Here is a 57,671-nt window from a genome sequence, read left to right as displayed (position 1 = left end):
GCCGCTCTAGCGGAATTATTACAAACAACACCGTTGGCAGCAGGCTGACCGAGCGTCCCTTGTCCTTGGAGGACAGTACTGTAACCGAACCTGTATAGGCCACAGCATAGTCCGCAACAACGATGCCAAAATCCGCTTCCGCCGCGCGCGCCTTCCAATATTGTTCAGAATCGCTGTTCCATACCGATACTTCTGCGCCCGGCAGCGCAGCCTCCAGCCCAAGCTCATTCAGCTCCGGCTGATTTTGCCGGATGACATAGTGCGCCCCCAGCTCCCCAGCTTTCGCTGCAATGAACTGCTTGGCCGATTCCATATCGGACAAACATTCCACATGCCCGCCAGCGCTTTTGAAATTGCCGGTGAACCGCTCTACGCGTTCCTCCACCGACCATTCATACGCTTTCCAGAAATCAGGCGCACCGCGAAAAGGATGCGCTGGCTTCTCCAAAACGCGAGGCCTTCTCAATTTGCCTGCAATATCGTTCATGAAGGCTTCCTGCTTCGCGCGGGATTCCGCCGCTCGCTGCTCCAGCCATTGTTGATGTGTATCAGCCATGATGTCCGTGACCTCCTCCAGTTCCGTTCTTTCTTTCCTTCGCGATCGCTTCCATGCGGCTTTGCATAGCAGGGTCCATCTCACGCAGGCCGTGGCGCAGCTCTTCCTCAAGCGTTCCCCATTGCTCGCGGAAAGACCGCTTCGGCAAGCTTGGCGTAACGCGGTAGCTGTTCCAGCCCTTCAACGGACCAAATTTCGTACGGATTTCCCCATTCCGTACGACGAGCTTCTGCCCGAGCTTCCCGAGCCGCAATACGCCACGGAAACGCTTTGCATCTCCCAGCACAGCGGCAAACCCTTTCATACCAGCTGACTCAGCCGCATTGCCATGCCCGCCCTCCTGCTTTCTGCGGCGCAAATAAATGAGCATCTCATGCAGCGGAATTTTGACTGGACATGCCTCGTAGCAGGCACCGCAAAGGCTGGACGCATTGGCGATATCATCCCACTCCGCGACATTTTTCTGCAGGGCTGGCGTCAGCACCGCGCCAATCGGTCCGCTATAGGTGCCGCCGTAAGCATGACCGCCTATATGCCGATATACGGGACAAGCATTCAAGCAAGCGCCGCAGCGGATGCAGTTCAACAACTCTTGGAACTCTGGATCGCCAAGCTGCAGTGAACGGCCGTTGTCGACGATAATGATATGCATCTCATCTGGACCGTCAGCATCAGACTCTCTCCGCGGGCCAGTAATGCCGGACATATAGACAGTCAGCTTCTGTCCGGTTGCCGAGCGCGGCAGCAGCGTTGCCATAACTTCAAGATCAGCCCAGGAAGGAATAATCCGCTCCATCCCCATAAGCGTAATTTGCGTCTTCGGCACCGTTGTGACCATACGAGCGTTGCCCTCGTTCTCGAACAGCACCATGGAGCCTGTCTCCGCAATGGCAAAATTGCAGCCGGTCATGCCGATGTCCGCCTCCAAAAACTTCTCCCGCAGCTTTTTGCGGACGAAGCCCGCCAGAATCGAAGTATCCGGCTCCAATGTTTCCCCAGCCTCTTTGGACAGGAGATCGGCGATTTGATAGCGGTTTTTGTGAATCGCAGGAATGATAATGTGGGAAGGTGTCTCCCCCGCAAGCTGAATGATATACTCGCCCAGATCGGTCTCGATCGCTTCAACACCAATTCCCTCCAGCTCATGGTTCAAGTGAAGCTCCTCGGTCACCATCGACTTCGACTTGACGACCGATTTCGCTTGCTTGCGCTGCGCGATTTCTAGCGACAGCTTAACCGCTTCCGCCGAAGTGGAGGCAAAGTGAACATGAACGCCATTGGCTCTTGCATTATCAGCGAATAAGTTCAAATAGTAATCGAGATGGGCGATCGTATGCAATCGGATTTGCCGGCCCCGCTCCCGCCATTCCTCCCAATTTCCGTGTTCTTGCGCGGCATTGATTTTACCATTGCGAAGCCGTTCCGTCGTAAACTTGACCGCTTTGCGCAAAAACTCATCATTTAGCGCCAGATCGGCGCGCTTCTTAACTGTAGACGGTATTCCCGTTGACGTCGTGCTCATGCCTGCTTCACCCCTTCATATAAAAGCTCCGCCAGATGCATCACCTTCACCGGCTCGTTGCGGAAACGCAGGTTGCCCGCAATATTCATCATGCACGCCATATCTAATCCGACGAGCACCTCTGCCTCCGTCTCTAATACGTGATCGACCTTCTCCGTCACCATCGCGCCGGAAATATCGGCCATCTTCACCGCAAATGTGCCGCCAAAGCCGCAGCAATCCTCAGCGAAAGGCAGCGGCACAAGTTCTAGCCCTTGTACGTTGCGCATCAGCTCAAGCGGCTCCTCTTTCACGCCGAGCAGCCGGCTGCCGTGGCAGGAAGGATGATACGTTACCTTGTGCGGGAAAACCGCGCCAACATCCTTCACACCAAGCACTTGAACGAGGAACTGCGTGAATTCATAAGACTTGCTCTGCAGCTTGCGCGCCCTCTCCAGCATGACAGGATCATTCTCGAACAGCTTTGGATAATGATGGATCATTCCCGTACAGGAGCCCGAAGGAGAAATAACGAAATCGCTGTCCTCAAAAGCATCGAGTATCGTCGCCGCAGTCGCTCTGGCTTCCTTCCAATATCCGCTGTTAAAGGCCGGCTGGCCGCAGCAGGTCTGCACATTCGGAAAATCCAGCTGAACGCCGTAACGGGCGAGCAATCGCACCATCGCTTCCCCAACCCGCGGATAAATCGCATCGCTTAAACAAGTAATAAATAAAGACACCTTCATTGCAAATACCCCCCGCTTATTATCAGGTTATCAGACAAGTTGAGCAAAAAATAATCAAAACGCTTACAAATCTATATAATAGCGTGCGGTGGGACCCCTCCCCAAAAAGAAAGGCTTGCAGTTACCCGACCGCCGCACTTTTATTATTTTCACATTACACGGCTGTTACCGCTATGTCTCGTTCCTTCAGTTGTGCCGCAATCGCATCCGGTATTCTCCGGTCAGTAATGATCGCATTCACATCGCTTAAATCCGCAACATGAGTGAAGGCCTGCACACCGAATTTGCTCGCATCGGCCAGCAAAATGACTTGATCGGCAATACCGATCATTTTATGCTTGATCCGCGCCTGCAGCTCATTCGATTCGCTGATGCCCTTTTCCAAATGCACGCCCTTGCAAGAGAGAAACAGCTTATTCACATAGTAGGCATCCAGCGAGCGCTCAGCAAGCGGACCAACGTAGGACAGAGAACGCGAAGCCAGCAGACCGCCTGTCGAGATAACCTCGATCTTCTCCTTGCCGCTCAGCTCCACTGCCACTTTAATCGAGTTGGTCAGCACGGTAAGCGGAATGTCCGGCAAATTAGAGGCCATATACCAAGCGGTAGAGCTGGCATCGAGCAAAATGCGGTCATTCGGCTGAATGAAGGACAGCGCCTCTTGGGCAATCCGTTTCTTCTCCTCCGCGTGCATAATTTCGCGTTCAGCATAGGGCGTCTCCGGCTGCTGCTCTCTGACGCTTACCGCCCCGCCATGCGACCTCCGCAGCCTTCCCGCCTGCTCCAGACGATCAAGATCGCGCCGGATCGTCTCCTCCGTTACGCCGCACAGCTCGCTGAGCTCGGATACCCGGATGCTGCTCCTCTCATTGACCAACTGAACTATTTTTTCGTAACGTTCCGCTACCAGCATCGCAACCTCTTCCTCAACTCATAATGTGAAGGCAGCCGGAACGCCGCCAGCCGCACATAACTTTTCCAATACATACCGATATTTTAATGCCTATCCCGCTTATATACAACGCAAATTGTGCCAAACGTACAAATTGAGCTGTTAAAGGCCTCAATAGCATAAGGAATGCCGATCGAAATCGGCACTCCTTTATATGAGTCTATGATTGAATCATTTCCCGTCTATTCGATTAGCGGGTAAATGCAGCCGGAACGCCGCCGTCGATCGTCAGCATGCAGCCTGTCGTTTTATCCGCTTTGGAGGACGCGAAGAACGCGATGCCTTCAGCGATATCCTTCGGATAGATGTTAACGAGCAATGTCGTACGCTTACGATAGTACTCTTCCAGCTGATCCGGCTCAATGCCATAAGCAGCAGCCCGCTCATTGCGCCAGCTTCCATTCCAGATCGCAGAGCCTTGCAGGATCGCATCCGGCAAAATCGTGTTGACGCGAATGCCGAATTCGCCGCCCTCAGCCGCAATACAGCGTGCAAGATGCGCTTCGAGCGCTTTCGCCGCGCTGTAAGCCGATGCATTTTTACCTGCATATACCGAGTTTTTGGAGCCGATGAATACCATGTTGCCGCCGATTCCTTGCGTTTTCATCAGCTTGAACGCTTCGCGGGCAACGAGGAAGTAGCCTGTACCGAGCACGTTCATGTTCAAGTTCCATTCCTTCAGCGAAGTTTCGTCGAATGGGCTGGAAGTTGCAAGGCCCGCATTATTAACGATAATGTCAACGCCGCCGTAAGCAATCGCCGTTTCGGCATAAGCCGCCGCTACCTGCTCTTCGCTCGTTACGTCCATTTTCACTGCGATCGCACGGTTTTCGCCGTATTTCTCGTTAATGTCGGCTGCAACCTTTTGCGCACCTTCCAGATTAAGATCCGCCAGAACGACATGCGCGCCTTCGGATACGAGACGGCGTGCTGTTTCGCTTCCGATGCCGCCTGCTCCGCCGGTAATGAACGCCACTTTGCGGGAGAATTCCGCTTCGGCTGGCGCCAGGCTCAGCTTGTAAAGCTCAAGCGGCCAATATTCAACGTTATAGGACTCGTTCTCGGACAAGGAGACGAATTCGCCCAGCGCCGTTGCACCGCGCATAACCGCAATTGCACGGTGGTAGAGCGCACCGCTTACTTTGGACATTGCCCAGTTTTTGCCCGTGTTGATCATGCCAACGCCCGGGATAAGAATAACGCGAGGAGCTGCTTCGAACATGACGTCGCCTTCATGCTTATTGCGCTCGAAGTAAGCTTGGTACTGCTCTTTATAAGCTTCAACAGCCGATTTCAGCTTTGCTTTCAAGCCTTCGATATCGTCCGCGTTTGGCGTCCAGTCGATGAAGAGCGGTACAACCTTCGTATGAACAAGGTGATCCGGGCAAGCTGCGCCAACTTGAGACAGCTCCAGCGACTTGCTTCCGCCGACGAATTGCAGCACATCTGCTTCGTCGTCGAAGGTCAGAATCATTTTTTTCGCATCGCTTACCGCACCGCGAATTGTTGGCATCACTTGCGCTGCAATGCTTCTGCGAACGTCCGCAGGAAGCGCTTCATGCTTCACGCCGCCAAACAGCTTGGACTCCTCAACACGAGCCTCAATGTATGCTTCTGCTTCGCTAATGATTTGAATCGTTTTTGCATAGCATTCCTCTTGTGTTTCGCCCCAAGTAACGAGACCGTGCTTCTCCATCAGAACCAGCTCGGCGTTCGGGTTAGCCAGCACGCCCTCTGCAATCATTTTGGAAAGCGTAAAGCCTGGACGTACATATGGAACCCACACGAAACGGTCGCCGAAAATTTCGCGTGCTACCGCTTTGCCGTTATCCGCACAGCAAAGACTGATAATTGCATCCGGATGAGTATGGTCAACATGCTTGAACGGAAGGAACGCATGGAGCAGCGTTTCGATCGAAGCGCGCGGATGTTTGGAATCAATCATGCAATTGACCAGGTAAGCGACCATATCTTCGTCGGACATTTCCGGACGCTCGAACAAAGGACGGATATCGTCCATGCGCAGCCCTGTAAAATTGCCCGCTTTCATCGAAGCCAGATCGGAGCCGCTGCCCTTCACGTACATCACTTCTACATCACGGCCGCGGAAGTCTTTAACGACTACTTTGCTGGATGTGTTGCCTCCGCCCCAGTTGCATACGCGGCGATCCGCGCCGATGATATTGGAACGGTAAACGAGCTGCTCCAGTCCTGCGTCAAGCTGCGATGCTTTGGATGATTCCCACAAACTTTGTACCATGTTGTTTGTCCTCCGGTTTCATGTTTGATTTTAATTGAATAGAATGATTTCTTTGTTTGTTTATCTTTGATTGTATGATAACACATTTGTTTATGTTTGAATATATGTTTTTCAAAAACAAACGGGCATTCCCTGCCCGAATTTATGGGTAATATTTATGTATCGCGATGAATAAGATACTTTTGTGTGAGTCAATCGTTTAGTCGGGCCGGCTGAACGCTCACAGTGGAAAATAAAAAAGGAGCCGGTTGCCGCCGGACTCCCTTGTCTTCAACAGCCAGCGCTAGAGGCGGTTGTTCGTTAGAATAAGAAAATAGACCGGTTCATCGCCGGGCGGGTCTATTTCTTATGACGAAAAGCTAACATTGAAACAACCAAGGTGGCGAACGAAATCATTAACATTAAGGCTTCATTCACGCTCATGTCCTCACCCCCATCCCGCCACCCCTAATAAGCTGTCTATTGTACTAAATCATATGCCTTGTATGTACAATAAAAGAACCAATTTTTGTAAGCGATTTCAATGATTCGCTTTTTTGTTCTGGTCGCTGTACCAGTGGCACCGATTGCCTTGCCTGGGATCGCTGCGCGTTTTGGTTCGTGCTGCCATTCTTGGTTCCATTAGCCCTCATCGCTTACACGATGATAAATGGATAGAACCTGCAAAAAGTCATCCCGAACTCAAAACGCTCCGCTCTCCCTCCTGCCGCAGCAAGTCATCCCGTATAAGTAAGGTAAAGCTAAAATCCATAACTAGGAGCACACCAATCAGGACAAGGCAAGAAGACTAAGCCCGAATTTACCCGCATTGATGTTTCGCTAGCGCAAAGGCGCTTCTCTTACCGAGTCATAATAAACCCATCCACCTTATGCATCGCGAACGGAGCTTATTTCCGTAATAACGCAATTATTTGCGTAAACAGCTCATGCTTGCTCGTCTGAAGCGAATCAAAATGTAAAAGTGCAGGTTGTCAGGGGGTTTTTTGACGATTTATTGCTTCAAAATGTAAATGTGCAGGTTGATCGGCCAAAAATGTACAAACAAGAGGGTTTCGAGCGATTTCAAATGCACTTTTGCATTTTGAGCGTGATTTTCGGCCGTTTGCGGCAAATCAAAATGTACTTTTACATTTTGAACAGTGCCTGCTCGATCCTTGGCCTTTTTCTGGTGACGCCAGCCTGATCGTCGGCCTATTTCAGGTTGTATCGCGGCACATGTCATCGGTCAGTGCCCAACGAAACGGCAACGAACCAGCAGCGACCGCCCTCAATCTCATTACAACGGTTCTTACTAGCGCAGCATGCCAATACCATTAACAGATTCATAAATAAAAAAAGAACCCCTGCGTCATAAAAACGCAAGGGTTCTCTGAATGCCTGTAAGGCATTCCTCAATTATTGTTGTTTGTCCTCTTTCGATTCCACGACAACGATATCGTGATAAATCTCTTCCAGGGCAACGCCGACGAATTTGCGGGATTTCGGTGTGCGAAGCTCCGATTTCTCACCGTTACGCAGCATGCGGGCACGTCTGGAAGCTGCTACGACCAAAGAATATTTGCTGTCGACTTTTTTAACCATTTCATCAATAGAAGGGTATAGCATTATATTTCACCTCGTCTCAAGCTTTCTCGATCGGAGTCGGCAGCTCTGCCAAATGGGCCAAATAACGGTCCCCGCGGCAGTGCTCGGCTACGATAATACTTTGAATCCGGTGGCAGGCGGCATCGATCTCATCATTAACTACTGCATAGTCATAGTGACCAAGCAGGTTAATCTCCTCAACCGCAACCGTCATCCGGTGATTGATTGTATCCTGCGTCTCTGTTCCCCTGCCCGTAATCCGCTGTTTAAGCTCATCCAGCGAAGGAGGCATAAGAAAAACAAACACGCCCTCCGGAAACTTCTCTTTCACCTTCAGCGCGCCCTGCACCTCGATCTCCAGAATGACATCCTTGCCGCTGGCAAGGGTGCGTTCCACGAAATCACGCGGCGTACCGTAGTAGTTCCCGACATATTCAGCATGCTCAAGCAAAGCATCGCGTGCGATCATGTCCTGAAACTGCTCTCTCGATTTGAAAAAATAGTTTACGCCGTCAATTTCCCCTTGTCTTGGCGTACGCGTTGTAGCGGACACCGAGTACACGAGATCAGGCATCTTCTCGCGCAGGACCGAGCATACCGTTCCTTTGCCTACGCCGGAAGGACCCGACAATACAATTAACAATCCCTTATCCATATAACTCCCCGTACTATTCGTCGTTATCGTCATCCTTGGTCGACAATCGATGTGCGACCGTCTCCGGCTGCACCGCCGACAGGATAACGTGATCGCTGTCCGTAATAATGACAGCACGCGTGCGTCTGCCGTATGTCGCGTCAATCAACATATGACGGTCGCGCGCTTCCTGGATGATTCGTTTGATCGGAGCCGATTCCGGGCTTACGATCGAAATAATCCGATTTGCTGAAACAATATTGCCAAAACCGATATTAATAAGTTTTATAGCCAAGTAAGGTCCCCCTCCGGTCTTCCTCGTGCAACTGCTCGAATGAAATTAAGATGAACATCGGTTTGGACGATGAAGCCGAACCTTTGCCAATATAAGACAGAACCATTGCACTATTGTTGACGAAAAAAGTCCGGAGCATACGCTCCCGGCGCGCTTCAAGCGCTTGCCGATTCCGAGCTGCTGCTATCCTGTATACGCACACAGGCCAGCCTGCAGCCGTCCATTGCTAACTATTTTAATTGATTTTGAGTCTGCGAACAAGAGAAAAAGCGAATTCCTGCGAAAAATGGCTGTTTTCTCTTCTTCACGGACAAAAATGCAGTTAACGGCTCACGCCCGTCTTCTGCCAAACGTACTCTGTCAATTGAACGGCCATATCATAGAACATGAACGGTGTCATGAAATAAATGCCTTTAAAATGCTTAACCGCTTCGTCAAGAAGCTCTTGGGAGATGCGGACGCCTTCGGCCCGTCCCGCTTCGCCTTCAAGGCCAGCCATACGCTGGCGGACTTCGTCGGACAATTGAATGCCGGGAACCTCGTTATGCAAATATTCAGCGTTGCGGCCGCTGGCCAGCGGCATAATGCCGATAAACACCGGAATGTCGAGATGCTTCGTCGCCTCAGCGATCTGCTCAATCAGCTTCGGATCGTAGACCGGCTGCGTCATAATATAATCGGCACCGGATTTGATCTTGCGCTCCAGACGCTGCACTGCTTTGTCCAGATGCTTCACGTTCGGGTTGAACGCGGCGCCTACGACAAACCTCGCTTTTTGCTTCAGCGGCTTGCCGGAGAAGGCGATGCCTTCGTTCAATTGCTTGATCATACGAATCATTTCGAATGAGGTCAGGTCATATACCGAGCTGGAATCCGGGAGGTCGCCAAAGCGGGCCGGGTCTCCTGTTACGGCGAGGACATGATCAATGCCCAGTGCATCTAATCCCATCATATGCGATTGCGTACCGATCAAGTTACGGTCACGGCAAGCGATATGGATGAGCGGACGCAGGCCGATTTTTTCCTGCACAAGCGCGCCAAGCGCCAAATTGCTCATACGCGTAACAGCAAGCGAATTGTCGGCCATTGTGATCGCATCCGCGCCGCATGCCTTCAAAGCTGCCGCACCATCCATAAATTTGCGGATATCGAGATCCCGCGGAGGATCAAGCTCCACGATTACGGTATGGCGCTCCTTCACCAGATCGACGAGCGACGGTTCTTGGGCTTGTCCGTCTCCTGTATCTGCACCGGATACAACCGCTACTTCCGGTTTTGCAGCTGCAGGCTTCGTTACAATAATCGTCTCGGCTTGTTTCGGTTCAGCAACCGCAGTTGCCTGGCTGCCTCCTAGTGAAGGTACATAGTCCAGCAAAGCGGCGGACATTGCTGCCACATGCTCCGGCGTCGTTCCGCAGCAGCCGCCAACGATGCGGGCTCCGCGGTCTGCAAACCGGCGGGCTGTCTCGGCAAAATAATCCGGACCAGCCGAGTACGTATACTTGCCGTCTACATAATCCGGAATACCGGCATTCGGGAAAATCGACATCGGCAGTTGCACCGGTCCGGAAATCGCGTCGATAGCACGCATAATGCCATTTGGACCGCTGCGGCAGTTGAAGCCTACGACATCGGCTCCAGCGAGCTGCAGCTGGTCGAACGCTTCCTTCAAGCCGGTGCCGTCCTGTGTGCGGCCGACATCTTCTACAGCAAATTGGCAGATGACCGGCACATCTGCCGATAATTTGCGGGCAATGCGCAGCGCAAGCATCATCTCATCATAATCATAGAACGTTTCCAGCATCAGGCCGTCAACGCCTTCTGTAAGCATCGCATCCATCTGACGCTCGTAAGCTTCACTTACTTTGGCGGTACGGATGTTTTTGAGCTTGCCGGCACGGATCGAGCCGACTGCGCCAACGACATAAGCATCGTCGCCTGCAGCGGATCTGGCGATTCGAACGCCAGCGCGGTTGATGGCCTCCATCTCAGAATCGAGTCCATAAATCGCCAGCTTCTCCAAATTGGCCGAGAATGTATTTGTCTCAATAACGCGAGCTCCGGCCTCATAATATCTCCGGTGTACATTCTCAATGACATCGGGACGCAGAATGTTGAATTCCTCATATGAAACGCCGACAGGGAACCCCATCTGATACAGATAGGTTCCCATCGCGCCGTCTCCGGTCAATATGCGCTGCCCCAGCGCTTCTCTTAAATTAACTTTTTCCGTCGTCGTATTTGTCATAGGGCTGCCCGCCTTACAGCGAGCCGCGGAATACTTCCGCAGCCGGCCCTGTCATATAGACGTGATTGTCGTCTTCATTCCACTCGATTAGAAGGTCCCCGCCTTTCAGCGAGACCGTCGCTGTACGATCCGTCAAGCCGTTCAAGACAGAGGACACGACGGTTGCACAAGCGCCTGTACCGCAAGCGAGAGTCGGGCCCGCTCCGCGTTCCCATACGCGCATATCGGTATGCGAGCGGGATTTTACAGTAACGAACTCTACGTTAATTTTACGAGGGAACAACGGATGCGTCTCCAGCTTCGGCCCCCATGTGGCCAGATCGAAGTTTACCGCGTCGTCCACATAAATGACAGCATGCGGGTTGCCCATCGACACCGCTGTAAAGCGGAACTCCCGGCCATCAACTGTTACTAGATGCTCCACAACCTGTTCGGCATCAACTGTCGTCGGAACCTGCAGACCGTTCAGAATCGGTTCGCCCATGTCCACTCGGACGGTTTGCACTTTGCCGCTTTCCACTGTCAGCTGTACCCGCTGCGCGCCAGCGCCAAGTGTCTCTATCGTAATTTCTTCTTTATTAGTCAAGCCATTGTCATAGACATATTTCGCGACGCAGCGAATTGCATTGCCGCATTGCTCCGCCTCAGAGCCGTCGGAGTTGATGATGCGCATCCGGAAATCAGCGATTTCCGATGGCAGAATGTATACGAGACCGTCCGCGCCGATGCCGAAAAACCGGTTGCAAAGCTCAATCGCCAGCTGATCTGCGTTTTCCGGAAGCTGCTGCTCACCGGCAACTACGATGAAATCATTGCCTAATCCATGCATTTTAGTAAATTTCAATGAATTCGCACTCCCTTATGCTGCGGCTTTCCAAGAGCCGGAAAGCTATCATTTTTTCCTATTAGCATACCGCAAAGCCGGGAGAAACGCTATTCATAATTTACATCATCATTTGCATTTTTACGCTGGATTAGCGGCGAAGCAACGGCGAATTCGGCTTCATCGTCATATTAATTTGTTTGTTTTTTGGCTTTCTAGAGCCCATCACGCTGCCAATTCCCATCAAGAAAGTCGGTATTCCTGCAGCTACGAATACGAGACACCATTCCCGGAAGCCCAGCGGTACCGTTTTGAAGATTGGCTGCAGCGCTTCAATATATACAACACCAAGCATCAGAATAAGCGAAGACAGGACAGCCAGCACCAGATACTTATTTTGGAACGGGTTACGGTGGAAAATCGAGCGTGAGCTGCGGCAGTCAAACACATGGATGAGCTGAGCCAGCACTAAGGTTGCAAAAGAAACCGTCTGCGCCTTAACGAGCTGCTGCGCGCCCGGGGCCTCACGGAGCGTAATCCAGAACGCGCCAAGCGTACAAATGCCGATCAGCAAGCCGCGGCTGATAATTTTCCAGCCAAGCCGCCTGGCGAAAATGCTTTCTTTAGCAGAACGTGGCTTCTGCTGCATTAAATCCTTCTCTGCCTGATCAACGCCAAGCGCCATTGCCGGCAAGCCGTCGGTGACGAGATTGACCCAAAGAATCTGAATCGGAACGAGCGGCAGGGGCAAGCCCGCCAGCATGGCCAGAAACATCGTCAAAATTTCACCTACATTGGATGCGAGCAGATAGCGGATGAACTTGCGAATGTTCTCGTAAATGCTTCGCCCTTCCTCAATTGCAGACACGATGGTGGCAAAGTTATCGTCGCTCAAAACGAGTGCAGACGCCTCTTTGGATACATCGGTACCGGTGATGCCCATTGCAATTCCGATATCTGCCGCCTTGATCGCAGGTGCATCATTAACACCGTCCCCGGTCATGGCGACGACATGCCCTTGCCGCTGAAGCGATTTTACGATACGAAGCTTGTGCTCCGGCGATACCCGGGCATAGACGTAGGCGTTGTCGACCTCGCGGTCCAGCTGCTCGTCTGTCATCTGCTCAATTTGACGCCCGCTGAACGACAACCCGCCGCGAGGCATAATGCCAAGCTGTCCCGCGATCGCTTCTGCCGTCAATTGATGATCGCCCGTAATCATCACGGTCTTGATACCCGCACGGCGGCAAGTCGCAATGGCCTCACGCGCTTCTTTGCGCGGCGGATCGATCATTCCTGTCATGCCGACGAAGACCAGCTGGCTTTCTGCATCCCGCTCATTCTCGCAAGCGTCTGTGCTGCGAAGATCACGGTATGCCATGCCGAGAACGCGAAGCGCAGACTGCGCCATTTCCTCCGCCGCTTCCGCGCATTTGCGCTTCAGTGTAGCTGTGAACGGCGTAACTTTACCTTCCCATAGCACATAATTGCAGTGATCCAGCAGTACATCAGACGCGCCTTTCGTATAGACGAGCCGGCCGCCTTGATGCGAGACGAGTACCGACATCAGCTTGCGGTCGGAATCGAACGGAAATTCCTTTTCCCGTTTGTAGAGTCCTTCCAGCGACTTAGCCGATTGGCCCAGCTTGGTGGACAGAACGGCCAGCGCGCCTTCCGTCGGATCACCTTTCATTACCCATTCATGCTGTGGTTCCTTGCTTTTTCTTTTCTTCCCATTGGCATCCGCCGCAACCTCTTCCTTGTACAACACCGCATTATTGCAAAGCGCAGAGATATGCAGCAGCCTTCTTAAGCTCGTATCCTGCTTGAGATCAACAGGAGCGCCTTCCTCAAAAGCGCCTCCGTTAATGTCATATCCCTCGCCCGTAACATTCAGCTGTCTTCCGCTCATCCAAATATGGGTGACGGTCATTTTATTCTGCGTCAGCGTACCCGTTTTGTCGGAGCAAATAACGGAGGCGCAGCCTAGCGTCTCTACCGACGGCAGCTTGCGGACGATTGCTTTGCGCTTGATCATCCGTTGTACGCCCAGCGCCAGTGCAATAGTGACGATAGCCGGGAGGCCTTCCGGAATGGCGGCAACCGCCAAGCTTACCCCTGCCAGGAACATGCCATATGCCGGCTGGCCGTGCATGATACCCGCTATTACGACTACAATCGTTAAGGCAACTGCTACGACGATCAATATTTTGCCAAGCTGCTCCAGCCGGTGCTGCAATGGTGTTTCCATCGACTCCGTCTCATCGATTAGCCCTGCGATTTTGCCCATTTCGGTGTTCATGCCGGTGCGAACGACGATCCCTTTGGCTGTGCCGCGCGTCACCATCGTCCCCATAAATCCAAGGTTGCGCTGATCGCCAAGCGGCAGCTCTTCATCTTGGATTGCCGCTGCATGCTTGCCAACCGGTACGGATTCTCCCGTTAATGCCGATTCTTCAATGTAACAGCTGTTGGCCTCCAGCAGCCGGATGTCAGCCGGAATCCGGTCACCGCTCTCCAGCAAGACGATATCGCCTGCTACTAACTCCTTAGCCGCTAGCGCAAGCTGCTGTCCTCCGCGCAGTACTTTGGCCATCGGGGCAGACAGCTCTTTGAGCGCATGAAGCGATTTTTCCGCACGAAACTCTTGCACGAAGCCAAGAACTGAATTCAGCAAAATAATGAGCACGATCGTAATCGCATCCAGATATTCACCCAGCAGCCCCGATATAAGAGTTGCGCCCATAAGCACAAGCACCATGAAATCTTTGAACTGGTTCAGAAAAAGAAGAATCGGCGATACCCCTTTGCCCTCGGCAAGCTCGTTTCTCCCGTGCGCGGCAAGCCTCTCCGCCGCTTCCGCCAGGGACAATCCCTGCTCTGGCGAGCTCCCCAGCGTCTCCGCCAGCTCGCTCTTCCCTAATTGGTGCCATTTCTTTTGTTCCATCGTGACTCCCTCCCGTTAATGCCGAGCGCCCTCGGACAGCCTCTCAAGCCTAAATGTATTCGGACAACCTGCGAAATATCCCAACAGGGCTTAAGTTTTTGGCCCAACTATGGCATGATAGGAGAATACGGCTCACAAAGGAGATACATAAGCCATGGCATTAGACGGCATTGTTATACATGCAATCGTAGAAGAACTGGGACGCAGCATCGGCGCCCGCATTCATAAAATCCATCAGCCGACGGACAATGACCTTGTCTTCGGCATCCGCGGAGGCAGCAATCCCGGCAAGCTGCTTCTATCCGCCAACCCGACTTACCCCCGCGTTCATTGGACGAACGCATCCTATATGAATCCGCTGGAAGCTCCGATGTTCTGCATGCTGCTTCGCAAGCATTGTGAAGGCGCAGTGATCGAAGGGGTCCGGCAAATCGGACGGGAAAGAATTATTCATATCGACGTCCGCCACCGGGATGAGCTCGGTGACGTGTCTGCAAAGACGATCATTATCGAAATTATGGGCCGGCATAGCAACGTTATTCTGCTTGATCCAAGTACCGGCAATATTCATGACGGCATTCATCATGTAACGCCGGCGATCAGCAGCTTCCGTATCGTGATGCCAGGCAGCCGCTACACGGCGCCGCCCGATCAGGGCAAAGTCGATCCGTTGGCGATCCGCAGTGAGGAGCAATTTTGGTCGGCGCTAAACGGCCGCGAGCAAGCGGAAGCGGCTGATGGTGCGGAGTCGGGGCGCCCAGAGCAAGTAGGACGTTCCGTTTCATCGCCAGAGCAAGCGGCGCTTTCTGCGGAGCGTGCAGCGCAATCAGCTTCAGCTGCCTTGACGCCGCAGCAGCAGCTCGTCCAAGCCTTCAGCGGACTTAGTCCGCTGCTGGCGAAAGAGCTCGTCTTCCGTTCCGAGAGTCAAGGAGTTAGCCTCTGGGAAAGCTTTTCCCGCTTTACGGAGCAAATTCGGACGGGAAGCTATGCGCCGAACATCGTGACCGATGCCAAGGGCAAATCTTTCTTCTCCGTAACGGAGCTGACTCATGTTGAGGGTGAAGTTGAGCGTTTCGAAACGGTCAGCGAATGTCTAGAGGCTTATTACGGCGACAAAGCAGAACGGGATACTGTGAAGCAGCGCGTCGCTGACCTCATCCGTTTCGTCCAAAACGAAAAAGTGAAAAACACGAAAAAAATCGATAAGCTCCAAGATACGCTGGAAGAAGCTAAGGATGCGGATAAATACCGTGTGCTTGGCGAGCTGGTAACCGCCTATATGCACCAAATCCAGCGGGGCGATAAGTCGGTGGAGCTGGTGAACTTCTATCATGAAGAGCAGGCAACGGTCAAAATCGAGCTCGATCCGCAGCTGACTCCATCAGACAACGCCCAGCGATATTTCAGACGCTATACGAAGCATAAAAACAGCATCGCGATTGTTGGCGAACAGATGGAGCTGGCGCAATCGGAAATTCAATATTTGGAGTCGCTGCTGCAGCAGCTCGACAATGCCTCACTCTCCGATATTGAAGAAATTCGTGAGGAGCTAGTAGAGCAAGGCTATCTAAGAGACCGGGCTAAGCGCGGACCGAAAAAGAAAAAGCCAGCGCGCCCTACTCTGCTCTGCTACACTTCCTCCGAGGGAGCGCAGATCTATGTCGGCAAAAACAATACGCAAAACGAATACTTGACTAACCGGCTTGCCTCTCCGGCAGATACGTGGCTCCATACCAAAGATATTCCCGGCTCGCACGTCGTCATCCGCGGAGGCGACTTCGGCGATGCTACGCTGGAGGAAGCTGCAATGCTCTCCGCCCATTTCAGCCAGGCGCGCTCGTCGAGCCTCGTTCCGGTGGACTACACGTTCATCCGCCACGTTCGCAAGCCAAGCGGTGCCAAGCCAGGCTTTGTCATCTATGACCATCAGAAAACGCTGTTCATCACGCCAGATGAACAACGTCTGAAACAGCTGCCTTCCCGCAGCGTTAACTAACATGCTAAAAGGGGTCGAGCGTAATCCTAATCTTTTATCACACAAAGTGCTCCCCGCTATCTCAAAATGTAAAAATACAGTTTGTGCTGCCCTAAACGGCTCAAATACACCATCAAAATGCAAAAGTGCAGTTAAAAAAGGCCGAAACGAGTCGTTTCGGCCTTTTTTCGCGATTTCAGATGTATTTTCCTCAAGGCCCCTTATTTAAACTGGAGTTTCCCTATTCAAATAAAATAAAATAAAGAAAAGGGAGATGATTCGGTATGGGTGGCAAAAGACTGAAAGAAGAAACACGCATGAAAATTGTTCGAGAAGCGTTAGCTGGCATTAAGATTGGGGTACTAGCACGCATGTATGACGTTCATCCAGAAAGCATACGTTTATGGGTCAGGGATCATCGCGATTCCGTTCCGCCAGAGGAAATTCCTCAGACCGATGAATATGTACAAGAAGTTCAACGCCTACAGGAAGTAGAAGAACGATATGAGAAAGCTATTAAAGCACTTGGTGAGAAGGAGCTCGAAAACGAAATTCTACGGGAGCTGCTAAAAAAGAAAAACCCTGCTTATCTGAAAAACTTGAAGTAGCCGAAGTATTCGTTAAGCAGGGTATAGCCGTGGCCTGGGTTCTACGCGTACTGAATATAGCGGAATCTACGTACTACGATCGTAAGAAGCGTGCAGCTCAAGCCGGGGGCGAGGATCATCCTCTCTCCCCTTCAAAAGGACGTCCTGTACCGGGATACTCCTTAACCGTCACTGGTGAGCAAATTCATGATGACCAAATAAAAGAATGGCTGCTGGAGCTTCTTGAAGGTGAAGAGCATGTCTATGGTTACAAGCTTTTAGCAAAATGCATACGAGATCGGTCTGGTCTCATCTTGAACAAGAAAAAGGCGTATCGTCTGTGCAAAGAGTTAGGTATTCTTCAAAAACCGAGGGAACGCGTTCAAACGCATCCCCGCAGACTGCCGCGGAATCGGGTTGTTACCGGCTCGAATCAGCTGTGGCAGATGGATATTAAGTATGGCTACGTGATCGGACAGGAACGTTTCTTTTTCGTACTGAGCATCATTGATGTGTTTGATCGCGTCATCGTGGGGCAGTATCGCGGATCGGCCTGTGAAGCGAAACATGTCGTTCAAACACTAGGACGGGCGTTGGCGTCCCGCATTCAAACAGGCGAAGCCATGCCTGTCGTTCGGACGGATAACGGTCCACAGTTTATTAGTAAGCTGTTCGGTGATACATGTGAGAGCATTGATTTGATCCATGAACGTATACCACCGCGGACACCGGACCTGAATGCCTACATCGAATCGTTTCACAGCATACTTGAAAGGGATTTGTTCCGGAAACGAGTGTTTATGACTTTTGAAGAGGCGTATGAAGCCCTCGATACGTATATGGATTTTTACAATCATCGCAGGATGCATGGAAGTTTAAAACAGATGCCGCCAGTTGTGTTTTCGAAGTGGATCAAGACACAGGAGGATGCTTCGGCTTTTCACAAAGCCATGTAATAGCATGAAATAATGAGCTTTTCTTCAAGCACCTGTTATTTGTAGGGTAAAACTCCGGATTACGGGGGTCTAACCGTTTTTGCATTTTGAAGCCTGTTTTGAGCTAAAATCCAGCAATCAAAATGCACTTTTGCATTTTGACACCTGTCTGTTAGAGACTTCATGAGGCACAACCGAGCTGCTATAAAAGCAACTTTGATTAATTCTGATACCGCCTGCTGGCTCCAGCTATTACCGCCACACAGCGCGCGCCACCCGACTCGAGGTACCATCACGCACGTCTGCGGCCAAACCCCGAGCGCCTATTCCCTTACCCGCTTATCAAGCTGCTGCAGCACGTCTGCGTCGACCGTCCGGCTGCCGATTGCGCCGTGGAACACTTTGCCCTGCCGCTCGCCGTGATAGTCCGAGCCGCCTGTCACAAACAGGCCGTAGCGCTTCGCCATCTGTACATAACGCGCTTCTGCCTCGGCATCGTGATCTGAATGATAGGCTTCAATGCCTTCAATGCCGCGGCGAACTATCTTCTCAACCAGTTCATCATCGCCGTATAGTCCCGGATGCGCGATGACGCTCGTTCCGCCTGCTTCCTTAATCCATTCTATCGCTTCAAAGGGATGAAGCCGGGGCGGATTCACATAGGCCGCTGCGCCTTCCGCCAAATAAAGATCAAACGCTTCTTTCATCGTTGCTACGACGCCTTTATTCAACAGCACCGCTGCGATGTGAGGACGGCCTATGGTCTTTCCGGCAGCCCTGTCCGAAACGTCACTCTTGCCCTTGGCAGCGCCATCTCCCTCTAATGACGCAGCTTGTATCACTTCATCCATCGTGATAGACACACCGAGCTGTACCAACCGCTCAACGATCATTTCATTGCGCTGGTCTCTTGTGCCGCGCAGTCCGGCAAGCCGCTCCTGCCATAGCGCATCACGCCAATTCGTGTAGTACCCGAGAATGTGAATATCACGCCCCTCGGCAACTGTGCTCAGCTCTACCCCCGGTACGACGGTTATACCGATTCGTTCCCCTTCGGCAATCGCCTCTTCTACGCCCGCCATCGTATCATGGTCGGTAATGGCGATCGCCGCCAATCCTGCCTCTTTTGCCAGCCTTACATTAGCAGCAGGCGGCCGGGTGCCGTCCGACGCTGTTGTATGCGTATGCAAATCCGCTTTTCCGTTGCTTGCTACAGCCATTGTTGCAGATCCCTCTCTCTCAAAAAGGTTAGAAACGTCACCGCAGAAATCGGCAGCACAGCCGATTTCAGATAGATGGAATAAAACTGCCGTCTGAACCTTACGTTATGGATCGGTACGATATGAAGAAGTCCAAGCGCTACCTCATGTTTGACTGAGGATGCCGACAGAAAGGAGATACCCAGCCCCGCTTCAACCGCTGATTTGACTGCGCCAGTGCTTCCCAGCTCCATAACAATTTTCAGATCGGCCGGGTCGATATTTTTGCGCTTTAGCTGCTCCTCCATAACAAGACGGGTTCCCGAGCCTTGCTCGCGGAGAACGAACGGATAATCCGCAACCTCGTCCAGCATAACGTCCGTACGCCCGGCTAGCGGATGGCCCTTGGGCACAATCAGCTTCAGCTCGTCGCTCATCACCGCTTCCATATGCATATCCGGATGGTTAACCGGCGCCTCAATCAGACCGAAATTCAATTGATGATTCAAAATGTCTTCCATAATCTGTGCCGTATTTATAACTTTCATGCTTATTGTAATATGAGGAAATTCCGTGCCAAAAGGCCCAAGAAGCCGGGGCAAAATATACTCGCCGATCGTCAAGCTTGCACCAAGCTGCAGCTTTCCTTTCAGCTGCCTCGTAAACGTTGACATCGCCTGATCGGTGTCACGAATAAGCTCGATACTGCGCCGGGCGTAAGGCATCAGCGCCTTGCCGGCTTCCGTCAAATCGATTCGCTTCGTCGAGCGGAGCAGCAGCTTTGTCCCGAAATAGTCTTCAAGCGACTGCACTTGCATCGTTACGGCAGGCTGGGTCATATGCAGCGCGCCTGCTGCCGCCGAGAAGCTTCCCCGTTCCGCAACCGTGTAAAAAATATGCAGCTGATGAAAATTAAGCGCCATCTGTGCGACCACCCTCTCTTATGACGCCTATTATACTACAAGGCCGCAAATAGGCGAATCAAAAAGGCGTGACCCGAAAAAATCCGAGTCACACCTTTATAATATTTATACATTTTTTAACATTTATTTTCGTTTTCTGCTGTTCTTCACTAATGTCATTCTTCTGGAGTGGCGCAGCCAGGAATAGTAAGATTTCAGATCCCGCAGTTCAATCGTTTCCGACATTCGTCCAAGGAAAGTAACGATAATCATTTTATGTAGCGGGTTTCCGAGCAGGTCCGTATCATTCTCCGACACCGTAAACTCGGCTACAAACACAAGATCGTCATCGATTAAATAAACGTCCTGTTCGTTGCGGTAATAGGGCTTAACCCGTTCTTTCTTCAGGCATTCCCAGAGAAATTCTGCAATATCCTCATACCCGGTCTTCTCGGTTTCTACGCGATCAGACCAACGGCTCCTCGCGTGGTTCGTGATGACGATGTCCGCTACTTTTTTATCGCCCAAATCGATATAAAATGTTTCGTAGGTGTTCCATCTTTTAGTCACTTTGTCCTTCATTACAAACCACACCCCTTCCAAAGAACCAGGCCTATTTTACTATTATTTTACCATGATTGTCCGATTTTTCAACATTAAAATAAAGCCGCACCAATATTGTAATAAAATGTAATTATATGAAAAAAGAAGACGGTTTTCCGGCAATCTTTCACCTTCAAACCGTCTTCCTGTTGTTACTGTACGATTACTACATGCTGTAAAAACGCGTTTTGTCATCGTTATCTTTGGTGTACTCGGTCTTAAGCTCATTACGGTAGGATCGTTCAATCTTGCGGACAAATGGAAGACGCCCGATGCTGCGCACTGCATCCTCCGCCCGCTCTGCATTCATGTACATGACGACATAATGCATTTTGCGTGACATATAATGGACCGTGCCATATTTATCTAAGTTTCTGGCCGCTTTCAGATCGCTGACCCAAATGATATATCCCGTTCGTTCGGCTAACAACATCTCTTCCCTCCGTAAGATCTTTTCAACTTCGGCTGCCAGGCAGCTTTCCTTCTAGCCGCAGCCGCCGCTTCCACAGCCGCAGGAACCGCCGCTTCCGCAACCCCCGCCCTTACCAGTGCCTTCGTTGCTCGGGACCTTGATCGTCTCCGAAACCGATTCCGCGATAAGCCGCGATACTTCAAACAGCATCGTATCGACTTCCTGCTCAGCCGCCTTGAACTTGGCGACAGATTCTATCTCGTCCAGTTCGCGCTGGATTTCCTTCACTTTCCCCCTGGCAGCGTGGAAATCAGGATGGAAACGCCCGAACCGCTGGCATTCCTCATAAAGCTCCCTCGCCTTCGCGAACTCTTTCATCTTCTGCTGCACCTGAACATCACGGTTGACAGCATCTTTCCAATATAAATATTCGGCAACCTCCGCCGATTGATTGATCGAATCGCCCAGCTCATACGCGCTAAGCAGCAGCGACGCCATATCGAGCGAAGAAACGCCGCTAGCATCGTACGATTGTTCTGGCGTGTAGGCAGAAACCCTCATAGCATTGGGCATTTATTCACCTCTTCTCAATTCGCTTACTTCATTACTATCATATCATAATACTTAAGCGAATAGATACCATTTTACAGAAACCCGTTCATGCCCGGCAGAACAAGCTTCATTTCCTCCCACATATCGGGGGTCAGCGTTACCTGCCGCTGCCGCTCTTCCTCTCGAAGCCAGCCGGACACGGCCCAGCCGCTCCCCTCCTGCTCCAGCTTGTCCGGCACGAATGCGAGCAGGTCGCCTGCTATCCTCAGTTGAACCGGCGAATGCCAGGACAATGCACGCTCCAGCATTTCTTTTTTCGTAGAGTGATGATAGGCGCGAAACTGCTTCACCCAGCTTACAGGGACGCGCTCCAGCTCGGGAAAAGGCTGCTGCAGGCCATCCTCCTCAAGCAGCTCGAAGCGCTGCTCCAGCCAGCCATTATACAGCATTCCTGAAGATGGCCCCGGCGGAATGGTCTCCTGATATCTTCCTTCCAGGTTAACGTCCAGAATAGGAAAACTTCGGGACGGCTCTGGTAAAGAATTCGATTCTGACTTTAATTCGGACTTTAATTCTGGCTTTAATTCTAAATTCGTCCCTGACTCTATTTCCGGTTTGGATTCGGTGAGCCTTGGCTCACTCCCTTCATTCTGTCCGGAAGAAAACGTCCAGTCCTCCAAGCATGACCGGACAAGCGGCGGCAGCTCCATGCCGGAGGCCTCCTGCAAAAACAATAGAATAGATTCAAGCGTCCGCCCCTGCTTTAACGCCCTGGCTGTTGATGCTGCACTAAGCCGGTAGACGGTCAGACGGTCAGCGGAGGATACGCGCTCTCCGATAAGCTCAAGCTCCCATAATAGCGTAAAGCTGCTGTGAGGGAAGGCAATCACGTCTCCGTTGGGTTCTACGATAACAGGCGCTGAACGAAGCGGACCGGCAGAAGCTTCATGTGAAGCAGCTGCCCTGCTGCTCAGCGGCTCGATCCGCCATCGCAGCACCGGTCCGGCCGGAGATTGCGCCCGCTCCAGCCAGCCGAAAGCTAGTAAAAGCTCCACCCATTCCTCCCAACCGCATAATAAGGATAACGGCGGGGACTCCCCTCCGTGCTGCGGCCTTTGCAGCAATTCCAGCAGCTGCCCTGTCAGCTGCCTCTCTTCATACCATTTACCCGCTTCCAGACCGCTTAAAACGGCTGCTGCGTGTGCAGCGTGCGGCTTCTGGGCAGCTAAGTGCTGCATGCACCATTCATGCAGCATAGATTCACGAAGCAATGCCGGCATCCCCATCCATTCGGATAATGCCGCTGTCTGCCAGACCAGCACCTTCTGCTGAGGCACCAGCAATTCCAAGCGTCTAGCAATTTCTAGCGCCAATGCTAGTCCCAGCGGATAGCTGGCGCCTAAATCTCCGCTGACCGAACCAAGTCTCGCAAGCGGGGCATTGGCAGCAGCCAGCGGCTGACCCGCTTTTTGGACGGTTCTTTTGGCAAGCTGGCCTTTTGCCGTTAATTCCAGACCGCAACGAGCCAGCTCCGTCCATGATGCAAGCAATTGCCTGCCTAACGGCATAGCAGGCTCCTCCGCCATTTCCAGCCGTCCGTCTTTGTTTGTAATAGGAGGAACAGTAACAGGCATTACACAGTTCAGCCAAACCCGGAAACTGTCCAATGCCGTAAAATAATAACGCTCCCCCCAGCTCCGGCGGGCAGCGAACAATAAGCCGCCCTGCAGCAGCTCATTCATCCCGAACCGGAATTCCGCACGAGACAACCCTGCATCTGCCGGGCCTTCGCGCAGCAAATGTTCTTCCAGAACCGGAGCCGGGCCGTATCTGGCAAGCAGCGCTCGGAACACGGCTCGAGCTCCACTGCTTAATAACCCGGCAGCGAGCTCCATATAATGAGCATTCACGGCGGCATCCGGCCATCGCAGCCCCGCTTGGGCAGCCGGCTGCCACACGGCAGCTTCCATGAATTCCGCTTGCTTGCCGGCCGAAATCCGCTTCGACAGCTGTTTTACGTCCATGTATCAAGCGGCTCCTTTCTTCTCATTACCCTTTTTCAAGCTCGTAGTGATAGCCTTGCTCCACCATAAAAAGCTGTCTTCTCAGCGCAAACTCCGTCTCATTCGTGCCATCGCTCACAATGGTATAGAACCAAGACTCATTCCTCCCCTGCTTGGGACGAAGAATCCGGCCGATCCGCTGCGCTTCCTCCTGCCTGGAACCATAGCTTCCGGAGACTTGGATCGCAACCGCTGCATCTGGCAAATCGACAGCAAAATTAGCGACCTTCGATACAGCCAGCACCGGAACGTCGCCAGCCCGGAAGCGGTCATAGAGCTGCTGCCGCTCCTGTATCGGCAATTCGCCAGTTATGACCGGAACGTCCAGCGATTCCGCTATCCGGTGCAGCTGCTGCAAATACTGGCCGATAATGAGTGTGGGAGTACCTTCATGCCGTTGAAGCAGCCGCTTGATCACTGCGAGCTTGCCGGGATTCTCGGAGGCGAGCCGAAGTTTGGCTTTATTTTCAGCGCTGTGGTACAGCTCGTTAATGCCCTGATCGAGAGGGACTCTAATTTCTGTACAAGTAACAGCTGCGATATGCCCCCTCGCTTCCACCGATTTCCACAGCAGATCATACTGCTTAGGCCCAACCAGCGAAAAAACATCCTCCGCGCAGCCGTCTTCGCGGACCAGCGTTGCCGTTAAGCCAAGACGCCGTGTCGCCTGAATCTCCGCCGTCATTCGAAATACGGGAGCCGGCAGAAGATGAACTTCATCGTAAATAATGAGCCCCCAGTCCCGCTCCGAAAACAGCTTCATATGACGAAACAGCTCATCTTTCGATTTGCGGTGGGTCAAAATCTGATAGGTTGCGATCGTGATCGGCCGAACCTGCTTGGTCACCCCTGTATACTCGCCGACATCGGAGGATTGCAGTGTCGTCTTGTCCAGCAGCTCTTCCTTCCACTGCTTAACCGACGTGGCATTAGAGGTTAATATGAGCGCTGCACTCCGGTGCTGGACAAGCGCTGCGATACCAACGATCGTCTTCCCCGCTCCGCAGGGCAATACGATGACGCCGCTCCCGCCTTGAACCGTTCCTTCCCTATAAAAGCGCTCGACGGCTTGCTGCTGATAATCCCGCAGCGCAAAAGGCTTGCCCTGCCGGGTCGCTGATCTTAGCTCTACCGTCAATGACTCGCCCGCATGGTATCCCGCCAGATCGACGACCGGGTATCCTAACCGGGTCAATTCCTGCTTCAGCATCCCCCTGTCTTCGGGGCGCACCTCCAGCTCTTCGCTGCCCGCTCTCGTCTTGCGCCATGGCTCCAGCTCTTTCTTTTCCAGAAGCTCATCCAGAAGCTCCGAGCTCCCGCAAAGCAGCAGCCGTTCGTCGCGATGTTCCATACGCAGCTTGCCATAGCGGTCCATTAATCTTCTAATGCTCGATTCCGCGAAAGCCGGCAAGCCATAGCGCCCGTAACGGGTTAATACTGCAATTGCATCATCTGCTCTCATACCTCCGGCTGCGGCATTCCATAAGGTTAATGCAGTCATCCGGTAAGTATGCCAGTTGCCGGGCCTCTTCAGCATTTCCGCAAACAAGCCAAGCTGATCTCTCGCTTCCTCAGACATAGGGTGCATATTATCGAGCAGCACCGTCATATCCGATTGTATAATGAGCGGTCCGTCCTGACTTTCCAGCATGGCGATCCCCCGTTTCTTCTTCATCGTATGGTCTAGGAAAACTCTCCGCTGCTGTCTCACTTCTAATTATGAAGCTATCGGACCGTTTTTATGCTTTGCTGCACACAAAAAGAAGAACAGGAGCATACCGACCTCCGCGTTCGGAATACTCCTGTTCTTCTATAGTATGGCAGTTGCTCAATGATGTGATAGCTGCCCCGTATCAGCAGCCTGTTCGGAAATTTCGCTTAAGGATTCCCCTGCTTCGTGAACGAATATATCGCGAACGGCCAAATCTCCAATCGCCACTATACCGATCAAATGGCCATCCTCAACGACGGCAAGCCTGCGAATTTTGTTATTCGCCATTATTCTCGCCGCTTCATCTGCAGTCTCCTCAGGACTAATCGTCTTCACCTCTCGGGTCATCACCGTCGCTACCTCCGTAGAGCCGGAATGCTTCTCCGCATAACCTCTGACGACCAGATCGCGGTCCGTCACGACGCCAATCAGCTTGGAGCCTTCTACAATGGGAACGAAGCCGATATCATGACGCTTCATTAATACGGCGAGCTCATACACGTTGTCCTGAAGCGTCGCCGTGACACAATCAGTGGACATAAGCTGCCTGATCGATCTGTTGTTCAACTGGCAACCCTCCTAAGGTTGATAAGGTCATATCGCCCTTAACTTACCCTAGCGGCTGCCGAGCCATTCCTCGGCAAAACTTTCCGCCATGCCAATCAGCATCTCAGCGGAATGTATCATGGCACGCTCATCCAGATCAAATTTCGGATGATGATGCGCATAGTTGGCTCCCGTCTCCTCGTTGCGAGCGCCAACGAACATAAAGCAGCCAGGCTTTTCTTTCAAATAGTAGGCAAAATCTTCTGCCGCCATTACCGCATCAGCATAAACGGCGGCAGAGCTGCCGAACAGCTGCTCGGCTACATCCAAGCAGCGTGCCGCTTCCCGCTCGTCATTGACAACTGGCGGGTAACCGATCCGAAGGTCGAGCTCATAATCTGCCCCGTACATTTCACAGGTCGAGTGGATGACAGCTTTCAACCGATTATGAATAAGCGTCCTTGTCGTTTCGTCAAACGCACGAACCGTCCCTTTCATACGGCAGCGGTCAGCAATCACGTTGTTCGTCGAGCCTGCTTGGAACGAGCCGATCGTCACGACAGCCGGTTCAAGCGGATTCACGCTTCGGCTAACGATGGACTGTACGGCTTGTACGAGTGCTGAGCCAACCACGATTGTATCTACTGTATGATGCGGCATGCCGCCGTGACCGCCCGCACCGATAATATCGAGGGTAAACTCGTCGGCGGAAGCCATGAATGCGCCTTCCTTGGTCGAAATCTGACCATATGGCAGCGGCGACCAGAGATGCACGCCATAGATCGCATCTACGCCGTCTAGTGCACCATCTCTAATCATGTTCAAAGCGCCGCCAGGCGTTACTTCTTCAGCAGGCTGGAACAGAAAACGTCTTTCACCGGCTAGGCTTGCCGCCTGCTCCTGATAGAAGCTGGCCGCAGCAAGCAACGCAGCTGTATGGCCGTCATGCCCGCAAGCATGCATGACGCCTGGAATTTTGGATGCATATTCGCAATCTTTCTCATCTTGAATCGGCAAGGCATCTATATCGGCACGGAGGGCGATGGCTGGTCCGGACAATGCTCCTCTGACCGTAGCAATGAGGCCGTATCCCCCAACCCCTTCCCTCACCTCGCAACCGAAAGCTCTTAATTGTTTGGCAATCCATTTCGATGTTTCTGTCTCCTTATAAGACAGCTCCGGATACTGATGGAGATATCTGCGCCACCGGATCATGTCCGGGTAAAGACGCTGCAGCCGTTCATGACGTTCGCCGCTTGTCTTCATTTTCTGCAAACCTCCTTTTCATTCCATTTTACCAGAAGCGGGCGCCAAAGAGAAAGCGGATTATCGCATTGCTGTCCAGCTTTCCTACATTTCGTCAATCTGTCACGTACATTGCAGATTATAGGACGGAGTAAGGGTTGCACAGACTGGGGAAACATACTATCATGGGAAAAGAATGTACAAAGTACGTCCAATTCACCTACGCTTACGAATTATAAGGAGGAACTACAATGATTATTAACAATACAGGCCTTGACGGTGTTCAAAGCGAGCTCTCGCATTTGGACGATTCCGCGGAGCAGCTCGGCTTCGTTCGTTGGCAATGGGAATACTACCGCGCTACATACGATTTGAAACTGGAAGACCGCGCGACCAACTCTGAATACTTCGTGCGCATCAACACACGTGCCGTAGAAGGCAAGCTTGAGAACCCGCATGCCGTATTGGCTATTGAAGCCTTATACATTGGAAAAGCAACGTTCCCGCACGGCATGGAATACGAATCCCCAATTCCAGAACCGATTATGAGCATCGCGAATCAGAAGCTGGAACAGCTGAAGCAGCTGCTTGCGTAATATGGGAAACACGCAGAACGGCAGTCGTGGACGACCAGACTTTCTGCTTCTCATCCTTGCGATACTGCTAGCCGGCTTTGGGCTCGTGATGGTATTCAGCGCGAGCTCCAACGTCGCCTTAGTTGCTCAGAAATTCAACAATGATGCTTTCTATTTCCTTAAGAAACAACTGCTATGGGCGGTATTAGGCGTGTTCGCGATGCTGTTTCTTATGAACCTGCCTTATAAGTTCTATAAGAAAGGCTTCATCTTCCTGTTCATACCTGTGCTGATCATGCTTATTATCGTACCCTTCACGACCCCAATCAATGGTGCGAGCAGCTGGCTGCCGATCGGGCCCTTGCGCATACAGCCTACGGAGTTGGCCAAGCTGGCGCTTATTTTGTATCTGGGCTCGCTGATATCCAAGAAGGACGAGAAGTTTCGCGATTTCAAAAAAGGGCTGCTGCCTGTTCTTATCATCGTCGGCTTTATTTGCGGCCTCATCATGCTGCAGCCGGATCTGGGCTCTTGTATGATATTGGCGGCTACAGCAATCGTTATGATTATCGCAGGCGGCGCCAATTTAAAGCACATCTTTATGGCAGGCTCGATTATCGGTATTATTCTGACGGTGGTTGTAAGTCTATCGATGGCCTTCCAGCCTCCTGAAGTTTGGGCATACCGGATCGCGAGGTTTACCGCCTACCTCGATCCATTAGCGGATAAGGAAAACACAGGCCTTCAGCTCGTTTCTTCCTTACAGGCGCTTGGACACGGCGGGTTTACCGGAGCAGGATTTGGGGAAAGCGTTCAGAAGCTTCACTATCTAACCTATCCGTACAATGATTTTATTTTCTCCATCATTGCGGAGGAATTCGGTTTCCTTGGCTCGGCCTTATTTATTCTGACTTACCTGCTGTTCTTATGGAGAGGCTTGATCGTTGCACTGCGCTGCCCTGATCAATACGGTACGATCGTTGGCGTCGGCATTGTCGCCAGCATTGGCATCCAGGCGTTCATCAACATCGGCGGTGTCACCGGAACGATACCGTTAACGGGCGTCACCTTGCCGTTCATCAGCGCCGGGGGCACCTCATTATTCGTCTGTTTGATGAGCGTCGGCATCCTGCTTAGCATATCGCGAGAGCATAACAAGCAGGAACGTCCAAAACGGCCGAGTCCAACCGTAATGAGAAGCCGGATATAAAAAAGGTATCTTCCGATTTAAGACGGAAGATACCTTTTTTTCATGACATTTAAAATGAATTAGGGGCTTGTGGAACGATTCTTTGTCATACCGCAAGCCCTGCTAGGAAACACTATTTGAGCCGGTTTGATTCTTCCGTTGTCTCTTCTTCCTTAAAGGCTACGCCTTCCACCTTTACGTTCACTTCGACGACATGGAGGCCGGTCATATTTTCAACGGATTCACGTACATTGAGCTGAAGTTGGCGGCATACCTCTTGAATGGGAATGCCATAATGGACGATAATACGAAGATCAATCGCAGCTTCCAGCTGGCCGACTTCCACCGAAACGCCCTTTTGCACATTTTTCCCGCTCAGTCGTTTAGCCAATCCTTCGGAAATCCCGCCGGACATCGCGGCAATTCCCGGAGTCTCTAGTGCTGCGAGTCCCGCAATCGTTGCAACTACATCGTCTGAAATACGGATAATGCCGGTTTGAAGGTCCTCGGTCATGTTATTCACTCCTCAATTTGCCATATATGTTCATTGTACTGGATGGCAGGCGCGGAAGCAACAAAAGAGCGGCTTCAATCCGCAATGCTTAGGAAAAAGTTTACATGTTTCATTTTTTTCGATATATTAATTACAGTTTTCAACATCTATCATGCAAAGGTGGCATTTTTCGTGAGACAGAAATTGTTTTTCACCGGATTGATCGTAATGTTTGCGCTAAGCGCAATCGGCCATTTCGCCGGCTTCGACATGACGCTTCAATTCATCATCTCCGCGATTGCAATCGTGTTCGTTGCCGGCTTTCTCGGCAAAGCGACCGAAAGCGTAGCGCATTACGCGGGACAAAGGCTCGGAGGCTTTCTTAACGCCACCTTCGGCAATGCAGCAGAGCTTATCATCGCGATTTTCCTTGTAAAAGAAGGATTATTCGACATGGTGAAAGCGAGCATCACCGGTTCGATCATCGGCAACCTGCTTCTCGTTCTAGGCCTCAGCCTTTTCGCTGGCGGACTGAAGTACAAGCAGCAGAAATTCAACAACCAGCTGGCAGAACACAATTCGACACTAATGATTATGGCGGTTATCGGATTGTTCGTTCCCGCAGTATTTGTCGGAGCAGAGCATTTCTCGCTTACCAAGAACCATTTCCTGAGCTTGGCGGTGGCCTGCATTCTCATCGTCTCTTACCTGCTCTGGCTCGTGTTCTCCATGATTACCCATAAAGACGTTCTTTCCGATAAAGACATGAACGCCGATCACGGCGAAGAGCCCGCTTGGTCCAAGGGTACTTCCATCATTTTACTGGTCGTCGCAACGGTAATGGTTGCTTTCACCAGTGAATGGCTTGTACATACGCTGGATACGTTTACCGAGAGATTTGGCTTGTCTCAGCTGTTCGTCGGCGCCTTCGTTATTGCCATCGTCGGCAATGCGGCCGAGCACAGCGCTGCAATCATGCTCGCTATGAAGAACAAAATCGGCGCAGCGGTCGAAATTGCCATCGGAAGCAGCCTGCAGATCGCATTGTTTGTCGCACCGGTGCTCATTTTGGTCAGTACGCTGTTTGGCGACACGATGGATATTATTTTCACCCCGATCGAGTTGACCGCGATAGGCGTGTCCGTATTTATTGCCAAGTCGGTATCGAGAGACGGCAACACGAACTGGTATGAAGGCTTCCTGCTGTTAATGGTCTATATCATTCTGGGCTTTGCCTTCTATCTCGTTTAATCGGATTCGGGCAAAAAAAAGGAGTAGGCTCCAACTGGAGTCTACTCTTTTCTATTCAACGCTTCATACAGCTGCGCCAAGTTGCGCTCAAGCCTGCTCAGCATTTCCTTCCCGCTTGGCTCGGTTATGAGTCCCGCACGCACTGCAAAATCAATCTCGCGCGAGAATCCGTACATTTGCGTATCCAAAACCTCTTCGTACAGCGGACATTGACGGGTCGTCAAGTTCTCCATCTGAACTTCGATCAGTTTCTCGATTTTGCTGGCATCCTCCATAAGGAGACGCAGCGCCTTCTCATGCAATTGGACCGTGACTTCCGGTGAAGACATCGTTTTCCCCCCTGTGCGTGTACCCGCCGTCGTCTATACCTTTTATATTAGACGAAAAAGAGCCAATACACAAGGACAAAACAGAAAAGCGCCTTTTCAAATAATTGAAAAAGCGCTTCTCTATTTTTTCGGAACGGTATCTACTTGATACACGGCTTCCAAAACGTGTCATTTAGCAAAATGCTATTCGCCTACCACTGTAACATTTAGATCATGCTTAGCAAATACCGCCGCCATAGCTGCTTTCGCTTCTTCAGCGTCCGGTCCATGTACATGCAGCTCGTACGAATGTCCGCCTACCAAAGTTGTGAACAGCCCAAGAATACTTTTAACGTCGATATATTTACTGTCGGCTTGCAGAACGATTGAAGAGCGGAATTGGCTAGCCGCTTGGGAAATTTCTACGATAGCTGCGTTGTTGGACATGGGGAATCCCTCCAGAAATTTTAGTAAAGCTTTCCTTAGCAATCATGATAACCCGAAAAATCATATCCGACAAGGGGCAAAATGAAAAACGCTTCTATTTCATTTATTTCAAATTTTCGGAATTTAATCCTTGGAGCTCAGGAAGTACAAAAACGCCGTCCTTGCGGATCAAAACATCGTCGAAATAAATTTCTCCGCCGCCGTAATCGGGACGTTGAATGAGCACCAGGTCCCAGTGAATCGACGAACGGTTGCCGTTGTCCGTCTCCTCATAAGCTTGCCCTGGCGTAAAGTGCAGGCTGCCGGCAATTTTCTCATCAAACAGAATATCATTCATCGGATGCAAGATGTAAGGGTTAAAGCCGATAGCGAACTCGCCAATGTAACGGGCGCCTTCATCAGCATCCAGTATTTCGTTCAGACGCTTCGTATCATTGCTCGTCGCCTCGACAATTTTGCCGTTTTCAAACGTAAATGAAATGTTCTGAAACGAAACGCCGGAATAGACGCTCGGAGCATTATAGGTAATTTTACCTTGAACGGAATCCCGAACAGGAGCGGAAAATACTTCGCCGTCCGGAATGTTGCGGTGTCCCGAGCACTTTTTAGCACCAATTCCTTTAATCGAGAACGTAAGATCAGTGCCCGGCGATACGATGCGGACGCGATCCGTCCGCTGCATCAACGCTTGCAGCGGGTCCATCGCACGATCCATTTTCGAATAGTCCAAATTGCATACGTCAAAATAGAAATCTTCGAACGCTTCCGTGCTCATTTTGGCTAATTGGGCCATCGATGGATTAGGATAACGAAGCACGACCCATTTCGTCCGTTTTACGCGTTCTTCCATATGTACCGGATTCATATACAGCTGATCATACAATTTCATTTTATCGTCAGGCACATCCGCCATTTCATTCGCGTTCTCGCCTGCACGAACACCGATATACCCTTGCATTTGCTTCATTCGCTCCAGATCGAGCTGTCCCCACAGCTCAAGCTGCTCCTTCGTGGCATGCTTCAGCATCGAACGGAGTACGGAACGGTCGCTCGTCTCAACGAACGGTCTGCCTCCCCGCTTTGTCACTTCCTCAATCAAACATTTGGCGAGCTCCCGCTCCCCTCCGATCATATCAATCAGGACATTGTCCCCCGGCTGAACATCAATGGAATAGCCCGCCAGATTACTGGCCAGTTTTTGCAGTCTTGGATCGCGCATAGCGATTACCTCCTCGTTCTCTTCCTTACAGCTCCGAAACGGTTTACAGGCCGCTCCAGAATCCGTTCTATCGTATCATGACCGGTCGCTAGCCGTCTATTTCACGCTAGCTGGAGCAGCAGCCTTTCCGTCAAAGGAGCCAAATTGCATCGTAGTCTTTCGCATCTCCTCTTTTGGCTTCGTATCCTTTATATAGGTAAGAACAGACTGCTCCTCCATCGATAGCGGTACGAGGCTGCTCGCATCGATTACGATCTGATACTCCGAGCGTACCCGCAGCGTTTGCAGCATCGCAGAAAGCTGCGTGCGCGACTTGTTCAGCTCATTCAAATACGCCTTGCGGTATTCGTTTTGTTCAATTGGCGCCCCGCTCTCCAATTTATCAAGCTCACCAGTCAGCTTCCGCTTCCACTTCTCGCTCGCTGCTGCTTCGTCTGCCTGCACACGCAGTCTGACCGTTTTCCCCGTTCCTTTAGGAGATGATGTATTTGCCGCATTTTGCATAATTTCAATATGTTTATGGTCAGCTTGTATTTCCTTCAGGAGATCGACAGGATTCCAAGTTACCCCGTCGTCTGTTTTGGCTTTTATCGTTTCATGACCAACTACTTGTCCTTGAAAGCTTCTGGGCTCATGTGACCAGCCCTCCGCGGTAGACACCGTGGTTTGTCCTTTATATGCAAAATTATCGGTTGCTGCCAGTCCGGCAATGGACAGTGAAAGCCATTCCTCCGGGCTGCGTTCGCCCCTCAGTCCCGCGCATCCGGCCAGCAGCAGCATGACCAGTGCGATTAGTGACGCTCGAATTGCTGCTGTTGCATTCGTTCTCCTAGCTGCCATAGCGGCATTCCTCCTATCGTTTCAATAGCGTTAGCGTCTCCTGTACCTAAGGTGTTTTATTCCCGTCTGGCCGGGAAGGCCATTTATGGACAAAAAAAAGCATGAAACGCTCTTTGCGCTTCATGCTCTTCTTTCGTTATAAGCATCTATTAATATGCCGTTAGTTAGCTTGCCCCACGAATATACAGTTCCGCCCATGATGCTTAGCTTCATATAACGCCATATCCGCCCGATAGAACAAAGACTCTACGCTAATCTTCTCATTCTCGAAGGTCCACTCCGATACGCCGCATGAAACGGTAACAACCGGATCCGTCTCTTCCTCGACATGAGAGCGTATGCGTTCAGCGATACGGAACGCCTGCTCTGCCTGAATGCCCGGCAGATAGACAGCAAGCTCCTCGCCGCCCCATCTTGCCGCAATATCGCCTTGGCGAATCGAAGCGCGAATGATGTTGCTCACCTGCACAAGAATACGGTCCCCGACCTGATGGCCAAACGTATCGTTAATGCGTTTGAAGTGGTCAATGTCTACTAATATAAGGGCTCCCAGCGGATCTTTGCGCTGCCGGTTCTGAATTTGCTCATTTAAGTAATGGCGGGCATGCAGTCCGGTTAAATTATCGGTGATGACCATCCGCCGCACCTCGGCATGAAGCGATGCATTCGTAATTGCCAGTCCGATATGCGTGGACATCACCTGCAGCAGCTTATAATTGTCATAGCTGAAGAAGTTCGCTGTCTTATGCGTGACGAAGATGACACCCGCTACTTCGCCATCTACCAATATCGGAGATGCAATGAGCGATCTTGAGCCAGTGTTGTCCATTAGCTTGGAGGTAACGACCCGGGTATTCCAATAATCCGATATGATGAGCGGCTCCTTCGTCCGATGAACGATGCCGCAAAAGCCGTATTCCGGTGAAAACTGCTCGCTCGACATGTCAGGCACGTTGCTCGACATCACGATGAACTGGTTTTTCTCTTTGTTTAATTGGAGCACGCAGCAGAAATCCGCTTCGAATATGTTGAGAAGCTCCTTCGTTACGAACTGAAAAATTTCCTTCAGGCGCAACGATTGATTAAGCCGCTTTGCAAGCTCATTGATTAGGCGCAATTCATTAATGAGCAGATTGGACTGCTCGTACAGCTTCGCATTCTCGAAAGCCGAGCCTGCGGTATCCGCCACCAGAAGAAACGCCGGCAGGTCTGAGACATCCCACCGCTGGGCTTCCATTGTAATGAACAAGACGCCATATGCGGCTTGCTTGCCCGTCATTGGCATTGCGATCCGCATCATCCCGTTGCGGTCCAGCTCATTCACCGGCCGCCCTTCAAGGAAAGCTTTGGCGATAAGGTCATGGGCCGTATTTTTAAATACGAGCGGCTTCACTCTCGGATCTCCGTTCAGGTGATCCTGTGACAAATAGAGATGAACCTCTGAGGTAGGATACAGTTTCTCCAGACTCATCAGCATCTGTGACAGGACAGAGGTTACGTCGGTCTGGTCATACAGCTGCTTGGCGACCCCGAACAGGGCGTCTCTGCGGTTGAGCTCCTTTTCCGTACGCTGCTGCTGCAGCAGCAAGTCCTTCACATAAAGCTGCTCGAATCTCCGATAGAAACAGCTGCGGAAGTGCAAGGCACTTAGCTTCGCCACCGATTGGCTCGGATCCGCCGCTGTTGAAACATGGATAAAAACGCAAAATGGGCGTTCTTCCGAACGCTTCATAACCGGTACTGCGCTCGCATAAAGCGATCCCAGCGATTCCGTCTCGATTGAGCCAGACTGTTGAACAGCTGCTGCCAGCCTATCAGTCAAGTCTTGCACAACCGCTGTCTCTGATTTATTCAAGCCGCCTACGATGCCGATACTCTTCAAGCTCCAGTCATAAAGGGCAAACGAACCTTCTGCCAGCAGCAGCTTGTCCGTTTCTTTATGCCATAACGCAAAGCTGTCTGAAAGTATCGGCGCCAAATATGGTTCATCTGCGCTAGTCATATCTTCCTCTTCGAACCAGATCGACGAATTCATCTCCACTTCAAGATGAGCTGCCGCAGCAGATTCATCTTGAAGTGAATGGTTTTCATTATAATCTGCCATCAGCAACACCCAGCCCTTTCGCACGTATAACAAGGAGATGAGCATTCAATCATCAATTCATACAATAATTTCATCATACTGTATTTTTAAGAATATTGCACTACTCTTTCCTATAATTAATAGGCCTTTAGACACTATGTCGAACAAGGGTTGCTGAGGACTGTGCAATCTTGACAAATAGGGGGTATTTCATTTAATATTTATTGTTGAATGCATGGGCGTACTGGTTTTGTGTCACCCTCAGAAATACGTTCGCTGATATTCCAGCGGCTGAACTGATTATCAGGCTCCGGACTCATTCCGGGCATAGGGCGTATTCGGCGAAACACAACCCCATTCTCAAAAATCCCATTTGATGAAGGAGTTACACTACGTATGTCACGTTATACTGGTCCTAAATTTAAATTGAGCCGCCGCCTCGGCATTTCCCTGAGCGGAACTGGCAAAGAACTGAAACGCCCATTCCCTCCAGGTCAACACGGCCCGAACCAACGCAAAAAAATGAGCGGATACGGCATCCAATTGGCTGAGAAGCAAAAGCTTCGCCACATGTACGGCTTGAACGAAAAACAATTCCGCAACCTGTTCGACAAAGCGGCTAAAATCAAAGGTATTTCCGGCGAAAACTTCATGATTCTTCTTGAAAGCCGTCTGGACAACCTGGTTTACCGTCTGGGTCTTTCCAACTCCCGTGCAGGCGCACGTCAGTTGGTTGCTCACGGTCACGTTACGGTTAACGGCAAAAAAGTCGACATCGCTTCCTACACAGTATCGACTGGCGACGTAATCGGCCTGCGCGAGCGCAGCCGCAGCCTGAAAACGATCAAAGAAGCAATCGAAGGCCGTCACCACATTCCTAACTACTTGGAATTCAACGATCAAGCAATGGAAGGCAAGTTCATCCGCCTGCCAGAGCGCGCTGAGTTGTCCCAAGACATCGACGAAAAACAAATCGTCGAGTTCTACAGCCGTTAATAGCTGCTGCAGATCAGAGAACCCCTACAGCCTGCAAAGGCTCGCGGGGTTCTTTTTTTGCTTATTTATAGGAATTACCTATAAAGTAAATAATCTTTATATATTTCACTTCTTATGTTCTTGTATGCCACAATAAGGGCATCAGAAACAGAAGGAGCGATAATCTATGACATCCGTACAGCAATGGAACCCTGATTCCTACGATCAGCATCTCGCATTTGTATCTAAGTTTGGCCAAGGTATTATGGAATGGTTGAATCCGCAGGCTGGCGAACGTATTCTTGATTTGGGCTGCGGGACCGGCGACCTTTCCGCTGTACTTGCTGAAAAGGGAGCTAACGTAAGCGGAATTGACTATTCAGCGGAAATGATCGCCAAAGCGAAAGAGAAATACCCGACAATTCCTTTCTCTGTCGAAGACGGACAAAACTTTACTGTAAATGAGCCATTTGATGCGGTATTCTCGAACGCTGCCCTGCACTGGATGAAGAGCAATCCTTCAGGCGTCATCGAATCGGTATGGAACAGCCTCCGCAGCGGCGGCCGATTTGCCGCAGAGTTTGGAGGAAAAGACAATGTTGAAGCCATTGTGAGAGCGATTAGCGAGGTATTGCCGAAATACGGTATAGACGCCGAACCATTGAATCCCTGGTATTTCCCCTCTATCGGCGAGTATTGCAGCCTTTTGGAGCAGCAAGGCTTCCATGTCCGCTCCGCAGAATTGTTCAGCCGGCCGACCGAGCTGCCTGACGGAGATAAAGGGCTGCTTCACTGGCTCTCACAATTCGGAGATGCTTTCTTCCACACCTTGAATAACTCCGATAAGGAACAAGTCATGCAAAATATTAATCGCTTATTCCGGGAGCAGCAGCAGCTGCAGGCCGAGGAGAATGCCGTTGCCGATTATTACCGCATCCGGGTGCTGGCGTTCAAGCCTTAATCCTTCCCTTATCTAAGGACTGGGCATTTCAACTGGGTTGAAATGCCTTTTCTTTTCTTTTCATTATATAAACCCGGTTATCCGCCGGCATTGAAGCAGCCATAGCTTTCCATCTGCCAAGGTCCATTCCATATCGATGTCGGGGCCAAAAGTTTGCTCGCAATTTTCAGCTAGACCGTTCAATTGACTGCATTGCTTGGCGGTCAAGCTCAGCGAATTTGAGATAATGTCGTCAAGCTTATGTTCAATGATGCCTTCACATGGACCAAATCGAATGGCAATCTCCTTCAAACCAGTCGTCGATTCCGTCATTTCCCCGCTTCGGTTCATTCTGAAGCAATCCGGCGTCACATATCCCGAAGCAACCGCTTCGCCAAGTCCCCAGGCCGCCTCGATTACCCGTTCATCCGCATACGTAACAGGGTTTCGTGTAAACAAAATTCCCGACACATCGGAATTGATCATTTGTTGAATGATTATCGCTATTTGTACAGATGCATCGCTGTCATCTATCGTTGCGACCCCCTCTGCTCTTCGGATGTAGCTATTCAAGCGTTTAGACTGCGCCGACTCCCAAATATAATGAATCGCTTGCTCAACACCTTTAACGGTAGTAACGTTTAAACAGGAATGAAACAATCCGGCATAGCTGGACTGCTCGCCATCTTCTTGAATAGCAGATGATCTGACAGAAACGGAACCTAATGCGTCTAACATCGAACGAATATCACCTTCTAAATTAAGCTCTCCTTTCACAAATTGCACAACAATTGAAGCCGACAGCACATACCCCTTAGGCACTGGCAAACCGTGTTTAACAGCCGTACCCAGATTCACCGCTTTACGCCCGTACATCTCAACCTCAGCCGCCTCATATAAAGGTATCGGTTTCATTCATTAGCACATCCCATAACGATGCCGGAAATCGCATCTATACGAATTTTTTGCCCGTTCTCAACAACTTCCGTTGCATTTCCGCACCCGACGATACAGGGGATGTTAAACTCCCTCGCCAAAATAGCCGCATGACACACAATGCCTCCACGATCCGTCACAAGTCCTGCAATGAATGGAGCCACCTCGATAAAATCAGGCGTCGTCATCGTCGTCACTAGAATGTCTCCATTCCTTACGTTCACAAGCTCATCCTTGTGCAATATGACTGCTGCTTTTCCTTCGGCACGACCGGAACTGGCAACCTTTCCGCTCGCAAGAAATAACTCTTCAGCAGCGATACGATCATTTGCAGGTTCTATTGCTTGCCGTTCGTTCAAGAGTGTCCGAAGCTCCTTGCTCCAAGGCGCCTCATTGGCGTATTTCCCGATTCCTTTGCCTAACGTTGCATACAAATGCAGTTCATATATCGCCCGGTCAAAACACAAAATCAAATCGGATGCCGCGAGCTGATCCTGCTTAGCAAGAACTTTAATATAGCTGCTCTTATATTGGGGAATATGCTCAATAAAAATTTCTAATACCGGTGTTGTCTGTGCAATGGCTTCACGCATTTGTAATTCCAGCAGCGACGTCCTTTCAAGCTGGTACTTGTAAATTTGTTGGTAGGCATCCCGCACCAGCGGTTTAAGCTGTTCAATCTCATTCTGATACCAAATTCTAACTCTGTTGAAAACAACCATCTCCTTATCTCAAGTAAATACAAAAAAGCCACCGCAAACATGTCAGTGGCTTTTTTAATGCAAGGAATTACTCTATATTTCAGAGTAAGCCTGCATACATATAAAGCCCTGAGGACAGATTTATCCTCAGGGCTTATTTCGACATAAGCGAATTAGTTAAAAAATAACACCGCGAGGACCCGATATGAAGTTATTGATCGTTTGTTTGAATTTTTCCATTGTCCTCACTCCTTCGTATTATTTTACTTTAAATGTAAGTCAAGAATACACTGCCAATATCGCCTTGTCAATTATTTCCTTCAAAAAGGCAACGAATTACTGTTACTCATTATTCGTTCTTATTCAAATCCTGCTCCAGCAGATCAAGGATCGTCGGCTGAGGCTTTACTTCAATCGCAGCCGCTTGCGGAGCCGGAGCTATAGCACCGGATACTTTGGAGGTCAGCCCCTTCATCAACTCATTAACGTCGATGCCCGATACGCTCTTCAGCATCTCAGGCGCTGTCGCCATGAGCGACGTTACGTAATTGCTAAGGCGTGCCGCTCCTTCACCATGACCCGTATCAACAACGGTAAGCTTGTCGATGCCTTTAATCGGCTCTGCCACTTTACCGGCAAGCTCCGGAAGCATTTTCACAATGATATCGAGTATAGCCGCTTCGCCGAATTTCTCAAACGCTTGCGCCAGCTTCTCTTTCGCTTCAGCTTCCGCAAGACCGCGAAGACGGATAACCTCTGCTTCCGCCGTACCCTTCGCTTTCTCGGCATCGGCTACAGCCAGACCGTCCAGACGCTTCTGCTCGGCCAATGCCTTTGCTTCTGCTTCGATTCGATATTGAATCGCGTCGGCTTCGCGCAGCTTTTTCGTTTTATCAGCTTCCGCTGCCTGTTCGACTGCGTAACGGTCAGCTTCCGCTTTTTTCTTCACTTCAGCGTCATATTGTTTCTCACGGCGCAAGATCTCTTTCGCTTCCAGATCAATCTCACGTTCTTTACGAACCAGCTCGATCTTCATTTGTTCCTCAACCACACTTTGCTGAGCACGCGCTTCGTGAATCGAATACGCCTGATCGGCTTCCGCTTTCGCCGTATCCTGATCTCTCTTAAAGGAAGCGACCTTCAGCTCTTTCTCCTTCGACGCTTCCGCGATATTCGTATCACGCAGCAGCTCCGCCTTCTGGCCATCTTCTTCAGCCAATGCCTTCTTAATCCGAGAATCCCGGACCGCTTCCGCTTCTGCGATATCCGCATCCCGCTTCACAGCTGCGATTCTCGGCTTGCCGAGGGCTTCCAGATAGCCATGCTTGTCTCGAACATCTTTTATTGTAAAAGAAACGATCTGCAGCCCCATCTTCTTCAAATCCCGGGCTGCAACCCCCTGAACTTCCTGAGCAAATTTGTCGCGATTCCGGTATACTTCCTCCACCGTCATCGATCCAAGAATAGCACGCAGATGGCCTTCCAGCACTTCCTGCGCCTCACCTTTGAGCGCCTCGATCGGCTTGCCCATGAACTGCTCGGCCGCTGTTGCCACATCTTCTACAACACCGCCGATTTTAATGATTGCTACCCCGTCAGCCAAAACCGGTACGCCCTGTTCCGTATAAACCTCCGGAGTCGATACATCCAGCTTGTGGGAAAGCAGGGACAAGAATTCGGCTCTCTGAAAAATTGGAAGAATAAACGCGCCTCCGCCACGCACGATTTTGATCCGGCGGCCCGAGTCGTCTACGAGCACATTATTTCTGCCCAGAAACGAGCCTGTTACCACCATAGCTTGATCCGGTCTTACGGTACGATACCGGGCCCAGAATGCCAAACCTAACACTATAATTACTGCAATTACGATGACCGGTATTAAAAAGTCCTCTGGCATAACCCCATCATTCTCCTCTCTTGTCGGCCTTGCTTTATTACCTTGTCTCTTTCTTTACTTGGTCTGAAGATCTACTTTTGCAACGTACAGGGTGCTGTCTCTTACCTCGACTACGACAACCTGCGCCCCTTCAGGAATCGGCTCCCCATCGAAGCTCGCTGCAATTTGATTCGTATGACCCGCTCCCGCCTTAAGCATTACCTCACCATATCCTTTTGACGGAATCGGTACCAGCACCTCTGCCAGCTTGCCCGAAAACTCCTGCTCAGACACCGCTAGCGAATTCTCGCTCTGCTCCATCGGCTTGACATAAACAAAATAAACGCCTCCGGCTATAATGATTGCGATCAGCAGAGCAATAATCGTAATCAGCCCGTTGTTCATAGAGGTATGGTCGGTCAAAAGCAATCCCGCACCGCCGAAGGCGGTAATGCCGCCAACAAGCGACATCGGCTGCATCCAGGGATATCCATCGAGAGATAAAAAATCAAGCACGCCATCCAGTGCCATACTGATCCAATCCCCGAATATGACGCTTATAATGGCAAACAGCACTCCGAATATAAGACAGCCCCAAAATAAAGCCTCCATTTCCTCCTCCTTTCTCCTTATCCAGATGTTGTTACCTCTATATAAGTTAGTACGCGCAAAGCGCCTATTATGTTTCGTACCGCCAATAAAAATTACAATTTGTCCGTTATTCCAGCATTTTTTTCATCCTTTGACCACAACATTTCCTGCTTATGTCTCGTCTAACGATAAGGATTGTATGCTTATCATTTTCAATTTCATCAACTTATGATACAGAGCGCACTCCACGGAAGCATCTTCTCTAGGCTTCCTCTGATGGTGTTTTATGTTATAATAGTTTTTGGTTATTTGGAGGAGGAGTTTATTTATATGCAGGAAGACCGCAAATCCACGCCATCCCGAAGCGCTTGGCGCACCTTCGGAATCGTATCTTTTCTAACCGTTAAGTGGATGATTTATTTCGCCATCTTCATCGCTTTATTGGCAGGCGGAGCCGTTACCGGCTATGTATCCGCACTCGTCAAAGACGAAGTGGTTCGGCCGCGCACACTTATTGAGGAAAAGGTGAACGAGAATTCCGCTACCGGCTTCGTCTACTTTAATGACGAAACACTGGTCGGCCAGCTTCGGACGGAAGAAGACCGGATTCTCATCGAATACAAAGATCTTCCCGAGCAAGTAATTAACGCTGTGCTCGCGATTGAGGATAATAACTTCGAAACGCATCATGGCGTCGACATTAACGGGATCGGCCGGGCTGTTAAGCAGAAGCTGCTTAATGAAGATACCCAGACCGGGGGCAGTACGCTTACTCAGCAGCTAGCCCGCCGCGTATTTCTAAGCCTCGACAAAACGGACAGCCGTAAAATCAAAGAAATTTTCCTTGCTATCCGGATGGAGCGTTATTTGACGAAAGATGAAATTCTGGCTGCCTACTTGAATAAAGTGCCTTTCGGCAACGGTTCGAGCGGCTATAACTTATACGGCATCAAAGCTGCTTCTAAGGGCATCTTCAACATTACCGACCTCAAGCAGTTGAATATTGCCCAGGCTGCTTATCTTGCCGGCTTGCCGCAGCGCCCATCCGCTTATACGGCATTTAACGGGAAAGGCCAGTTTAGCGAAAAAGGCTTCCAGCTCGCGATGGAACGTCAAAGCACGGTACTGATGCGCATGCTGCAAACCGGACGCATCAATCAACAGCAATATGATGAAGCGAAAGCATTCGATATTCGCAAGACGCTCGCTGCGCCAAGCGAGAAAGCTTATACGACTTACCCTTATTTAATGCTGGAAGCCGAGCGGCAAGCGGCAGAAGTGCTGCTGATGCTTGAGGATCCAAAGCTGACAAAAGCTGATCTTCGCAAAAAAGAAAATGCGGCACGGATCGAAGAAGCGCGTGAGCATCTGCTTCGCGGCGGATACCATATTTATACGACGATCGACAAAGATGTCTATCAAATTATGCGCGAAATCGGCTCCAATGAGAAAAACTTCTCTCCTGTAAGCAAGGAGAAAGGCATCGAGCAGATTGCAGCGGTCATGCTTGACCATAAGACAGGCGCTATTCTGGGCATGCTGGAGGGCCGTGACTTTTACGAGGAGCAAATGAACTTTGCTACGCAAATGACGCGTCAGCCAGGCTCGACGATGAAGACGATCGCCGCTTACCTGCCTGCTATTGAGAAAGGCGTCATTCAGCCGGCCAGCATCGTAGACGATGCGCCGATCGTATTGAAGGATGGACAAAAGGGCTTCCATATCCCGAAAAACTCCAACAACAGATATGCCGGACTCGTAACGGCTCGTGAAGCGCTTAACCGCTCCATGAACTTGCCGGCACTCAAAATCTTCTTGGATGATGTGCAAATCAAAAATGCATGGCAGTTCTCCCGTGATCTTGGTATTACGACGCTTCAGCCGCAGGACGATGGCGCCCAAACCGGGGTAATCGGCGGTCTTAGCATCGGCGTCTCGGTTGAAGAGCTGACCAATGCTTACGGAACGATTCCGAACAAAGGCGTTTTCAATGATGCTTATATGATCGAACGCATTACGGATGCATCCGGCAAACCGGTCTATGAGCATAAAGCAGCACCGAAGCAGGTTTACTCCGAGCAAACGGCATTCCTCGTTACGGATATGCTTCGCACCGTCATTTCGAGCGGCTCCGGTACAGCCCATGCGTTGACGTCACAGTTCAAAAGCTACGGTAAAATTCCGATTGCCGGTAAAACCGGCTCGACGCAAAGCTATGGAGACGTATGGTTCATGGGCTTCTCGCCTGACGTAACACTAGGCGTATGGTCCGGTTATGAGAAGCAAATCTATACGCTTTCCAACGACGGCAAAAAACGTGCCCGTTCTATCTGGGCGCTCATTATGAATCAGGTTACGGAGAAAAAGCCTGAGCTGTTCCCGACGAAGGAATTTACCCGTCCGGACGGTATCGTCAAAGCGACCGTATCCAGCGCCAGCGGCAAGCGGCCGACCCAATTAACCAATGAAGCCGGCATGCTCGTAACCGACTGGTTCAACAAAAAGTTTTTACCGAAAGAATCGGACGATGCACTTGTCAAAATGGCCTATATCCCTTATCAAGGCGTTAACTATGTACCAAAGCCGGAAACACCTTCCGATATGCAGCGGCAGCAAATTGTTATTAAACGGAAACGGCCGCTTGATGCTTTGATGGATGAAATTGCAGCAGCACAATCGAAGCTGCCGGCAAGCAGCAGAAGACCATTGTCCTTCTACTTGCCAGCAGATGCAGGTAAAGATGCACCATCCAAGGTCGACCCTCGTGTGGATGACGGCAGTGCTCCGGCAGCACCGGGCAACGTCAAGCTGCAATCGATCAGCTCTGGTGTCGTAATGATCAGTTTTGGCGCGAACAGCGAGAAGGATGTTGTCGGCTATCGTCTCTATCAGGCGATTAACCAGGAGCCTTTCAAGAAAGTCGGCGACTCCCTGCTCGTCGGGGATGAATTGAAGTTCAAAGTAAACGTTGCCGGCGGACAGGGTTACCGATTCTATGTAACGGCCGTGGACGTCGCAGGGAAAGAATCGGTGCAGAGCGCGATGATGCTCTTCGGCAATACAGCCGGCCTTCCAGGTCTGCCTGGAGACGGTGAACCGGAGGGCAACGGAAATCCCGGCAATCCCGGAAATAGCAACGGAAACGGAAATGGCAGTAATAATGGCAACGGCAGCGGCAATCATGGCGGAGGCAACAACCCAGAGGGCACGCCTAAGCCTGAGCTTGCCCATCCTGCCGCTCCAAGCGGACTTTCGGGGGAGAAGACGGATCTAAGCGTCCGGCTCGCCTGGAAGCCAAATCCGGTCTCTGATCAAGTGTTCACGTATCACATCTATTACAGTGCAAACAATGACGGCAATTTCGTCGAAGTTGGTACGACCTCGGAGACCTCATTCGAATATCCGATTACGATTGTATCGGGCACATTCTATATTTCCGCAGAGAATGAATCCGGCAAATCGTCGCCTTCCAATCAGGTTAAGGTTCAGTAAACCGCAAATGATAACAAAAACCCCCCGGGTTATAACCCGGGGGGTTTTTGTTAATCTTCGATTGTCGACAAATCGCCTGTAGGCAAATTCAATTCCCAAGCCTTCAGCACACGGCGCATGATTTTGCCGCTGCGTGTCTTCGGCAGCTTATCCTTGAATTCAATTTCACGCGGCGCGGCATGCGCCGACAAGCCGACTTTTACAAACTGTGCGATCTCCTGCTTCAGCTCATCGGATGCCTCATAGCCTTCGCGAAGGGCAATAAACGCTTTAATAATTTCCCCCCGCATCGGGTCTGGCTTGCCGATAACGCCAGCTTCTGCTACAGCCGGATGCTCGACGAGCTTGCTTTCCACCTCGAACGGGCCAACCCGCTCCCCTGCCGTATTAATAACGTCGTCGATCCGCCCCTGGAACCAGAAGTAACCGTCCTCGTCCGTATATGCCGAGTCACCGGATACATACCAGCCTTCCAGACGGAAGTATTCCTCGTATTTGGACGGATTGTTCCATACTTTACGCATCATGGACGGCCAAGGCGTGCGAATCGCCAGATTGCCCATCCGGTATGGAGGCAGTACATTTCCTTGGTCATCAATGATGGCTGCTTTCACGCCAGGAAGCGGCTTGCCCATTGAACCCGGTTTGATGTCCATCGACGGATAATTGCAAATGAGCTGTCCGCCCGTCTCTGTCATCCACCACGTATCATGAATGCGCTGGTTGTATACCTTCATTCCCCAACGCACTACTTCCGGGTTTAACGGCTCGCCTACGCTCAGGACGTGGCGGAGGCTGGACAAATCATATTGCTTCACCGTATCGTCGCCCGCACCCATCAGCATGCGGAAGGCAGTTGGCGCACTGTACCAGACGGTTACACCGTACTTTTGAATCGTGCTGTACCAGTCTGCAGGACTGAAACGCCCGCCGCGAATCACATTCGTTGCACCGTTCAGCCAAGGGCTAAATATGCCATAGGAGGTTCCCGTTACCCAGCCTGGATCGGCTGTGCACCAGTAGATGTCGTCCTCCTTCAGATCAAGTACGATTTTCCCTGTGTAATAATGCTGAATCATGGCGTTCTGAACGTGGAATACGCCCTTAGGCTTACCGGTAGATCCGGAGGTATAATGAAGAATGAGTCCATCCTCGCGACCGAGCCATTCAATCTCCGCTTCCTCTGACGCCTTCGCCATCTCGGCGCCGAAATCGACGATGGTGTCATCCGATTCCACGCCTTCGCCAAATACAAAAATATGTTTGAGTGCAGGCAGCTCGTCACGTTTAATTCTTCCCAGCAAGGAAGGCGTCGTAACGATTGCGACGGCTTCGCTGTCCTGCAGCCGGTCCTTGACCGCCGTCTCCATGAAGGCTTCGAACAACGGCCCCACGACAGCGCCAACCTTCAATGCGCCAAGTACGCTGAAATAAAGCTCAGGCGTTCTTGGCATGAAAATAAATACCCGCTCGCCCTTCGTAATGCCGCGGCTCCGCAGCACGTTCGCAAAGCGATTGGATTGCTTGCTAAGCTGTTCGTATGTGTATGATTCGTCTCTTGCACTGTCGCTGTAATGCAAAGCTATCTTCGATCCTTTGCCGGACTGCACATGACGATCGATAGCTTCATGCGCCATATTGACTTTGCCGGTCTCATACCAGCTGAATTGACGCTCGATGTCTTCCCAATTGAATGCGGCGGCCGCCTCATCATAATTAACCAGGTTTGGATTCAATGCAACTGCCGGAATTCGCTCTTGATGCAAGTTGGACATTCTATCATCTCCCATCAAATCTGTTAAAAAACGAACCGATAAGAATACGCTTACATATAATAGCCGGTACTTGCAGGCAAACAAGCCGACATTCATTAAGGATTCCATTGGTTCTTCAACCGCCAAACCAATTATAGCATAATCGCTTTCCGTTCGACTATGCTTTTCATTTGCTCTGAACTCTGCTATAACCAATTTATAGACAATTGTGCAACCGCTATCGCAGCAAAGAAAGGGGCACATGCTTTTGGAGCATCGTAAAATTTTTCAACATACGACAATCGCAACCTCGGGGGAGCGCGAGCTAATCGTAGCGGGGCCGATAACCCCGGACGAGCTGCGCACCTGCTCGATGCATCCTGATCTCGACGCCTTCCGCCGGCCCAAGGATCAGCATGCCGCATTAATCGAAATCGCCGAACTGGAAGAAGGCCGGATTATTGCGGCCCGGGATGGCGACGTCATTGTCGGATACGTCACATTCCACTACCCTGACGAGCTTGAACGATGGTCTGAGGGCGGCATGGAGGATCTTATTGAGCTTGGGGCCATCGAAGTGGCCGACGCCTATCGCGGATACAGCCTCGGGAAAAAGATGATCGAGCTCTCCTTCGCCGATGAACAGCTTGATAACGTTATCGTCTATACGACAGAATATTATTGGCATTGGGATCTGGAAGGAACGAAGCTGAACGTCTGGGAATACCGCGCCATGATGGAGAAGCTGATGAAGTCGGTCGGCATGGTATGGTTCGCCACAGACGATCCGGAGATTTGCTCCCATCCCGCCAACTGCTTAATGGTCAAAATCGGCAAAGAGGTGCCGCTGCAGTCGGCGGAACAATTCGATCGGGTCCGCTTCCGCCAACGATTTATGTATTGATGCTCCTATTCCATTCATTGCAGGAGCGCAGATAGCAAGCCATTTCGCGGCCGCAAGCCATGACCGCCAACGCCAAGGGAGGACCTCGGAGCAATGTCTTCTAACGCTGTATTTATTCGCCACCCAGAATCGGCATTATATAATTTCGGAGAGGAACACCCGTTCAATCCCATCCGATTAACTTTGGCGGGAGAGCTGCTTCAGTCCGCCAACGCCTTACAGGAAGAAGCGATCGTCATTCCTGATTATACAGCTGACTACAGCTTGCTTACGCTTGTTCATAGGCCTGATTATGTAGACGCTGTACAAAAGCTAAGCGAGGACCATCCCTCGCCAGACGATATTGAAGCAGCCGCGAAATTCGGGCTTGATACGGAAGACACGCCTTTCTTTCCCGGCATGCATACGGCAGCTGCTGCCATCGTTGCTGGATCCATAGAAGCTGCCGATCAGGTGATGAGCGGTAAAGCGCTTCATGCCTATCATATGGCTGGCGGCCTCCATCACGCGTTCCCCGATCGCGGCGCTGGTTTTTGCGTGTATAACGATGCAGCCGTCGCTATTCGTCATCTGAGACAAACCTATAACGCCCGGGTGCTTTATATCGATACAGACGTTCATCACGGCGACGGCGTACAGTGGGTTTTTTACGACGACCCCCAGGTTTGTACGTACTCCATTCACGAGACAGGAAAGTTTTTGTTTCCCGGTACCGGATTTGTTCATGAAAAAGGAACGGATGCCGGATTTGGCACCTGCTTCAATGTACCGGTAGAGCCTTATACCGAGGACGATTCCTGGCTGGAAAGCTTTCGTGAATCTGTAGAAAAAGTAGCGGCAGCGTTCAAGCCGGACATCATTATTAGCCAGCATGGCTGCGACGCCCATGCCTATGATCCGCTCTCCCATATTCATTGCAGCATGCGGATCTATAAGGAAATGCCCGCCATTATTCATCAATTAGCCCACCGTTATGCTGGCGGAAGATGGGCAGCGCTTGGCGGAGGCGGCTATGATATATGGCGCGTTGTGCCGCGGGCCTGGTCGCTTGTATGGCTTACGATGACTGACCATCCGATCTCAGCTGCACTTGAAGAGGAAGGAAGCAATGTTCCGCTGCCTCCGCTCTGGCTCGACAAATGGAGATCATTAAGTCCAGAGGAGCTGCCGGGGTGGTGGCTGGATGATCTGAGCGAGGTTCCTCCTATTCCCCGCCGCGAAGAGATTACGAATAAAAACCGTACTGTACGGCTTATTGCTGTACAGGATCTGGTGTAAATCAAAAAGAGCTGTACGGAATCGTCACACTTCCGCACAGCTCTTTCATTTTAAATGTTTTTCAACATTTCATGGATAATTTGGTAGGAATGATTGGATGCCTTCACTGTAAACTCCGGGAAGTTGACATGAGCCGATCCATCAGCCTTGTCCGACATGGAACGGATAATGACGAACGGCACTTCATTCAAATCGCATACTTGAGCGACCGAAGCCCCTTCCATCTCCGCACATGCCCCTTGGAAAATCTCATGCAGCTGCTGTACAGCCTCACGGCTTGCAATAAACTGGTCGCCGGACAACACTTTGCCTGTCAGGCTGCGGCCGGAGAACAGCTTGGATGCCGCATCAGCTGCCAGCTTAACGAGTCTTTCGTCGGCAACGAATTCAGAACGCTCATGGTAGGGAATAACCCCTCTCGCAAAGCCTAGAGGCGAGCAGTCCATATCATGCTGAATACAGCTGGAGGATACGACGATATCGCCAATCTCGAGCTTCGGATCAACTGCGCCAGCTACGCCGGTAAACAGCACGCAATCCGCGCCCAAATCGAGCAAAATTTGCGTACATACCGCAGCATTCACCTTGCCCACTCCAGATTTGCAATAAATGACAGACTTGCCGTGAAGGCTGCCTTCATAATAAGTAATACCCGCTTTGACGAATTGATTCGCTGCTTCCACATGCTGATGCAGGAGCTCGATTTCTTCCGCCATCGCACCGATGATGCCAATCTTGCTGAAACTCATTATTTCGACAAACCTCCAACGGATTGCCGGACAATAATCTCATGCGGCAATACGACCTTTGATTGTTCCACGCTTTCCTTCTTCATCAGCTTCGTGAGCAGACGCATCGATACCGCACCAATGTCGTACATAGGCTGGGCAACTGCAGTAAGCTGCGGACGGACCATCGACGCCATCCGGCTGTTGTCCACGCTGATTACCGATATATCATCCGGAACTTTAAGTCCGTTATCTTGAATGCTATGAATCGCGCCAATCGCCATCTCATCCGTTGCCGAGAATACGGCTGTCGGACGCTCGCTCAATTCGATGAAATACTTCATCGCATCAGCGCCGGATTCGTACCGGTAATTGCCGATTCGCACAAGCGACTCATCATAAGCAATGCCCGCTTCTTCAAGCGCGCGTTTATAGCCTTGGAATCTGGAATAGCCGTTGGCCGGATCCTGCAGCGTGCCGCTAATCATAGCGATACGCGTATGGCCAAGCTCAATCAGGTTACGGACTGCGTCATATGCCGCTTCTTCATGGTTAATGTCGACGGACGGAATCTCACCGTTCTCATCGGTTGTCGCACAAAGCACGATTGGCACATTGGCCGTCTTGAATGCTTGCATATGCTCGTCCGTTACGGCGCCGCCCATAAACAGCAAGCCGTCAACCTGCTTCTCCAGCAATGTATTGATAACGCGAATCTCTTTGTCTTTGCGCTTATCGGCATTGCATAAAATAATATTATAATGATACATATTCGCAATGTCCTCGATTCCGCGCGCCACTTCCGCGAAAATCGCGTTGGAAATGTCGGGAATGACGACTCCGACCGTTGTAGTCTTCTTGCTTGCCAAACCTCTCGCTACAGCATTCGGACGATACCCGAGCCTTTCAATAGCCTCGTACACCTTCTTGCGAGTTGCCGGTTTCACATTCGGATTGTTGTTGACAACCCTGGAAACCGTAGCCATCGATACTCCTGCTTCTCTTGCTACATCATAAATGGTTACCGTCACGGGGCTTCTCTCCATTATCTTAAATTTTTTACTTTTACCCATTTTGTGTAAATCGTTCACGGCATATTAAGGTAATGATACGACAAAATACGGCTTTTCGCAATGTTCGCACCTGTTCGGCCCCACGCATGGCAAGTAATGGATAATGGTTTGTGCATTTTTCTTATGTATGCATAGAGCGGCGGCTGATTTGCGACAATCTTTTGCTGATGTCGGCCATCCAGTCCTGATCGTCCAGAGATTGGGCCAGCAGCATCAAATCAAGCAGCGAGTTGACCCGCTCCCCGATAAGCCGCTCAATGGCACTGGTATCCGGTTGTTTTCGGTCTCCGCTGGCCTCTACTAGCAAATCTGCCCATTCATTGCACTCGTTAAACAAAAAAGTCTGCTTAGATGGACTTGCGCCCAATTGGGCAATTAATCCGGTTAAGTCCGGTTTCACTTCAGGGAATACTTCGCTGCGGCTGCATGCCGAACAGGAATAAATCGGTACATTATCGATTTCGACCTTGCCCGAATAGATAACTGTTCGAAGCTTCATCTTCATGATGTCACCGCAATGACATCTTTTCTGCAAGTTGGTCCACTCCTTCACGCTGACGGCATGCCGTCATTTCTCACGATCCGTAATCGCATAATGAGATGCGTAAATTATTCGACCTTTTTTGCAGAAATTCCTGCTGCAAATGCTATGCAATTTTTACTAGAATTTACGCCACAGCTTCCGGAGCGGCGGAATGCTTATGAGAAGCACCCATACTGCAGCGCCAATCATGTCATTGCGAATGTCCATAATGTCGGGCGTTCTTCCGTCAACAAAGGATTGATGGTATTCATCCGTCACGCCGTACAAGCCGCACAGCAAGACGATTGCGATTTTCCAAACGAGACGGTCCGCCCGTTTTCCGATGCCAAAATCAATAGTAGCGGCAAGCACGAAATACGAAACATAATGGCCCCAATCAAAGCTTTCCATCGACGGGAAAAATTGCTGAAAAAAAGGAAGCAGCGAGCCTACTTCATTGCCGGTCCGCGAGGACAGTGTAAAAATAACCGCCATCCAGATGACAGCCGGAATGAATCTCAGCACACCGGCAAGTCTGATTCTATCGGTTTGCTTCATCCGTTCTCCTTCGATACAATGTAATGGAAATGCCAGCATGCACTCATAGAAGGAGGTACATACTTTTGTCACTGCACAATAAAACAGTCATCTGTCTGCTCGATGACGAATTTGAAGACTTGGAGCTGTGGTACCCTGTCTACCGCGCACGCGAGGCCGGCGCAACCGTCCTCTATGCAGGACCAGAGAAAGGCAAGCAGCATATCGGCAAATACGGCGTTCCAGCAACAGCCGACGTTAGCTTCGATGAAGTCAATGCCGATGAAATCGCCGGACTGCTCGTGCCAGGCGGCTGGGCGCCGGACAAGCTCCGCCGCTATCCGAAGGTGCTTCAGCTTGTCCAAGAGCTGAATGCGGCAGGAAAGCCAATCGGCCAAATCTGCCACGCCGGCTGGGTACTCATATCAGCTAAAATACTGCAAGGCCGCAAAGTGACTTCCACGCCCGGCATTCGCGATGATATGGAAAATGCGGGAGCGGAATGGTTTGACGAAGCGGTTGTCGTAGACGGCAATCTCATCTCCGCCAGACGCCCGCCCGATCTTCCGCCTTATGCGAAAGCTTTTGTCGACGCCTTGGAGCAACAAGCGTAAACTAGGCACCAGCCCGCTTACAATTCAGCCGATGGTCCGCCTACGGCCACACCATCGGCGAATTGCTTCAGCTTCTCATGAATGTCGGCGCTCGTCCGGCATTCCAGCAGTTGAGGAAGCAAGGCTCGGCTGTCCTTCTGACTTGTAGAAAGCAGCCGCTCCTTCACTTGCAGAATCGAGTGCGAAGACATGCTCAGTTCATCCACATCAAGGCTCAGCCATATTGGCAGCGCCCGCAAATCCCCGGCAAGCTCCCCGCATACCCCCACCTTGATGCCATTCCGCTTCGCCGCTTCCGCCGTCAGCTTCAGCATCCGGAGCACAGCAGGATGGAACGGTTCATACAGATGCGAAATCTCCTCGTTCATCCGGTCAACCGCAAGTGTAAATTGCACAAGGTCATTTGTTCCAATGCTGAAGAAATCGACTTCCTGTGCAAGCAAATCAGCGATAATGACCGCTGCCGGCACTTCAATCATAATGCCAACCTTCAAGCCTTTGTCGAAAGGAATGCCTTCCGCTTCCAGCTCGCGTTTGGCCTCTGCAAGCACCGCATTAGCGGCTCTAACCTCTTCTACTGACGAAATAAGCGGATACATCAGCTTGACCTGTCCATAAAAGCTGGCCCTCAGCACGGCGCGGAGCTGGGTTTTGAATAAATCCTTGCGATGCAAGGAAATGCGGATCGCCCGGTAACCAAGAAACGGATTATCCTCTTCCGTCATATTAAAGTAATCCAGCTGCTTGTCGCCGCCGATATCGAGCGTCCGGATAATGAGCGGCTCGCCCTCTAGACGTTCTGCCACGCTGCGGTATACCTCGAACTGCTCTTCCTCTCTTGGGAAGCGGTTGCGGTCCATATAAAGAAATTCGGTACGGAACAGTCCAACGCCGTGCGCACCGCTCGACAATGCGATTTCAAGCTCTTTATACGAGCTGATGTTTGCGGCCAGCTCCAGCATTTTGCCGTCTGGAGTAACCGGTCTATGTCCTGCAATGCTGTTCAATTGCTTTCTCGCTTCCTTCTGCACGCTCTGGAGCTCGGAGTACTTGTCGATGAGCGGCTGCTCAGGGTCCAAATACAAGGCGCCGGTCGAGCCGTCGATAATGAGCGACTGTCCGGTCTGTATCGGTTCCTCCAGCTTCGCTTCTACGCCTACGACAAGCGGAACCCCCAGCGCCCGGGCCATAATGGCGGAGTGGGAGGTCGCGCTTCCGACCAGCGTCACGATACCGAGAACGTTTTGCGGATTGATATGGGCCAGCTGGGAAGGCGACAGCTCCTTGGCAATTAAGATGAAGGGCAGCGTATCCGATGGAAGTGTAATTTCAGGCGCGCCAAGCAGATGCTTCAACAGCCGGTTGCCGACATCCTTAATGTCCAGCGCGCGTTCCTTCATGTAATCGTCATCCAGCAAATCGAACATCGTCACAAAATGGTCGATCGCCTCCTTGACTGCAACCTCCGCCGCTTTATATTGGCGCTGGATGATGCCTTGAATTTCGTTCATGAAGACCGGATCGTCCAAAATCGCAATATGCGCATCGAAAATATTCGTCTCATCCGCGCCGACCACTTCGCGTAGCTCGTCCTTCATCTGCTCAATCTCATGCTTTGATGTGCGGATTCCCTCATACACCCGTTCGAACTCGCGGGCGAAATCCGCGACATCGACGCGTTGCTCCGGAAATTCCCACTCCCAGCTCGGCAAGACGAAGGACTTGCCGATCGCAATGCCTGACGACGCTCCAATTCCTTGTATCATTGTCCTTCCCCTCCACTGTTTCTCTCTTTAAGTACAACGGACATTACCGAAGACTGCCCTTTCTTGACTGCCTTAAACGGAGCAAACCGCCACGAACGGACTAAATCCGAATTCGTAATCACCATAGGCGTGGCGATTGATTTGCTTTCTTTGCGGATGCGCTGCAAATCAAATTTCACCAGCAGCGCTCCGGGCAGCACTTCATCGCCTTCCTTCACGACGGCGTTGAAGTAGCCCTTGCCCCCCAGCTGAGACGTATCGATGCCGATATGAAGCAGCACATCAAGCCCTTCCGGCGTGCGGATGCCGACGGCATGCATCGTCGGGTACACATGAATGATTTCCCCTTTTACCGGCGAGACAAGCTCGCCCTTGTCCGGAATGAAGGCGACCCCTTCTCCGACAAGCTTGCCTGAGAATATCGGGTCCGGCACCTCTTCCAGCGGAATCATCCGGCCTTGCATCGGAGAGCTGAACAGCACTTGCGCTTGATCACGCTGAATCGATTTGATCATCTCGCCCCGGATCAATTCCGAGTATGTGCCGAAGACAACCTGCACATTGCCTCCGCCCAAGCGGATAACGCCGGCTGCGCCCAAATTGCGCAGGGCATTAATGTCGAGCAATCGCTCATTCGCGACCTTAAGCCGCAGTCTCGTGATGCAGGACTCCATCTGAATGATATTGTCTTTGCCCCCGATAGCTTGCAAAATAAGCGGAGCGCGGTACGGAATATCTCCCGCCCACTCATCCAGCTGCGAGCCTTCCTCCCTGCCGGGAGTCGGAATACGGAACCGGTTAATGGCCCATCGGAACAGAACATAATACACAATGCCGACGATGATGCCGATCGGAATAAGCAGCCAGCCTTTCGTCGCCAGATGCAAGTTGATAATATAATCGATCGCACCGCCGGAGAATGAGAAACCGTGACGGATGCCAAGCTCATAGGTCACCCACATAATGACGCCGGACAGCAGGGCATGTACCACGAACAAATACGGCGCGACGAACAGAAAAGCAAATTCAACCGGCTCCGTTACCCCCGTCAGGAATGACGCGAGCGCCGCAGACAGAAACGTTTTGCGGATCTTCGGCTTCAAATCTTCCCTTGCCTCATGAATAATCGCAAACGCGATGGCAGGCAAAGCGAACATCATGGTCGGATACATGCCTCCCATGAAATAACCGGCCGTCGGGTCGCCTGCGAAGAAGCGCGGCAAATCGCCGTATACCATCGAACCGTCTGCCGTCTCGAATCCGCCGATCTGAAACCAAAAAACATGGCTGACGAGATGGTGCAGGCCGAATACGACCAGAATCCGATGGACAAAGCCGTATAGAAACACGCCAAAGCCGCCGCCTGAGGCGACGATTTCACCAAGCTCGACGAGCATCCTTTCGATATAAGGCGCAATGCCAACCATAGCAATTGAGAATACCACCGAGACAGCGCTTACGAACAGTGGTACAAAGCGCGGCCCTCCGAAAAACTGAATATATTCCGGCAGACGCAAGTTTTTAAATCGTTCATAGCTGAACCCGGAAATCATCCCGATTAGCGAGCCGATGAACACAGTTGGTTCAATCTTCAAATCCGCTGACCCGGTGATGCTGACATAAATGACCATACCGGCCAATGCAGCCATACCGGCGGCGAGTGCATTACTCGTTAACCCCAATGAGATGCCAATGGCAAAGAAATACGGCAAAAAGGTAAATATTGCTTCGCTTGCAGTCTGCAAATAGCCTGACATTGCAGGCATTCCAATCATTCCCCAAGGAAGCTGGCTGAGAAATAAAAATATCGCCGCACCCGGAAGCACGATCATCGGCAGCATAAACGCTCTGCCAAGCTGCTGAAAGCTTCCCAAGAAATTCAATTCCGCACCTCCTTGCCTTTCACTTGTCTATTAACGATGGTAAGGGTTCCCCGCGTTTTTGTCAAAGCATGGAGAGAACGCTTTCTCTTCGTCCTGCGCAATAAGAAAAGGCGGGCCTCACAGGCCAATGTCATTAAGTTAACCTAACCTTAATGACATTGCCTGGCAGGCCCGCCCTACAATCGTTACCCGTTCGCTTTGCCTTGCGGCAGCAGAATGGAATCCTCTACCTTGATGCAGCGGTCCATGATGACGTTCAAGCCGCCTTCAGCGGCGATACGAGCTGCTTCATCATTAGCGATGCCAAGCTGCAGCCACAGCGTCTTCGCGCCGATAGCAACGGCTTCCTCGGCGACCGGAGGCGTATGCTCCGGACGGCGGAACACGTTGACGATATCCACCTTCTCCGGAATATCACGAAGTGAAGGATAGCTTTTCTCTCCCAGAATCGTCTCCGCATTAGGGTTGATCGGAATGATCCGGTATCCCTTCGCTTTCATCGCTTCAGACACCATGTAGGATACACGGTCCGGCTTTTCAGATAAGCCAACTACAGCAATCACATTGCTCTCCTGCAGCAATTCCTTAATTCGGTCACGGGATGGATTCTCAAAAGCCATTCGTAAGCCCTCCTTTATCATCACAGCATCAGCTTGCAATCGTTATTCTACCCATTCTACGTTCGCGCCGAGCGCTTTGAGATGGTCGAAATAGATCGGGTACGATTTGGCGACATGATGCGCGTCACGGATACGCAGCGGCTGCTTGGCGCGCAGGCCGACAACCGTAAGCGCCATAATGACCCGATGGTCATAGTGCGCATTAATTTCCACGCCGCCTTCTACGCCTTCCGGACGGCCATGCACGATAATCTCGCTTTGGCGCTCCTCTACATTGGCTCCCGCTTTGCGAAGCTCGTTCAAATAATCGGTAATCCGGTCGCATTCCTTGTAGCGCAAGTTCTCTACATCATAGAAGCGCGAAGTGCCTTCTGCGAATACAGCCGCAGCAACCATCGCCAGTACTGCGTCCGTCGCCTGATCGCCGTCGAACTCAACAGCCTTCAGCTTGCCGTTACCTTTAACGTGTACGATACCGCCTTCATGCGTCATCGGCACTTCCATCATTTTCAGCACGTCAACGACAGCACGCTCGCCTTGCTTGCTCTTCTCTTCCAGACGGTGCACGATAACGTCCGAATTCGTAACAGCCGCAGCTGCAAGAATCGCTGCCGATCCCGGGTAGTCGCCTTGTACGGAGTAAGTTTTAGCCTGATAGCTTTGGTTGCCTGGAACGCGGTAGTGCATCAAGTCCTCGCTGGCATGAATGACGATGCCCGCTTGCTCAAGCACCTCCAGCGTCTGGCCGACAACAACCTTCGATTTCAGATCATGCAGCACTTCAATCTCGCTGTCCTCT

At 51.1% G+C, this 57,671-nt stretch carries 53 protein-coding genes (2 of these 53 running past the window's edge); 12 read left to right on the top strand and 41 right to left on the bottom strand.

All coding sequences use genetic code 11. The features are described 5' to 3' along the window. The 13 genes from ACFVVF_RS24045 to ACFVVF_RS23985 all read right to left on the bottom strand — a co-directional run. Positions 1 to 556 carry the 5' portion of a LutC/YkgG family protein gene (locus ACFVVF_RS24045; protein WP_387815014.1) on the bottom strand. The gene continues 173 nt to the left of window position 1, outside the view, so the window shows 556 of its 729 coding nt (coding positions 1-556); the start codon lies at positions 554 to 556; its stop codon lies off the left edge, out of view. Then, a complete protein-coding gene (locus ACFVVF_RS24040) occupies positions 549 to 2,078 on the bottom strand; it encodes a LutB/LldF family L-lactate oxidation iron-sulfur protein (RefSeq protein WP_387815012.1) in 1,530 nt (509 codons plus the stop codon). Before ACFVVF_RS24040 ends, ACFVVF_RS24045 begins: the two co-directional genes overlap by 8 nt. Then, complete coding sequence (locus ACFVVF_RS24035) at positions 2,075 to 2,803, bottom strand: (Fe-S)-binding protein (protein WP_387815010.1); 729 nt, start codon at positions 2,801 to 2,803, stop codon at positions 2,075 to 2,077. The genes ACFVVF_RS24040 and ACFVVF_RS24035 overlap by 4 nt, the downstream gene beginning before the upstream one ends. A 154-nt stretch (positions 2,804 to 2,957) precedes the next feature. After that, positions 2,958 to 3,716 carry a DeoR/GlpR family DNA-binding transcription regulator gene (locus ACFVVF_RS24030; RefSeq protein WP_387815008.1) on the bottom strand — a complete coding sequence of 253 codons (759 nt, stop codon included), beginning with the start codon at positions 3,714 to 3,716 and terminating at the stop codon, positions 2,958 to 2,960. Between the two features lie 229 nt (positions 3,717 to 3,945). Then, a complete protein-coding gene (locus ACFVVF_RS24025; protein WP_387815006.1) occupies positions 3,946 to 6,015 on the bottom strand; it encodes a bifunctional aldolase/short-chain dehydrogenase in 2,070 nt (689 codons plus the stop codon). Between the two features lie 339 nt (positions 6,016 to 6,354). Further along, a complete protein-coding gene (locus ACFVVF_RS24020; protein WP_367649592.1) occupies positions 6,355 to 6,438 on the bottom strand; it encodes a putative holin-like toxin in 84 nt (27 codons plus the stop codon). 568 nt (positions 6,439 to 7,006) lie between these two features. Beyond that, positions 7,007 to 7,237, bottom strand: coding sequence for a hypothetical protein (locus ACFVVF_RS24015; protein WP_387815004.1), 231 nt, complete (start codon positions 7,235 to 7,237; stop codon positions 7,007 to 7,009). A 173-nt stretch (positions 7,238 to 7,410) separates the two neighbouring features. Beyond that, positions 7,411 to 7,620, bottom strand: a complete 210-nt coding sequence (gene rpoZ / locus ACFVVF_RS24010) for a DNA-directed RNA polymerase subunit omega (protein ID WP_387815002.1) — start codon at positions 7,618 to 7,620, stop codon at positions 7,411 to 7,413. Positions 7,621 to 7,636: 16 nt separating this feature from the next. Then, entirely contained in the window at positions 7,637 to 8,254 is a 618-nt protein-coding gene (gene gmk / locus ACFVVF_RS24005) for a guanylate kinase (protein ID WP_042160124.1), read from the bottom strand. Between the two features lie 13 nt (positions 8,255 to 8,267). Continuing rightward, positions 8,268 to 8,528, bottom strand: a complete 261-nt coding sequence (gene remA, locus ACFVVF_RS24000; protein ID WP_005548256.1) for an extracellular matrix/biofilm regulator RemA — start codon at positions 8,526 to 8,528, stop codon at positions 8,268 to 8,270. A gap of 322 nt (positions 8,529 to 8,850) precedes the next feature. Then, positions 8,851 to 10,776: a bifunctional homocysteine S-methyltransferase/methylenetetrahydrofolate reductase gene (locus ACFVVF_RS23995; protein WP_387814999.1), complete on the bottom strand. Its 1,926-nt coding sequence runs from the start codon at positions 10,774 to 10,776 to the stop codon at positions 8,851 to 8,853. Between the two features lie 13 nt (positions 10,777 to 10,789). Then, a complete protein-coding gene (gene dapF, locus ACFVVF_RS23990) occupies positions 10,790 to 11,620 on the bottom strand; it encodes a diaminopimelate epimerase (protein WP_387814998.1) in 831 nt (276 codons plus the stop codon). 130 nt (positions 11,621 to 11,750) lie between these two features. After that, complete coding sequence (locus tag ACFVVF_RS23985; protein WP_387814996.1) at positions 11,751 to 14,546, bottom strand: calcium-translocating P-type ATPase, SERCA-type; 2,796 nt, start codon at positions 14,544 to 14,546, stop codon at positions 11,751 to 11,753. A gap of 154 nt (positions 14,547 to 14,700) precedes the next feature. Here ACFVVF_RS23985 and ACFVVF_RS23980 point away from each other — a divergent pair, with 154 nt between their 5' ends. The 3 genes from ACFVVF_RS23980 (at position 14,701) to ACFVVF_RS23970 (ending at position 18,064) form a co-directional block, all read left to right on the top strand. After that, positions 14,701 to 16,542 carry an Rqc2 family fibronectin-binding protein gene (locus tag ACFVVF_RS23980; RefSeq protein ID WP_387814994.1) on the top strand — a complete coding sequence of 614 codons (1,842 nt, stop codon included), beginning with the start codon at positions 14,701 to 14,703 and terminating at the stop codon, positions 16,540 to 16,542. Between the two features lie 263 nt (positions 16,543 to 16,805). Further along, entirely contained in the window at positions 16,806 to 17,129 is a 324-nt protein-coding gene (locus tag ACFVVF_RS23975) for a transposase (protein WP_387814992.1), read from the top strand. A gap of 29 nt (positions 17,130 to 17,158) precedes the next feature. Then, a complete protein-coding gene (locus tag ACFVVF_RS23970; protein WP_387814991.1) occupies positions 17,159 to 18,064 on the top strand; it encodes an IS3 family transposase in 906 nt (301 codons plus the stop codon). Between the two features lie 302 nt (positions 18,065 to 18,366). On the opposite strand, the gene ACFVVF_RS23965 is transcribed toward ACFVVF_RS23970, so the two are convergent. The 9 genes from ACFVVF_RS23965 to ACFVVF_RS23925 form a co-directional block, all read right to left on the bottom strand. Further along, entirely contained in the window at positions 18,367 to 19,263 is an 897-nt protein-coding gene (locus ACFVVF_RS23965; RefSeq protein WP_387814989.1) for a PHP domain-containing protein, read from the bottom strand. After that, positions 19,254 to 20,165 carry a selenium metabolism-associated LysR family transcriptional regulator gene (locus tag ACFVVF_RS23960; protein ID WP_387814987.1) on the bottom strand — a complete coding sequence of 304 codons (912 nt, stop codon included), beginning with the start codon at positions 20,163 to 20,165 and terminating at the stop codon, positions 19,254 to 19,256. The genes ACFVVF_RS23965 and ACFVVF_RS23960 overlap by 10 nt, the downstream gene beginning before the upstream one ends. 123 nt (positions 20,166 to 20,288) lie before the next feature. Beyond that, the gene (locus tag ACFVVF_RS23955; RefSeq protein WP_042160090.1) at positions 20,289 to 20,726 is read right to left on the bottom strand and encodes a hypothetical protein; all 438 of its coding nucleotides are present in this window, start codon (positions 20,724 to 20,726) and stop codon (positions 20,289 to 20,291) included. A gap of 187 nt (positions 20,727 to 20,913) precedes the next feature. After that, on the bottom strand, positions 20,914 to 21,177 hold the full coding sequence (locus tag ACFVVF_RS23950) for a YlbG family protein (protein ID WP_202903132.1): 264 nt from the start codon (positions 21,175 to 21,177) through the stop codon (positions 20,914 to 20,916). A 54-nt stretch (positions 21,178 to 21,231) separates the two neighbouring features. Next, the gene (locus ACFVVF_RS23945) at positions 21,232 to 21,720 is read right to left on the bottom strand and encodes a YlbF/YmcA family competence regulator (RefSeq protein WP_387815092.1); all 489 of its coding nucleotides are present in this window, start codon (positions 21,718 to 21,720) and stop codon (positions 21,232 to 21,234) included. 83 nt (positions 21,721 to 21,803) lie between these two features. Then, entirely contained in the window at positions 21,804 to 23,735 is a 1,932-nt protein-coding gene (locus ACFVVF_RS23940) for a helicase-associated domain-containing protein (RefSeq protein ID WP_387814984.1), read from the bottom strand. A gap of 25 nt (positions 23,736 to 23,760) precedes the next feature. Continuing rightward, the gene (locus tag ACFVVF_RS23935) at positions 23,761 to 25,449 is read right to left on the bottom strand and encodes a DNA repair helicase XPB (RefSeq protein WP_387814983.1); all 1,689 of its coding nucleotides are present in this window, start codon (positions 25,447 to 25,449) and stop codon (positions 23,761 to 23,763) included. A gap of 153 nt (positions 25,450 to 25,602) precedes the next feature. Further along, positions 25,603 to 26,025 carry a CBS domain-containing protein gene (locus tag ACFVVF_RS23930; protein WP_387815090.1) on the bottom strand — a complete coding sequence of 141 codons (423 nt, stop codon included), beginning with the start codon at positions 26,023 to 26,025 and terminating at the stop codon, positions 25,603 to 25,605. Positions 26,026 to 26,100: 75 nt separating this feature from the next. Then, the gene (locus ACFVVF_RS23925; protein WP_387814981.1) at positions 26,101 to 27,297 is read right to left on the bottom strand and encodes a M20 family metallopeptidase; all 1,197 of its coding nucleotides are present in this window, start codon (positions 27,295 to 27,297) and stop codon (positions 26,101 to 26,103) included. Between the two features lie 230 nt (positions 27,298 to 27,527). Between ACFVVF_RS23925 and ACFVVF_RS23920 the strand changes: the two genes are divergently transcribed. After that, positions 27,528 to 27,872 (top strand): YugN family protein, encoded by a 345-nt coding sequence (locus ACFVVF_RS23920; protein ID WP_387814979.1) that lies wholly within the window; start codon positions 27,528 to 27,530, stop codon positions 27,870 to 27,872. 1 nt (position 27,873) lies between these two features. After that, positions 27,874 to 29,061: a putative lipid II flippase FtsW gene (gene ftsW / locus ACFVVF_RS23915; RefSeq protein WP_387814978.1), complete on the top strand. Its 1,188-nt coding sequence runs from the start codon at positions 27,874 to 27,876 to the stop codon at positions 29,059 to 29,061. Between the two features lie 112 nt (positions 29,062 to 29,173). On the opposite strand, the gene ACFVVF_RS23910 is transcribed toward ftsW, so the two are convergent. Further along, positions 29,174 to 29,554, bottom strand: a complete 381-nt coding sequence (locus ACFVVF_RS23910) for an Asp23/Gls24 family envelope stress response protein (protein ID WP_387814976.1) — start codon at positions 29,552 to 29,554, stop codon at positions 29,174 to 29,176. A gap of 171 nt (positions 29,555 to 29,725) precedes the next feature. Between ACFVVF_RS23910 and cax the strand changes: the two genes are divergently transcribed. After that, positions 29,726 to 30,784 carry a calcium/proton exchanger gene (cax, locus tag ACFVVF_RS23905; protein ID WP_387814974.1) on the top strand — a complete coding sequence of 353 codons (1,059 nt, stop codon included), beginning with the start codon at positions 29,726 to 29,728 and terminating at the stop codon, positions 30,782 to 30,784. A 41-nt stretch (positions 30,785 to 30,825) separates the two neighbouring features. Here cax and ACFVVF_RS23900 read toward each other — a convergent pair whose 3' ends face one another. The 5 genes from ACFVVF_RS23900 to ACFVVF_RS23880 form a co-directional block, all read right to left on the bottom strand. Continuing rightward, positions 30,826 to 31,113: an Fpa/YlaN family protein gene (locus tag ACFVVF_RS23900; RefSeq protein ID WP_042160078.1), complete on the bottom strand. Its 288-nt coding sequence runs from the start codon at positions 31,111 to 31,113 to the stop codon at positions 30,826 to 30,828. Between the two features lie 183 nt (positions 31,114 to 31,296). Next, positions 31,297 to 31,539: an HPr family phosphocarrier protein gene (locus ACFVVF_RS23895; RefSeq protein WP_042160076.1), complete on the bottom strand. Its 243-nt coding sequence runs from the start codon at positions 31,537 to 31,539 to the stop codon at positions 31,297 to 31,299. A 103-nt stretch (positions 31,540 to 31,642) separates the two neighbouring features. Then, positions 31,643 to 32,758, bottom strand: a complete 1,116-nt coding sequence (locus tag ACFVVF_RS23890) for an aminopeptidase (RefSeq protein WP_387814971.1) — start codon at positions 32,756 to 32,758, stop codon at positions 31,643 to 31,645. Positions 32,759 to 32,854: 96 nt separating this feature from the next. Next, a complete protein-coding gene (locus tag ACFVVF_RS23885) occupies positions 32,855 to 33,598 on the bottom strand; it encodes a hypothetical protein (RefSeq protein ID WP_387814969.1) in 744 nt (247 codons plus the stop codon). 160 nt (positions 33,599 to 33,758) lie between these two features. Further along, positions 33,759 to 35,702: a sensor domain-containing diguanylate cyclase gene (locus ACFVVF_RS23880; RefSeq protein WP_387814967.1), complete on the bottom strand. Its 1,944-nt coding sequence runs from the start codon at positions 35,700 to 35,702 to the stop codon at positions 33,759 to 33,761. A gap of 375 nt (positions 35,703 to 36,077) precedes the next feature. Here ACFVVF_RS23880 and rpsD point away from each other — a divergent pair, with 375 nt between their 5' ends. Together rpsD and ACFVVF_RS23870 are read left to right on the top strand one after the other, a co-directional pair. Then, a complete protein-coding gene (gene rpsD, locus ACFVVF_RS23875) occupies positions 36,078 to 36,677 on the top strand; it encodes a 30S ribosomal protein S4 (RefSeq protein ID WP_188892931.1) in 600 nt (199 codons plus the stop codon). 166 nt (positions 36,678 to 36,843) lie between these two features. Next, positions 36,844 to 37,617 (top strand): class I SAM-dependent methyltransferase, encoded by a 774-nt coding sequence (locus tag ACFVVF_RS23870; protein WP_387814964.1) that lies wholly within the window; start codon positions 36,844 to 36,846, stop codon positions 37,615 to 37,617. A gap of 63 nt (positions 37,618 to 37,680) precedes the next feature. On the opposite strand, the gene ACFVVF_RS23865 is transcribed toward ACFVVF_RS23870, so the two are convergent. The 4 genes from ACFVVF_RS23865 to ACFVVF_RS23850 all read right to left on the bottom strand — a co-directional run bounded on the left by ACFVVF_RS23865 (position 37,681) and on the right by ACFVVF_RS23850 (position 41,721). Then, positions 37,681 to 38,511, bottom strand: coding sequence for a PEP/pyruvate-binding domain-containing protein (locus ACFVVF_RS23865; protein WP_387814962.1), 831 nt, complete (start codon positions 38,509 to 38,511; stop codon positions 37,681 to 37,683). Then, complete coding sequence (locus ACFVVF_RS23860; protein WP_387814960.1) at positions 38,508 to 39,254, bottom strand: PEP-utilizing enzyme; 747 nt, start codon at positions 39,252 to 39,254, stop codon at positions 38,508 to 38,510. Before ACFVVF_RS23860 ends, ACFVVF_RS23865 begins: the two co-directional genes overlap by 4 nt. Positions 39,255 to 39,582: 328 nt before the next feature. Further along, the gene (locus ACFVVF_RS23855; protein ID WP_387814959.1) at positions 39,583 to 41,130 is read right to left on the bottom strand and encodes a flotillin lipid rafts scaffold protein FloT; all 1,548 of its coding nucleotides are present in this window, start codon (positions 41,128 to 41,130) and stop codon (positions 39,583 to 39,585) included. A gap of 54 nt (positions 41,131 to 41,184) precedes the next feature. Next, on the bottom strand, positions 41,185 to 41,721 hold the full coding sequence (locus ACFVVF_RS23850; protein ID WP_387814957.1) for an NfeD family protein: 537 nt from the start codon (positions 41,719 to 41,721) through the stop codon (positions 41,185 to 41,187). 309 nt (positions 41,722 to 42,030) lie between these two features. Here ACFVVF_RS23850 and ACFVVF_RS23845 point away from each other — a divergent pair, with 309 nt between their 5' ends. Further along, positions 42,031 to 45,192: a transglycosylase domain-containing protein gene (locus ACFVVF_RS23845; RefSeq protein WP_387814955.1), complete on the top strand. Its 3,162-nt coding sequence runs from the start codon at positions 42,031 to 42,033 to the stop codon at positions 45,190 to 45,192. Positions 45,193 to 45,242: 50 nt separating this feature from the next. Here the strand turns inward: ACFVVF_RS23845 and acsA are convergent, their stop codons facing one another. After that, positions 45,243 to 46,967, bottom strand: a complete 1,725-nt coding sequence (gene acsA / locus ACFVVF_RS23840) for an acetate--CoA ligase (RefSeq protein ID WP_387814953.1) — start codon at positions 46,965 to 46,967, stop codon at positions 45,243 to 45,245. A 247-nt stretch (positions 46,968 to 47,214) separates the two neighbouring features. On the opposite strand from acsA, the gene ACFVVF_RS23835 reads away from it, so the two are divergent. Both ACFVVF_RS23835 and ACFVVF_RS23830 read left to right on the top strand, forming a co-directional pair. Beyond that, a complete protein-coding gene (locus ACFVVF_RS23835) occupies positions 47,215 to 47,850 on the top strand; it encodes a GNAT family N-acetyltransferase (protein WP_387814951.1) in 636 nt (211 codons plus the stop codon). Positions 47,851 to 47,943: 93 nt separating this feature from the next. Continuing rightward, positions 47,944 to 49,128 carry an acetoin utilization protein AcuC gene (locus tag ACFVVF_RS23830; RefSeq protein WP_387814950.1) on the top strand — a complete coding sequence of 395 codons (1,185 nt, stop codon included), beginning with the start codon at positions 47,944 to 47,946 and terminating at the stop codon, positions 49,126 to 49,128. Positions 49,129 to 49,178: 50 nt separating this feature from the next. Here ACFVVF_RS23830 and ACFVVF_RS23825 read toward each other — a convergent pair whose 3' ends face one another. The 4 genes from ACFVVF_RS23825 to ACFVVF_RS23810 all read right to left on the bottom strand — a co-directional run bounded on the left by ACFVVF_RS23825 (position 49,179) and on the right by ACFVVF_RS23810 (position 52,010). Continuing rightward, entirely contained in the window at positions 49,179 to 49,877 is a 699-nt protein-coding gene (locus ACFVVF_RS23825; RefSeq protein WP_387814948.1) for a 5'-methylthioadenosine/adenosylhomocysteine nucleosidase, read from the bottom strand. Beyond that, complete coding sequence (gene ccpA / locus ACFVVF_RS23820; RefSeq protein ID WP_387814947.1) at positions 49,877 to 50,887, bottom strand: catabolite control protein A; 1,011 nt, start codon at positions 50,885 to 50,887, stop codon at positions 49,877 to 49,879. Before ccpA ends, ACFVVF_RS23825 begins: the two co-directional genes overlap by 1 nt. A 163-nt stretch (positions 50,888 to 51,050) precedes the next feature. Beyond that, complete coding sequence (locus ACFVVF_RS23815; protein WP_387814945.1) at positions 51,051 to 51,464, bottom strand: hypothetical protein; 414 nt, start codon at positions 51,462 to 51,464, stop codon at positions 51,051 to 51,053. Positions 51,465 to 51,590: 126 nt separating this feature from the next. After that, positions 51,591 to 52,010 (bottom strand): VanZ family protein, encoded by a 420-nt coding sequence (locus ACFVVF_RS23810; protein ID WP_387814943.1) that lies wholly within the window; start codon positions 52,008 to 52,010, stop codon positions 51,591 to 51,593. 29 nt (positions 52,011 to 52,039) lie between these two features. On the opposite strand from ACFVVF_RS23810, the gene ACFVVF_RS23805 reads away from it, so the two are divergent. Then, complete coding sequence (locus ACFVVF_RS23805) at positions 52,040 to 52,603, top strand: type 1 glutamine amidotransferase domain-containing protein (protein ID WP_387814941.1); 564 nt, start codon at positions 52,040 to 52,042, stop codon at positions 52,601 to 52,603. A gap of 17 nt (positions 52,604 to 52,620) precedes the next feature. Here ACFVVF_RS23805 and ptsP read toward each other — a convergent pair whose 3' ends face one another. The 4 genes from ptsP to aroA form a co-directional block, all read right to left on the bottom strand. Then, on the bottom strand, positions 52,621 to 54,369 hold the full coding sequence (gene ptsP, locus ACFVVF_RS23800; protein WP_387814939.1) for a phosphoenolpyruvate--protein phosphotransferase: 1,749 nt from the start codon (positions 54,367 to 54,369) through the stop codon (positions 52,621 to 52,623). Beyond that, positions 54,366 to 56,252 (bottom strand): glucose PTS transporter subunit IIA, encoded by a 1,887-nt coding sequence (locus ACFVVF_RS23795; RefSeq protein ID WP_387814937.1) that lies wholly within the window; start codon positions 56,250 to 56,252, stop codon positions 54,366 to 54,368. Before ACFVVF_RS23795 ends, ptsP begins: the two co-directional genes overlap by 4 nt. Before the next feature lie 185 nt (positions 56,253 to 56,437). Beyond that, positions 56,438 to 56,872 (bottom strand): CoA-binding protein, encoded by a 435-nt coding sequence (locus tag ACFVVF_RS23790; protein ID WP_387814935.1) that lies wholly within the window; start codon positions 56,870 to 56,872, stop codon positions 56,438 to 56,440. A 42-nt stretch (positions 56,873 to 56,914) separates the two neighbouring features. Then, on the bottom strand, positions 56,915 to 57,671 hold the 3' portion of the coding sequence (gene aroA, locus ACFVVF_RS23785) for a 3-phosphoshikimate 1-carboxyvinyltransferase (protein ID WP_387814933.1). The gene runs 536 nt beyond the window's last position; only the last 757 of its 1,293 coding nucleotides appear in the window; the start codon falls outside the window, past its right edge; the stop codon is at positions 56,915 to 56,917.

The sequence above is a fragment of the Paenibacillus sp. NPDC058174 genome (genome assembly GCF_042883865.1).
In the GTDB taxonomy this organism is placed as follows: Bacteria; Bacillota; Bacilli; order Paenibacillales; family Paenibacillaceae; genus Pristimantibacillus.
The sequence above is the reverse complement of the archived record's forward strand: the minus strand, read 5'-3'. Positions and strand labels throughout refer to the sequence as shown.

Bases quoted from the DNA above. Each gene is read 5' to 3' on its own strand.
- ACFVVF_RS24040 (WP_387815012.1), bottom strand. From the start codon at position 2,078: ATGAGCACGACGTCAACGGGAATACCGTCTACAGTTAAGAAGCGCGCC.
- ACFVVF_RS24035 (WP_387815010.1), bottom strand. From the start codon at position 2,803: ATGAAGGTGTCTTTATTTATTACTTGTTTAAGCGATGCGATTTATCCG.
- ACFVVF_RS24030 (WP_387815008.1), bottom strand. From the start codon at position 3,716: ATGCTGGTAGCGGAACGTTACGAAAAAATAGTTCAGTTGGTCAATGAG.
- ACFVVF_RS24025 (WP_387815006.1), bottom strand. From the start codon at position 6,015: ATGGTACAAAGTTTGTGGGAATCATCCAAAGCATCGCAGCTTGACGCA.
- ACFVVF_RS24020 (WP_367649592.1), bottom strand. From the start codon at position 6,438: ATGAGCGTGAATGAAGCCTTAATGTTAATGATTTCGTTCGCCACCTTG.
- ACFVVF_RS24015 (WP_387815004.1), bottom strand. From the start codon at position 7,237: ATGACATGTGCCGCGATACAACCTGAAATAGGCCGACGATCAGGCTGG.
- rpoZ (WP_387815002.1), bottom strand. From the start codon at position 7,620: ATGCTATACCCTTCTATTGATGAAATGGTTAAAAAAGTCGACAGCAAA.
- gmk (WP_042160124.1), bottom strand. From the start codon at position 8,254: ATGGATAAGGGATTGTTAATTGTATTGTCGGGTCCTTCCGGCGTAGGC.
- ACFVVF_RS23995 (WP_387814999.1), bottom strand. From the start codon at position 10,776: ATGACAAATACGACGACGGAAAAAGTTAATTTAAGAGAAGCGCTGGGG.
- ACFVVF_RS23985 (WP_387814996.1), bottom strand. From the start codon at position 14,546: ATGGAACAAAAGAAATGGCACCAATTAGGGAAGAGCGAGCTGGCGGAG.
- ACFVVF_RS23980 (WP_387814994.1), top strand. From the start codon at position 14,701: ATGGCATTAGACGGCATTGTTATACATGCAATCGTAGAAGAACTGGGA.
- ACFVVF_RS23975 (WP_387814992.1), top strand. From the start codon at position 16,806: ATGGGTGGCAAAAGACTGAAAGAAGAAACACGCATGAAAATTGTTCGA.
- ACFVVF_RS23965 (WP_387814989.1), bottom strand. From the start codon at position 19,263: ATGGCTGTAGCAAGCAACGGAAAAGCGGATTTGCATACGCATACAACA.
- ACFVVF_RS23960 (WP_387814987.1), bottom strand. From the start codon at position 20,165: ATGGCGCTTAATTTTCATCAGCTGCATATTTTTTACACGGTTGCGGAA.
- ACFVVF_RS23955 (WP_042160090.1), bottom strand. From the start codon at position 20,726: ATGAAGGACAAAGTGACTAAAAGATGGAACACCTACGAAACATTTTAT.
- ACFVVF_RS23945 (WP_387815092.1), bottom strand. From the start codon at position 21,720: ATGAGGGTTTCTGCCTACACGCCAGAACAATCGTACGATGCTAGCGGC.
- ACFVVF_RS23940 (WP_387814984.1), bottom strand. From the start codon at position 23,735: ATGGACGTAAAACAGCTGTCGAAGCGGATTTCGGCCGGCAAGCAAGCG.
- ACFVVF_RS23935 (WP_387814983.1), bottom strand. From the start codon at position 25,449: ATGAAGAAGAAACGGGGGATCGCCATGCTGGAAAGTCAGGACGGACCG.
- ACFVVF_RS23930 (WP_387815090.1), bottom strand. From the start codon at position 26,025: ATGTCCACTGATTGTGTCACGGCGACGCTTCAGGACAACGTGTATGAG.
- ACFVVF_RS23925 (WP_387814981.1), bottom strand. From the start codon at position 27,297: ATGAAGACAAGCGGCGAACGTCATGAACGGCTGCAGCGTCTTTACCCG.
- ACFVVF_RS23920 (WP_387814979.1), top strand. From the start codon at position 27,528: ATGATTATTAACAATACAGGCCTTGACGGTGTTCAAAGCGAGCTCTCG.
- ftsW (WP_387814978.1), top strand. From the start codon at position 27,874: ATGGGAAACACGCAGAACGGCAGTCGTGGACGACCAGACTTTCTGCTT.
- ACFVVF_RS23910 (WP_387814976.1), bottom strand. From the start codon at position 29,554: ATGACCGAGGACCTTCAAACCGGCATTATCCGTATTTCAGACGATGTA.
- ACFVVF_RS23900 (WP_042160078.1), bottom strand. From the start codon at position 31,113: ATGTCTTCACCGGAAGTCACGGTCCAATTGCATGAGAAGGCGCTGCGT.
- ACFVVF_RS23895 (WP_042160076.1), bottom strand. From the start codon at position 31,539: ATGTCCAACAACGCAGCTATCGTAGAAATTTCCCAAGCGGCTAGCCAA.
- ACFVVF_RS23890 (WP_387814971.1), bottom strand. From the start codon at position 32,758: ATGCGCGATCCAAGACTGCAAAAACTGGCCAGTAATCTGGCGGGCTAT.
- ACFVVF_RS23885 (WP_387814969.1), bottom strand. From the start codon at position 33,598: ATGGCAGCTAGGAGAACGAATGCAACAGCAGCAATTCGAGCGTCACTA.
- ACFVVF_RS23880 (WP_387814967.1), bottom strand. From the start codon at position 35,702: ATGGCAGATTATAATGAAAACCATTCACTTCAAGATGAATCTGCTGCG.
- rpsD (WP_188892931.1), top strand. From the start codon at position 36,078: ATGTCACGTTATACTGGTCCTAAATTTAAATTGAGCCGCCGCCTCGGC.
- ACFVVF_RS23870 (WP_387814964.1), top strand. From the start codon at position 36,844: ATGACATCCGTACAGCAATGGAACCCTGATTCCTACGATCAGCATCTC.
- ACFVVF_RS23865 (WP_387814962.1), bottom strand. From the start codon at position 38,511: ATGAAACCGATACCTTTATATGAGGCGGCTGAGGTTGAGATGTACGGG.
- ACFVVF_RS23860 (WP_387814960.1), bottom strand. From the start codon at position 39,254: ATGGTTGTTTTCAACAGAGTTAGAATTTGGTATCAGAATGAGATTGAA.
- ACFVVF_RS23855 (WP_387814959.1), bottom strand. From the start codon at position 41,130: ATGCCAGAGGACTTTTTAATACCGGTCATCGTAATTGCAGTAATTATA.
- ACFVVF_RS23850 (WP_387814957.1), bottom strand. From the start codon at position 41,721: ATGGAGGCTTTATTTTGGGGCTGTCTTATATTCGGAGTGCTGTTTGCC.
- ACFVVF_RS23845 (WP_387814955.1), top strand. From the start codon at position 42,031: ATGCAGGAAGACCGCAAATCCACGCCATCCCGAAGCGCTTGGCGCACC.
- acsA (WP_387814953.1), bottom strand. From the start codon at position 46,967: ATGTCCAACTTGCATCAAGAGCGAATTCCGGCAGTTGCATTGAATCCA.
- ACFVVF_RS23830 (WP_387814950.1), top strand. From the start codon at position 47,944: ATGTCTTCTAACGCTGTATTTATTCGCCACCCAGAATCGGCATTATAT.
- ACFVVF_RS23825 (WP_387814948.1), bottom strand. From the start codon at position 49,877: ATGAGTTTCAGCAAGATTGGCATCATCGGTGCGATGGCGGAAGAAATC.
- ACFVVF_RS23810 (WP_387814943.1), bottom strand. From the start codon at position 52,010: ATGAAGCAAACCGATAGAATCAGACTTGCCGGTGTGCTGAGATTCATT.
- ACFVVF_RS23805 (WP_387814941.1), top strand. From the start codon at position 52,040: ATGCCAGCATGCACTCATAGAAGGAGGTACATACTTTTGTCACTGCAC.
- ptsP (WP_387814939.1), bottom strand. From the start codon at position 54,369: ATGATACAAGGAATTGGAGCGTCGTCAGGCATTGCGATCGGCAAGTCC.
- ACFVVF_RS23790 (WP_387814935.1), bottom strand. From the start codon at position 56,872: ATGGCTTTTGAGAATCCATCCCGTGACCGAATTAAGGAATTGCTGCAG.